General features: G+C 59.5%; 52 protein-coding genes and 1 tRNA gene (2 of these 53 running past the window's edge). 27 read left to right on the top strand and 26 right to left on the bottom strand.

The annotated features are described in order from the left end of the window. A protein-coding gene (locus tag JBE38_RS24160; RefSeq protein WP_205345299.1) for a DUF1615 domain-containing protein crosses the window boundary here: on the top strand, positions 1-1,015 show its 3' portion. 71 nt of this gene lie to the left of the window's left edge; the window shows 1,015 of its 1,086 coding nt (coding positions 72-1,086); its start codon lies off the left edge, out of view; the stop codon is at positions 1,013-1,015. Here the strand turns inward: JBE38_RS24160 and JBE38_RS24155 are convergent, their stop codons facing one another. The 4 genes from JBE38_RS24155 to JBE38_RS24140 all read right to left on the bottom strand — a co-directional run bounded on the left by JBE38_RS24155 (position 1,016) and on the right by JBE38_RS24140 (position 4,735). Next, entirely contained in the window at positions 1,016-1,801 is a 786-nt protein-coding gene (locus JBE38_RS24155; protein WP_205345298.1) for a DUF4349 domain-containing protein, read from the bottom strand. It lies immediately after the preceding gene. A gap of 347 nt (positions 1,802-2,148) precedes the next feature. Next, on the bottom strand, positions 2,149-3,330 hold the full coding sequence (locus tag JBE38_RS24150; protein WP_205345297.1) for an acetyl-CoA C-acetyltransferase: 1,182 nt from the start codon (positions 3,328-3,330) through the stop codon (positions 2,149-2,151). A gap of 11 nt (positions 3,331-3,341) precedes the next feature. Next, entirely contained in the window at positions 3,342-4,001 is a 660-nt protein-coding gene (locus JBE38_RS24145) for a CoA transferase subunit B (protein ID WP_065872325.1), read from the bottom strand. Positions 4,002-4,036: 35 nt separating this feature from the next. Beyond that, positions 4,037-4,735: a CoA transferase subunit A gene (locus tag JBE38_RS24140; RefSeq protein WP_090372081.1), complete on the bottom strand. Its 699-nt coding sequence runs from the start codon at positions 4,733-4,735 to the stop codon at positions 4,037-4,039. 133 nt (positions 4,736-4,868) lie between these two features. Between JBE38_RS24140 and JBE38_RS24135 the strand changes: the two genes are divergently transcribed. Further along, entirely contained in the window at positions 4,869-5,771 is a 903-nt protein-coding gene (locus JBE38_RS24135; RefSeq protein WP_060756452.1) for a LysR family transcriptional regulator, read from the top strand. A 67-nt stretch (positions 5,772-5,838) separates the two neighbouring features. Here the strand turns inward: JBE38_RS24135 and JBE38_RS24130 are convergent, their stop codons facing one another. The 6 genes from JBE38_RS24130 to JBE38_RS24105 form a co-directional block, all read right to left on the bottom strand. After that, positions 5,839-6,168, bottom strand: coding sequence for a hypothetical protein (locus JBE38_RS24130; protein ID WP_060756451.1), 330 nt, complete (start codon positions 6,166-6,168; stop codon positions 5,839-5,841). 669 nt (positions 6,169-6,837) lie between these two features. Next, positions 6,838-7,689, bottom strand: coding sequence for an NAD-dependent protein deacetylase (locus tag JBE38_RS24125; RefSeq protein ID WP_205345296.1), 852 nt, complete (start codon positions 7,687-7,689; stop codon positions 6,838-6,840). A gap of 8 nt (positions 7,690-7,697) precedes the next feature. Further along, a complete protein-coding gene (locus JBE38_RS24120) occupies positions 7,698-8,138 on the bottom strand; it encodes a CBS domain-containing protein (RefSeq protein ID WP_060756449.1) in 441 nt (146 codons plus the stop codon). Positions 8,139-8,269: 131 nt separating this feature from the next. Further along, the gene (locus tag JBE38_RS24115) at positions 8,270-10,219 is read right to left on the bottom strand and encodes a DNA topoisomerase III (RefSeq protein WP_205345304.1); all 1,950 of its coding nucleotides are present in this window, start codon (positions 10,217-10,219) and stop codon (positions 8,270-8,272) included. Positions 10,220-10,412: 193 nt separating this feature from the next. Continuing rightward, positions 10,413-12,035 carry an MFS transporter gene (locus JBE38_RS24110; RefSeq protein WP_060756448.1) on the bottom strand — a complete coding sequence of 541 codons (1,623 nt, stop codon included), beginning with the start codon at positions 12,033-12,035 and terminating at the stop codon, positions 10,413-10,415. Positions 12,036-12,119: 84 nt separating this feature from the next. After that, positions 12,120-13,781, bottom strand: a complete 1,662-nt coding sequence (locus JBE38_RS24105) for a GMC family oxidoreductase (RefSeq protein WP_198762781.1) — start codon at positions 13,779-13,781, stop codon at positions 12,120-12,122. Between the two features lie 129 nt (positions 13,782-13,910). On the opposite strand from JBE38_RS24105, the gene JBE38_RS24100 reads away from it, so the two are divergent. Continuing rightward, complete coding sequence (locus JBE38_RS24100) at positions 13,911-14,804, top strand: LysR family transcriptional regulator (protein WP_060756446.1); 894 nt, start codon at positions 13,911-13,913, stop codon at positions 14,802-14,804. Between the two features lie 133 nt (positions 14,805-14,937). Here the strand turns inward: JBE38_RS24100 and JBE38_RS24095 are convergent, their stop codons facing one another. The 4 genes from JBE38_RS24095 to JBE38_RS24080 form a co-directional block, all read right to left on the bottom strand. Beyond that, a complete protein-coding gene (locus JBE38_RS24095; protein WP_205345303.1) occupies positions 14,938-16,797 on the bottom strand; it encodes a DUF3857 domain-containing transglutaminase family protein in 1,860 nt (619 codons plus the stop codon). 155 nt (positions 16,798-16,952) lie between these two features. Beyond that, positions 16,953-18,053 carry a DNA alkylation repair protein gene (locus tag JBE38_RS24090; RefSeq protein ID WP_205345295.1) on the bottom strand — a complete coding sequence of 367 codons (1,101 nt, stop codon included), beginning with the start codon at positions 18,051-18,053 and terminating at the stop codon, positions 16,953-16,955. Between the two features lie 28 nt (positions 18,054-18,081). Then, positions 18,082-19,428, bottom strand: a complete 1,347-nt coding sequence (locus tag JBE38_RS24085) for a glutamine synthetase family protein (RefSeq protein ID WP_090372067.1) — start codon at positions 19,426-19,428, stop codon at positions 18,082-18,084. An 11-nt stretch (positions 19,429-19,439) separates the two neighbouring features. Beyond that, the gene (locus tag JBE38_RS24080) at positions 19,440-19,997 is read right to left on the bottom strand and encodes a helix-turn-helix domain-containing protein (protein WP_104993258.1); all 558 of its coding nucleotides are present in this window, start codon (positions 19,995-19,997) and stop codon (positions 19,440-19,442) included. A gap of 46 nt (positions 19,998-20,043) precedes the next feature. Here JBE38_RS24080 and JBE38_RS24075 point away from each other — a divergent pair, with 46 nt between their 5' ends. The 4 genes from JBE38_RS24075 (at position 20,044) to JBE38_RS24060 (ending at position 22,817) form a co-directional block, all read left to right on the top strand. Further along, positions 20,044-20,412 carry a nuclear transport factor 2 family protein gene (locus tag JBE38_RS24075; RefSeq protein WP_240202593.1) on the top strand — a complete coding sequence of 123 codons (369 nt, stop codon included), beginning with the start codon at positions 20,044-20,046 and terminating at the stop codon, positions 20,410-20,412. Positions 20,413-20,638: 226 nt separating this feature from the next. Next, positions 20,639-21,097: an REP-associated tyrosine transposase gene (locus JBE38_RS24070; protein WP_126870574.1), complete on the top strand. Its 459-nt coding sequence runs from the start codon at positions 20,639-20,641 to the stop codon at positions 21,095-21,097. A gap of 141 nt (positions 21,098-21,238) precedes the next feature. After that, on the top strand, positions 21,239-21,547 hold the full coding sequence (locus tag JBE38_RS24065; protein ID WP_090372059.1) for an RcnB family protein: 309 nt from the start codon (positions 21,239-21,241) through the stop codon (positions 21,545-21,547). A 76-nt stretch (positions 21,548-21,623) separates the two neighbouring features. Continuing rightward, on the top strand, positions 21,624-22,817 hold the full coding sequence (locus tag JBE38_RS24060; RefSeq protein ID WP_205345294.1) for an MFS transporter: 1,194 nt from the start codon (positions 21,624-21,626) through the stop codon (positions 22,815-22,817). Here JBE38_RS24060 and JBE38_RS24055 read toward each other — a convergent pair. Both JBE38_RS24055 and JBE38_RS24050 read right to left on the bottom strand, forming a co-directional pair. Next, positions 22,780-23,052: a DUF1652 domain-containing protein gene (locus tag JBE38_RS24055; protein ID WP_090372055.1), complete on the bottom strand. Its 273-nt coding sequence runs from the start codon at positions 23,050-23,052 to the stop codon at positions 22,780-22,782. The two genes, JBE38_RS24060 and JBE38_RS24055, sit on opposite strands and share 38 nt — an antisense overlap. A gap of 102 nt (positions 23,053-23,154) precedes the next feature. Further along, positions 23,155-24,651 (bottom strand): PAS domain S-box protein, encoded by a 1,497-nt coding sequence (locus tag JBE38_RS24050; protein WP_205345293.1) that lies wholly within the window; start codon positions 24,649-24,651, stop codon positions 23,155-23,157. A gap of 175 nt (positions 24,652-24,826) precedes the next feature. Between JBE38_RS24050 and JBE38_RS24045 the strand changes: the two genes are divergently transcribed. Continuing rightward, complete coding sequence (locus tag JBE38_RS24045; protein ID WP_205345292.1) at positions 24,827-25,795, top strand: hypothetical protein; 969 nt, start codon at positions 24,827-24,829, stop codon at positions 25,793-25,795. A gap of 78 nt (positions 25,796-25,873) precedes the next feature. Then, positions 25,874-26,494 (top strand): transglycosylase SLT domain-containing protein, encoded by a 621-nt coding sequence (locus JBE38_RS24040; protein ID WP_060756436.1) that lies wholly within the window; start codon positions 25,874-25,876, stop codon positions 26,492-26,494. A 61-nt stretch (positions 26,495-26,555) separates the two neighbouring features. Here JBE38_RS24040 and JBE38_RS24035 read toward each other — a convergent pair whose 3' ends face one another. The 3 genes from JBE38_RS24035 to JBE38_RS24025 form a co-directional block, all read right to left on the bottom strand. After that, complete coding sequence (locus JBE38_RS24035; RefSeq protein ID WP_205345291.1) at positions 26,556-27,722, bottom strand: hypothetical protein; 1,167 nt, start codon at positions 27,720-27,722, stop codon at positions 26,556-26,558. A 14-nt stretch (positions 27,723-27,736) separates the two neighbouring features. Further along, entirely contained in the window at positions 27,737-28,624 is an 888-nt protein-coding gene (locus JBE38_RS24030; protein ID WP_090372049.1) for a nitrilase family protein, read from the bottom strand. Between the two features lie 103 nt (positions 28,625-28,727). After that, positions 28,728-30,689, bottom strand: coding sequence for a flavin monoamine oxidase family protein (locus JBE38_RS24025; RefSeq protein WP_205345290.1), 1,962 nt, complete (start codon positions 30,687-30,689; stop codon positions 28,728-28,730). 259 nt (positions 30,690-30,948) lie between these two features. Here JBE38_RS24025 and JBE38_RS24020 point away from each other — a divergent pair, with 259 nt between their 5' ends. The 7 genes from JBE38_RS24020 (at position 30,949) to JBE38_RS23995 (ending at position 38,201) form a co-directional block, all read left to right on the top strand. Then, positions 30,949-31,293, top strand: a complete 345-nt coding sequence (locus tag JBE38_RS24020) for an FKBP-type peptidyl-prolyl cis-trans isomerase (RefSeq protein WP_060756432.1) — start codon at positions 30,949-30,951, stop codon at positions 31,291-31,293. 12 nt (positions 31,294-31,305) lie between these two features. Further along, positions 31,306-31,905: a GNAT family N-acetyltransferase gene (locus tag JBE38_RS24015; protein ID WP_104993267.1), complete on the top strand. Its 600-nt coding sequence runs from the start codon at positions 31,306-31,308 to the stop codon at positions 31,903-31,905. A gap of 324 nt (positions 31,906-32,229) precedes the next feature. Further along, on the top strand, positions 32,230-32,358 hold the full coding sequence (locus JBE38_RS27840; RefSeq protein ID WP_275113256.1) for a hypothetical protein: 129 nt from the start codon (positions 32,230-32,232) through the stop codon (positions 32,356-32,358). 32 nt (positions 32,359-32,390) lie between these two features. Then, entirely contained in the window at positions 32,391-33,107 is a 717-nt protein-coding gene (locus JBE38_RS24010) for an MgtC/SapB family protein (protein WP_205345289.1), read from the top strand. Between the two features lie 294 nt (positions 33,108-33,401). Next, positions 33,402-34,028, top strand: a complete 627-nt coding sequence (locus JBE38_RS24005; RefSeq protein WP_060756428.1) for a response regulator transcription factor — start codon at positions 33,402-33,404, stop codon at positions 34,026-34,028. A 1-nt stretch (position 34,029) separates the two neighbouring features. Continuing rightward, positions 34,030-37,644 (top strand): transporter substrate-binding domain-containing protein, encoded by a 3,615-nt coding sequence (locus JBE38_RS24000; protein ID WP_205345288.1) that lies wholly within the window; start codon positions 34,030-34,032, stop codon positions 37,642-37,644. 134 nt (positions 37,645-37,778) lie between these two features. Next, entirely contained in the window at positions 37,779-38,201 is a 423-nt protein-coding gene (locus JBE38_RS23995; RefSeq protein WP_060756426.1) for a hypothetical protein, read from the top strand. On the opposite strand, the gene dkgB is transcribed toward JBE38_RS23995, so the two are convergent. Together dkgB and JBE38_RS23985 are read right to left on the bottom strand one after the other, a co-directional pair. After that, positions 38,198-39,016 carry a 2,5-didehydrogluconate reductase DkgB gene (gene dkgB, locus JBE38_RS23990; RefSeq protein WP_060756425.1) on the bottom strand — a complete coding sequence of 273 codons (819 nt, stop codon included), beginning with the start codon at positions 39,014-39,016 and terminating at the stop codon, positions 38,198-38,200. The two genes, JBE38_RS23995 and dkgB, sit on opposite strands and share 4 nt — an antisense overlap. Before the next feature lie 168 nt (positions 39,017-39,184). Next, positions 39,185-40,264: a 3-deoxy-7-phosphoheptulonate synthase gene (locus tag JBE38_RS23985; RefSeq protein ID WP_205345287.1), complete on the bottom strand. Its 1,080-nt coding sequence runs from the start codon at positions 40,262-40,264 to the stop codon at positions 39,185-39,187. A gap of 605 nt (positions 40,265-40,869) precedes the next feature. Between JBE38_RS23985 and JBE38_RS23980 the strand changes: the two genes are divergently transcribed. From JBE38_RS23980 to JBE38_RS23955, 6 genes are all read left to right on the top strand, one after another. Beyond that, positions 40,870-41,619 carry a carbon-nitrogen hydrolase family protein gene (locus JBE38_RS23980; RefSeq protein ID WP_205345286.1) on the top strand — a complete coding sequence of 250 codons (750 nt, stop codon included), beginning with the start codon at positions 40,870-40,872 and terminating at the stop codon, positions 41,617-41,619. Between the two features lie 19 nt (positions 41,620-41,638). After that, a complete protein-coding gene (locus JBE38_RS23975) occupies positions 41,639-42,073 on the top strand; it encodes a GNAT family N-acetyltransferase (protein WP_205345285.1) in 435 nt (144 codons plus the stop codon). Positions 42,074-42,278: 205 nt separating this feature from the next. After that, positions 42,279-42,920 carry a response regulator transcription factor GacA gene (gene gacA / locus JBE38_RS23970; protein WP_003190387.1) on the top strand — a complete coding sequence of 214 codons (642 nt, stop codon included), beginning with the start codon at positions 42,279-42,281 and terminating at the stop codon, positions 42,918-42,920. Position 42,921: 1 nt separating this feature from the next. Then, the gene (gene uvrC / locus JBE38_RS23965) at positions 42,922-44,745 is read left to right on the top strand and encodes an excinuclease ABC subunit UvrC (protein WP_161550157.1); all 1,824 of its coding nucleotides are present in this window, start codon (positions 42,922-42,924) and stop codon (positions 44,743-44,745) included. Positions 44,746-44,777: 32 nt separating this feature from the next. Beyond that, positions 44,778-45,338 (top strand): CDP-diacylglycerol--glycerol-3-phosphate 3-phosphatidyltransferase, encoded by a 561-nt coding sequence (pgsA, locus tag JBE38_RS23960; protein WP_060756420.1) that lies wholly within the window; start codon positions 44,778-44,780, stop codon positions 45,336-45,338. A gap of 59 nt (positions 45,339-45,397) precedes the next feature. Further along, positions 45,398-45,473 (top strand) — tRNA-Gly (locus tag JBE38_RS23955). Positions 45,474-45,592: 119 nt separating this feature from the next. Here the strand turns inward: JBE38_RS23955 and JBE38_RS23950 are convergent. Then, the gene (locus JBE38_RS23950) at positions 45,593-46,102 is read right to left on the bottom strand and encodes an Lrp/AsnC family transcriptional regulator (protein WP_205345284.1); all 510 of its coding nucleotides are present in this window, start codon (positions 46,100-46,102) and stop codon (positions 45,593-45,595) included. A gap of 197 nt (positions 46,103-46,299) precedes the next feature. On the opposite strand from JBE38_RS23950, the gene JBE38_RS23945 reads away from it, so the two are divergent. The 3 genes from JBE38_RS23945 to JBE38_RS23935 all read left to right on the top strand — a co-directional run bounded on the left by JBE38_RS23945 (position 46,300) and on the right by JBE38_RS23935 (position 48,372). Further along, entirely contained in the window at positions 46,300-47,316 is a 1,017-nt protein-coding gene (locus JBE38_RS23945) for a 1-aminocyclopropane-1-carboxylate deaminase (protein ID WP_205345283.1), read from the top strand. Between the two features lie 55 nt (positions 47,317-47,371). Next, a complete protein-coding gene (locus JBE38_RS23940) occupies positions 47,372-47,833 on the top strand; it encodes a transketolase (protein ID WP_104993274.1) in 462 nt (153 codons plus the stop codon). A gap of 131 nt (positions 47,834-47,964) precedes the next feature. Continuing rightward, a complete protein-coding gene (locus tag JBE38_RS23935; protein ID WP_205345282.1) occupies positions 47,965-48,372 on the top strand; it encodes a DUF2000 domain-containing protein in 408 nt (135 codons plus the stop codon). A gap of 102 nt (positions 48,373-48,474) precedes the next feature. On the opposite strand, the gene JBE38_RS23930 is transcribed toward JBE38_RS23935, so the two are convergent. The 4 genes from JBE38_RS23930 to JBE38_RS23915 form a co-directional block, all read right to left on the bottom strand. After that, positions 48,475-49,938, bottom strand: coding sequence for a carbohydrate-binding protein (locus JBE38_RS23930; RefSeq protein WP_205345281.1), 1,464 nt, complete (start codon positions 49,936-49,938; stop codon positions 48,475-48,477). A gap of 93 nt (positions 49,939-50,031) precedes the next feature. Continuing rightward, the gene (locus tag JBE38_RS23925; RefSeq protein WP_205345280.1) at positions 50,032-50,238 is read right to left on the bottom strand and encodes a hypothetical protein; all 207 of its coding nucleotides are present in this window, start codon (positions 50,236-50,238) and stop codon (positions 50,032-50,034) included. Continuing rightward, complete coding sequence (locus JBE38_RS23920) at positions 50,235-51,674, bottom strand: efflux transporter outer membrane subunit (RefSeq protein ID WP_205345279.1); 1,440 nt, start codon at positions 51,672-51,674, stop codon at positions 50,235-50,237. The genes JBE38_RS23925 and JBE38_RS23920 overlap by 4 nt, the downstream gene beginning before the upstream one ends. A 62-nt stretch (positions 51,675-51,736) precedes the next feature. Beyond that, a complete protein-coding gene (locus JBE38_RS23915) occupies positions 51,737-52,552 on the bottom strand; it encodes a helix-turn-helix transcriptional regulator (protein ID WP_060756412.1) in 816 nt (271 codons plus the stop codon). Between the two features lie 319 nt (positions 52,553-52,871). Between JBE38_RS23915 and JBE38_RS23910 the strand changes: the two genes are divergently transcribed. After that, positions 52,872-54,569, top strand: coding sequence for a cyclic peptide export ABC transporter (locus tag JBE38_RS23910; protein WP_060756411.1), 1,698 nt, complete (start codon positions 52,872-52,874; stop codon positions 54,567-54,569). Positions 54,570-55,030: 461 nt separating this feature from the next. Then, a protein-coding gene (locus tag JBE38_RS23905) for a non-ribosomal peptide synthetase (RefSeq protein ID WP_205345278.1) crosses the window boundary here: on the top strand, positions 55,031-57,042 show its start. The gene runs 7,648 nt beyond the window's last position; only the first 2,012 of its 9,660 coding nucleotides appear in the window; it begins with the start codon at positions 55,031-55,033; the stop codon falls past the right edge of the window.

The raw sequence follows: 57,042 nt of genomic DNA, 5'->3' as shown, positions 1-57,042 counted from the left end.
CCCGCAACAGCCGCAGCGCAGCGAGGCCGATGTGAAGGCCCAGATTGTGCGGCTGCTGCCGGCGTCGGTGCCGGACCGCAGCGGTTGGGCTCAGGACATCTACACCGCCTTCGACACCCAGAAGATCTACCCCAGCACCGAAAATATCTGCGCGGTGCTGGCGGTCACCGAGCAGGAGTCCACTTACCAGGTCGACCCTGCGGTGCCGAACATGGGCAAGATTGCTCAGGATGAGATCCTGCGGCGGGCCGGCAAGGTCCATGTGCCGGCGTTTGTGATACGCACCACGCTGCAGTTGCGCTCGCCCACCGGCAAGTCCTACGCCGAACGCCTGAGCGCCGCACGCACGGAGAAGGACCTGAGCGGGATCTTCGACGATTTCATCAGCATGGTGCCGCTGGGAAATACGCTGTTCGGCGGCTTCAACCCGGTACACACCGCCGGCCCGATGCAGGTGAGCATCGACTTTGCGCAGCAACATGCGCGGGGTTATCCCTACACGGTGGATGGCACGATTCGCCGGGAAGTCTTCACCCGACGCGGCGGCATGTATTTCGGCATTACCCATTTGCTGGGTTACCCGGTGAACTACGACCAGCCGCTGTATCGTTTTGCCGACTTCAATGCCGGCTGGTATGCCAGCCGCAACGCCGCATTCCAGGCCGCCGTCAGCCGCGTCACCGGCACCGAGCTGGTGTTGGATGGCGACTTGATTCGTTACGGCTCATTACTGCCGGGCACCACCGAGCTGGCGGTGCGTTCGCTGGGTTCGAAACTGGATATGCGTAATCCGAGTATCCGCAGCCAGCTCGAGCAGGGCGAGCAGCTGGATTTTGAAGACACCACGCTCTATAAACGCGTGTTCGCCCTGGCCGACAAGGCCGCCGGCAAGCCGATGCCGCGCGCGATCCTGCCGGGCATCGTGCTGAAAAGCCCGAAGATCACGCGCAACCTGACCACGGCGTGGTTCGCCCAACGAGTGGACGAGCGATATCAGCGTTGTATGAAGCGTTGATCAAGTGCGTCGTTTGACAAACCGGCGCCACAACCCCACCCACAGCCATACCACCGGGAACGCCAGGATCACAAACGGCAATACATAGCTGGCGCGCTCCAAGGCGTCCGCCGTGCCGTTCACCAGGTTGTCGCCCAGGTTGCTGAACATTCGGCTGAAGCGTGATTGCTGGTTCGCACCGTCGCTGGAGCGGAAGTTGAGGGTGACGCGGTTGGTATCGAGGCGACGCTGTTGGCCGTCCGCGAGCTGGGCCAGTTCCTGGAGTTCGTTCTCGATGGACGCCTGTTCCTTGCTCAGTGCAATCAGGTCGCTGACGGTGATGTCCTTGCGTTTGGCCAGGTCATCCAGGCGCTGCTGCTGGGCTTGCAGACGCTGCTGGCGACGCTTTACGTCATTGACGGCGTCGGCCAGGTCCTCGGCGGTGGTGATGCGCTGGCCGAGTTTGCCGCCTTCGGCCGCCATCGCGACCATCGGTTCCACGCCGGTAGGCGCTATGCGCAAGATGATCTCGCCGCCGTCGCCATCTTCGGTGATGCCCAGGATGTTGCAGGCACCAAAGCGCGCGGTTTCACAGGCTTCGCGGGTGGCTTGCATGCGTGGTGCGAGCAGAGCGCCGGGCAGGGCCAGGGTCAGCTCGTGTTCGTAGGCCAACTGCGCACCGGCCCGGCCCTGTTCGCCGTTGATTACCGTGGCGCGGGGGTGGTCCTTGGGCGAACAGCCGGTCAAGACCAGCCCGGCCAGTAACAGCATGAAAAACGGGCGAGATTTGCCGTCCAGATGGCGCATTGCAGTTCCTTGGGGTGTACAGGGGAATTGGACGGCGATTAAACCGGGTCTGGCGGATTAACGCAAAGCGTCAGAGGGGATGGTGTGGTTGATAGTGATGCGACCCTCCCACAGTTTTAGATTTGGCCTGAGGCCAGGAATCGTGAAAATTTCAAAACCAGTGCAGTTCTATTGTGGGAGGGGGCTTGCTCCCGATAGCGGTGGTTCGGATCAGAGGTCTGTGACTGACACACCGCTATCGGGAGCAAGCCCCCTCCCACAGGTTGATGGTGTTTTTCTGACGCGGCTGCAAAAAAGAAAAGGCCCGGTTTGCGTGGAACCGGGCCTTTTCCGTAGTGCGCGTTGAATCAGTTGCGTTCGAGGGCGAGGGCTACGCCTTGGCCGCCACCGATGCACAGCGTCGCCAAGCCTTTCTTGGCATCACGCTTGATCATTTCATGCAGCAGGGTCACCAGTACGCGGCAGCCGGACGCACCGATCGGATGGCCGATGGCAATGGCACCGCCGTTGACGTTGACCTTGTCAGCGTCCCACTCCAACTCTTTACCCACCGCCAAAGACTGCGCGGCGAAAGCCTCGTTGGCTTCGATCAGGTCCAGGTCACCCAGTTTCCAACCGGCTTTGTCCAGGCAGCGGCGTGTCGCCGAGACCGGGCCGATGCCCATGATGGCCGGGTCGACGCCGGCATTGGCGTAGCTGGCAATGCGCGCCAATACGGGCAGGCCGAGGGCGCGGGCTTTATCGGCGCTCATCAGCAGCACGGCAGCGGCGCCGTCATTGAGGCTGGAAGCGTTGCCGGCGGTGACGCTGCCGTCTTTCTTGAACGCAGGTTTGAGCTTGGCCAAGGATTCGGCGGTGGTGCCGGCACGGGGTTGTTCATCCACGGCGAAGGCGATGGGGTCGCCTTTGCGCTGGGGGATCAGGACTGGGGTGATCTCATCGACAAAGCGCCCGGCCTCGATGGCGGCGACGGCCTTTTGTTGCGAGGCGGCGGCGAAGCTATCCTGGGCCTCACGGCTGATACCGTACTTGTCCACCAGGTTTTCGGCGGTGATACCCATGTGGTAGTCGTTGAACGCATCCCACAGGCCATCGGTGATCATGCTATCGATCATCTTGGCGTGGCCCATGCGCAAACCGGTACGCGCGCCAGGCAAGACGTACGGCGCCAGGCTCATGTTCTCCATGCCACCGGCAATGATCACCTCGGCATCACCGCAACGGATGGCTTGGGCGCCCAGGTGCAGGGCCTTGAGGCCCGAACCGCAGACCTTGTTCAACGTCAGGCTGGGCACCGCGTGGGGCAAGCCGGCCAGGATCGAGGCCTGGCGCGCCGGGTTCTGGCCGGAGCCTGCGGTCAGTACCTGGCCGAGGATCACTTCATCCACCTGGGCCGGGTCCAGGCCGGTCTGCTCCAGCAGGCGGCGGATTACGGCAGCGCCCAGTTCCGGTGCCGGAATGCTGGCCAGTGAACCCTGGAAGCTGCCCACGGCGGTGCGGGTGGCAGCAACAATCACGACGTCTTGCATGGAATCTGTCCTCACTGGAAGTGCATTTCTGGAACGTGGTCCGGGACAATCAGTTTACCGGCGGTCTTGCTCACAATCTCCTCGACGCTGACGCCAGGTGCGCGTTCCTTGAGGACAAAAGCGCCATTTTCGATTTCCAGGTAGGCCAGGTCCGTCAGTACACGCTTGATGCAGTTCGCGCCGGTCAGCGGCAGGCTGCATTGGCTGAGCAGCTTGGACTCACCGTCCTTGGACGCGTGGGTCATGATCACGATGATGTTTTCCGCTCCGGCTACCAGGTCCATAGCACCGCCCATGCCTTTGACCAGCTTGCCGGGGATCATCCACGAGGCGATGTTGCCTTGCACGTCCACTTCAAACGCACCGAGCACGGTCAGGTCGACATGGCCGCCGCGAATCATCGCGAAAGACTCGGCGGAGGAGAAGATCGAGGCGCCGATACGCGCGGTCACGGTCTGCTTGCCGGCATTGATCATGTCGGCATCGATGGTGTCTTCGGTCGGAAACGGGCCCATGCCCAGCAGACCGTTTTCCGACTGCAGCATCACTTCCATGCCTTCGGGAATGTAGTTGGCCACCAGGGTCGGAATGCCGATGCCGAGGTTGACGTAGAAACCGTCCTGCATTTCGCGGGCGACGCGTTGAGCCATTTGTTCGCGGGTAAGAGCCATGTTTTTTTCCTCTTATTGTCTGGGCTGGAGGCGGATTATTTGCGGACGGTGCGCTGTTCGATGCGCTTCTCGAAGGTGCCGCAGATGATCCGGTCGACGTAGATGCCAGGGGTGTGGATCTGCGCCGGGTCCAGCTCGCCCGGTTCGACGATTTCCTCGACTTCGACCACGGTGATCTTGCCCGCAGTAGCGGCCAGCGGGTTGAAGTTCTGAGCGGTGTGGCGATAGATGACGTTGCCGAAGTGGTCGGCTTTCCAGCCTTTGACGATGGCGAAGTCACCGGTGATGGACTCTTCCATCAGGTAGGGGCGACCATTGAATTCGCGGGTTTCCTTGCCTTCTGCAACCGGGGTGCCGACACCGGTTGCGGTGAAGAAGGCCGGAATGCCGGCGCCGCCGGCGCGCATTTTTTCCGCCAGGGTGCCTTGGGGGGTCAATATCACTTCGATTTCGCCGCTGAGCAGCTGCTTCTCGAACAGCGCGTTTTCACCGACGTACGAAGCGATCACCTTGCTGATCTGCTTTTCTTCCAACAGCACGCCCAGGCCAAAACCATCCACGCCGCAGTTGTTGGAAACCACGGTCAGGTTGCGGGTGCCTTTGCGCTTGATCTCGGCAATCAGGTTTTCCGGAATGCCACACAGGCCAAAACCACCGGACAACACGGTCATGCCGTCTTCCAGGCCTGCCAGGGCTTCTTCATAGGACGCCACGCGTTTATCGAAACCTGCCATACGCACCTCTTTTATTGTTTGTGGGCCAGCCAATGAGCCGAGTGTTGCGCCGAAGCATTGATTTGTTAAGTTGTTTTTTAAGGTTGATTGATTTAAAAAACAGCATAGTCGCCTGGCCGTTCGGAGTCGCCTTATGACCGTTAAACAGATGCGTGCCTTTCTCGCCGTGGCCCAGAGCCTGAGTTTTGCCGCGGCCTGCGAGCGTCTGCACCTTTCCCAATCGGCGCTGAGCCTGACCATCAAGGGCCTGGAAGAAGGGTTGGGCGGACGCTTGTTCAGCCGCAATACCCGTAACGTCGCGCTCACCCCTGAAGGTGAATCGCTGTTGCCGCTGGCGCGTCGGCTGATCGCCGACTGGGACAATGCCGAGGATGAACTACGCCAGCGCTTCACCTTGCAGCGCGGGCGCGTGACGGTGGCGGCGATGCCATCGTTCGCGGGCAACCTGTTACCGCCGATTCTCAAGATATTCCGCGAACGTTACCCCCAAGTGAACGTGACGGTGCACGACCTGATCAACGAGCAGGTACTGGAGATGGTGCGCGACCGGCAGGTGGAATTGGGAGTGGCGTTCGAGCCCACCGAGGCTTCTTCGCTGGCGTTTACGCCGCTGTACCTGGACCGGTTCATCGCGGTGGTGCCGGGCGATTCACCCTTGGCCGAGCGCGTCGAAATCGACTGGAAAACCCTGTTGGCGCAACCGTTCATTACCTTGCAACGGCCATCCACGGTGCGGGTCATGCTGGAGGAGCACCTCGGCGCCCTGCAGATGAAGCTGCCGGTGGCTCTGGAAAGCCATCAGTTAGCCACGGTGGGCAAGATGGTTGCCAGTGGATTGGGCGTCAGCGCTGTCCCCGCGTTGTGCGCGCGACAGATGGAAGAAGCAGGCGCTCATTGCATCACCTTGAGTGACCCGGTGATCGAACGGCCCATTGGCGTGCTGACCAAGCCGGGGCATGAGCTTTCGGCGGCGGCGCAGGTATTGTTTGATATCTTCAGGGATGAGGCGGGGAAGGGCAGGTTTCCAACTTTCTAAGTCTGCCCACTATAAATATGGGAGCTGGCTGGCCAGCTCCCATACAAAGGTGAGTACTACTTGTCAGTTAGTAGTAGCGGTCGATCACTTTAACTTGTGAGTTATCTTTGAAAGACGCCCACGCATTGTTAAGTGTGTCGAACACCTGCTCGATAAAGTTGCGATCAGCTGCAGCCTTCTTGCCGACATAACCCTGGCCGCGGCGGTACATCTTCAGGCGCGCCGCCAGCTCACGGTTATTGCGGTCGAACTCGGCTTCTTCGGTGTGGGGCGCCAGGCAGTCGATTTTCACTTCGCCCGATTTACCTACCCACAGGATATGGTCGTCGAGTGTGTCTTTCTGCGCTGCGAACATTTCAGCCAATTCATTGATAGTTGGTTGGTTGTTCAGATTCATGTGTAAGCCCCTTGACCAGTTGGCGATCTATCAGTTGATTCACGTTAGTTGTCTCCGGTTCCGAAAACCGGGCGTCAGCGACTGTCTGCCGAATACGGGCAGGGTCTTGAACCTGATGCATGTAGTCTTGCTGATGAACTGCTACGCAATGGTTTCATAACGAAGACAAGCAGCGTTTGAGCTCCTTGTACCGAACCTTGCGGGCCGGTCAGCTTCATCAATCTGCCTTGTGGGCAGTGCACATCCGGAAAAAACAGCTCGGCGGTCAGACGAGCTTGTTCAAAACACGGGTTACCGACGCTCCCGATCCGGGAGACGTCTAGATCATGCAAGGACAAAAACGTTACGTCAACGGTTGTGTAGTGATTATTTTAAAGCACTACATAAACTGCTGTAGGGACGGGGGCCTGCCGTAAAACGTGACTTGAGCGTCATTTATTGGAAGACAGGTCGAGGTCAAAAGTGGCTATGTAGTGAGCGGGCTTGCCCTAATGCCAGTCAGTTAAGCGATAAAGCGGGCGATGAATAAATTGTGGGAGGGGGCTTGCTCCCGATGGACTGCGTAGCAGGCCCATTTTTGAGGCCGCTGCGCGGCCTATCGGGAGCAAGCCCCCTCCCACAGTGACCGCGTTAATCCTTAACTGACTGGCATTAGGGCAAGCCCGCTCACTACAGGCATTTCAGTCGTTCGGCCAGCAGGGGTAGCAGCCGCTCGCAGGATGCTTCGATCTTCATCTGTAAAAGGTCGTCTGCGCGGGTCTTGCCCAGGTTGATGGCAATCACCGGCTTGCCTTGCTCGATCATCGCTTTGCACAGGCGAAACGCTGAATAGGCCATCAGTGAGGAACCCACCACCAGCAAGCCTTCGGCGTGCGCCACGGCAGCCATCGCCTTGGCTGCCGTGGCTTGGGCGACATTCTCGCCAAAAAACACCACGTCCGGTTTCAACCGTTGCCCCTTGCAATGGGGGCAGCGGGGGACCTGGAAGCGTTCTTCAAAGGCGGGGTCGAGCAATGTATCGCCGTCGGGCGCTTGTACGGCATCGACATCCGCCAGGTACGGGTTCTGGCTTTCCATCACCCGTTGGATCAGATCGCGCTCGCTGCGCTGCTGGCAGTCCAGGCACAGCACCCGGTGCAGGCTGCCGTGCAGTTCGATCACATCATGACTGCCGGCCTGATCATGCAGCGTGTCGACGTTTTGCGTGATCAAGCCGCTGATTTGTTCGCGGCGTTGCAACGCGGCCAGTGCCAGATGCGCCTTGTTTGGTTGCGCAATGCGTACCCGTGGCCAGCCCAACATGGCGCGAGCCCAGTAACGACGCCGCGCCTGCGGGGTGGCCAGGAACTCCTGATACATCATGGGCGCCTTGCCCCGGCGCACGCCCTCGCTGTCGCGATAATCGGGAATGCCCGACGACGTGCTGATCCCTGCACCGGTCAGTACCAGAAAGCGCCGTTCGGTCATGGCCTGGTGCAGGGTGTCGAGGTGGTCTTCCTGATGTTCCAGCGTATCCAGCATGGGTTCCCCTATTCGCCGCGGATGTACTGCTCCAATTGCTTGATAAGGTCAGCCTGGCTGGCGATGGCTTCCTTCACCAGGTCTCCGATGGACAGCAGGCCCAGCAGTTTGCCGTTTTCGACCACGGGCAGGTGACGAAGGTGGCCGTCGGTCATGATGTTCATGCACTCATCGACCTTTTTGTGAGTGTCGACGGTTATCACCGGAGAACTCATCACCTCACTGACCTTAGTCGTGACTGACGATAGCCCCTTGAGCATGATTTTGCGTGCGTAATCCCGTTCGCTGATGATCCCTACCACTACGCCTTCCTTGACCACCGGCAAGGCCCCGACGTTTTTCTCCGACATACGAACCAGGGCTTCAAATACGGTGTGGTCATGTTGGATGGTATGGACGTCCTGGTTTTTCTGGTCCTTGGCTTTAAGCACTTCTGCAACGGTTTTCATGGCGGCCACTCCGGTGTTGTTGTTAGGAAGTCAGGGTCCTCCTACAGAATCCTAGACGGGCCACTGGGCCGCAAGGTCCAAAGCGGCGTTAAACCTGTCGAAAAGCGTCATTCGCTGGATTTTTTTGACGGTTACCCGCTGTTTGCAGGCTTTTTCCCCCGCCTTGGGGTGGCAGCGGCCTTGCGGGGTGCGCTTTTTCGTTTCTTTTTCCAAGGGGGAGCACTTTTGCCGCCAGGGCTTGCCGGACCAGTGATGGTCATGCGCATGCCGTTGCAGCGAGCCACTTGCTTGCTCATCCAGGCCGCTTGTTTGGCGACGAATTCTTCCAGGCTCATTTCTCCGCTTTGCACCATGTCCAGCGCCTGTTCCCAAATGGCGGTAGTGCCGGGGTCGGCGATGGCGCGGGGCACTGCGTCGATCAGGCTGAATGCCGCCGGGGTGGCGCAGAGCGCCTTGCCGTTTTTCACCAGGTACCCACGGTCCAACAGCCCCTGGATGATCCCGGCGCGAGTGGCTTCGGTGCCGATACCGGTAGTGTCCTTGAGCTTTTGCTTGAGCAGCGGGTCTTCCACCAGCTTGGCGACGTTTTTCATCGCCTTGATCAGGTCGCCTTCGGTGAAGGGTTTGGGGGGCTGGGTCCACAGGTCTTTCAGGTTGACCTTGGCTACGCTGCAGTCCTGACCTTGCACCAATGTCGGCAAAGCCTGCGGGGCCGGCGCCTCGCGGCCTTTGGCGGGCGCCAGCGCTTCGGGCAAGGCGCGCTTCCATCCCGGCTCGATGATCACTTTACCGACGGCGCGCAACGCCTGGCCTGCACAGTCAAAGTCCGCCTGGGTGCGATCGTACTCGTGGTTGGGCAGGAACTGCGCCAGGTAGCGCGCGCGAACCAGGGTGTAAACGGCGCGGTGTTTGCCGGTCAGTTGGGTGACGTCCTTGCCGGCTCCCGTGGGAATGATGCCGTGGTGCGCGCTGACCTTGGCGTCGTTCCACGCCCGTGAGCGGCGCTGCGGGTCGACATAGGGCATCAGTTCATTCAGCGTCGCGTCCGCCCGCGCCAGTGCCGCAAGAATGTTCGACGCTTCGTGGTGCTGGCTCAGCGGCAGGTAGCCGCAATCACTGCGCGGGTAGGTGATGACCTTGTGGGTTTCGTACAGCGACTGGGCGATGTCCAGGGTTTCCTGGGCGCCGAGGCCGAGCTTCTTCGAGCAGATTTCCTGCAGGGTGCCCAGGTCGAAGGGCAGGGGGGCCACCTCGCGCATGCGCTCGGTACGCAACTTCATCAATCGCGCGGTGGCGGCATGGCTCATGGCGTCGGCCGCCTCCCGAGCCAGCTGTGGGTTGAGGCAACGACCCTGGTCATCGCAGGCATCTTCGGCTGCACGCCATTGGGCGGTGAAGGTCATGCGCTCGTGGCGCAGGTCGACATCGATGGCCCAGTAGGCCACCGGCACGAAGTCGGCGATGCTGCGGTCGCGGTCCACCACCAGGCGCAAGGTTGGCGTCTGTACCCGGCCTACCGGCAATACGCCCTGATAACCGGATTGGCGCCCGAGCAGGGTGAACAAGCGACTCATGTTCATTCCGATCAGCCAGTCGGCGCGTGAACGGCCGAGGGCCGAGTGATACAGGCTGAAGGTTTCAGCGCCAGGCTTAAGTGCGGCCAGGGCCTTGCGAATGGAGGCGTCATCCAGCGCCGACAGCCACAACCGCTGGATGGGCCCGCGATAGCGGCAATGCTCTACCAGTTCACGGGCGATCATTTCACCCTCGCGGTCGGCGTCGGTGGCAATCACCAACTCCTGGGCTTCCCCCAGCAGACGCTTGACCGCCTTGAACTGGCTGGCGGTCTTGGGCTTGACCAGCATCTTCCACTTCTGCGGGACGATCGGCAGGTCGGCCAGTACCCAGCGTTTGTATCTGGCGTCGTAGGCATCCGGCGGGGCGGTTTCCAGCAGGTGGCCGATGCACCAGGTGACTGTGACCCCATTGCCCAGCCAGCACCCGTCGCCGCGCCGGCTGGCGCCGAGCACGGCCGCGATATCTTTGGCCTGGGAGGGTTTTTCACAGAGGTACAGCCGCATGGTCATCACATCAGATCGGGTTGATGCCTTGCAGGATGCTCAGTTGGAGGGTTTTGATCAACTGTTATCTGTATGGATGTACAGCAAAATGTGAGGGGGCTTGTTTGCGATGGCGGTGCTTCAGTCACAATGCATTGACTGAGCGACCGCTATCGGGAGCAAGCCCCCTCCCACAGGGGATCAGCAGAGCGGATCAGTTGTTATCGATATCCACATGCCGGGTTTCCTTGAGGCAGAACAACCCCACGATCAAGCTCACCCCGGTGACCACCACCGGGTACCACAAGCCGTAGAAGATATCGCCGGTGTACACCACCAGTGCAAACGACACTGTCGGCAGGAACCCGCCGAACCAGCCGTTACCGATATGGTAGGGCAGCGACATCGAGGTATAGCGGATCCGCGTCGGGAACAGCTCGACCATCAACGCCGCCAGCGGCCCGTAGCACATGGCGGCAATCAGGATCAGCGCCACGATCAACACCACCACCATCACCTTGTTGACCTGGGCCACATCCGCCGATGTCGGGTAGCCGGCCAAGGTCACCGCGCCACGCAGGGCGGCTTCGTCGAAACCGTCGATGCGCACATCGCCCACGCTGACCTGCACCGGGCTGCCTGTCGGGGCGGCGGCGCTGTGGTACGGCAGGCCCTGTTTGACCAGGAAGGTCTTGACCTTGTCGCACGGGCTGTCAAAACGCGCCTTGCCCACTGGATCGAACTGGAAGGTGCAGGTGGCAGGGTCTGCCAAGACGGTGATCGGTGCCTGGCGGCTGGCCTGGTCCATCGCCGGGTTGGTGTAATGGGCCAATCCCTTGAAGATCGGGAAGTACAGCACGGTCGCCAGCAGCAGGCCGAGCATCAACACCGGTTTGCGGCCCAGCTTGTCCGACAGCCAGCCGAACAGGATAAAGAACGGCGCGCCAATCACCACACTGATGATCAGCAGCATATTGGCCAGGGCCGGGTCCATCTTCAAAAATTGGGTGAGGAAGAACAAGACATAGAATTGTGCCGCGTAAAAGGTCACCGCCTGGCCGCCGTTGATGCTGAACAGGGCTATCAGCACCACCTTGAGGTTTTCCCATTTGCCGAAGGATTCGCGGATCGGCGATCGGCTGGCCTTGCCTTCCTCTTTCATTTTCAGGAACGCGGGCGATTCATGCAGGCTCATGCGAATCCAGGTGGAAATGCCCAGCAGCACGATGGAGAACAGGAACGGGATGCGCCAGCCCCACACCTCGAACTGGTCGCCGGTGAAGTAACGGCAGGCCAGCACGACCAGCAGTGACAACAACAGGCCAATGGTGGCGGTGGACTGAATCCAGCTGGTGTGCAAACCGCGTTTGCCGGCGGGGGCATGTTCGGCCACGTAGGTGGCCGCGCCGCCGTACTCACCGCCCAGTGCCAGGCCCTGCAGCATGCGCAGTACGATCAGGATGATCGGCGCGGCGATGCCGATGCTGGCGTAGTTGGGCAATAAGCCGACGCAAAAGGTCGCCACGCCCATCAGGATGATGGTGACCAGGAACGTGTATTTGCGCCCGATCATATCCCCCAGGCGGCCGAATACCAGGGCGCCGAACGGCCGCACCACAAAGCCGGCAGCAAAGGCCATCAACGCGAAGATAAACGCGGTGGTGTCGTTGACCCCCGCAAAGAACTGTTTGCTGATGACCGCCGCCAGGGCGCCGTAGAGAAAAAAGTCATACCACTCGAACACCGTGCCCAGGGATGAGGCGAAGATGACTTTCTTTGAGTCGTTGCTGGTGCTCGCGTCGATTACCGAGCCCAGGGGTTGAGCATGTTCTGACATCGGGTAGCCCTCACAGTGATTATTTATTGTTGTTCCACTGTCGGCGCCGGGGGCGGCGCCGCTATTGCTTCATTCATTGCCTCATTAAGCCGGATGCGCTGCGTTTTCGTTGACGTTCTTCGCGAGCAAGCTCGCTTCTACAGTATTGGGCGACAAGATGAGCTGCGCCGCTTTCTCAGCGATCATCAAGGTCGGTGAGCAGGTGTTGCCGGAAGTGATGCGCGGCATGATCGACGCATCGGCGATGCGCAGGCCGGGTACGCCATGCACCCGCAGTTGCGCGTCGACCACCGCGTCCTTGTCATCGCCCATGCGGCAGGTGCCCACCGGATGGAAGATCGTGGTGCCGATACGCGCGGCGGCTTCGTGCAGTTGCTCTTCGGTTTGCAGTGCGTCACCGGGCAGGTATTCCACCGGCTTGAACTGGCTCAGCGCCGGCGCGGCAACAATCCGCCGAGTCAGGCGGATCGCGTCGGCGGCCACTCGCAGGTCTTCCGGATGGCTGAGGTAGTTGGGCCGGATCAATGGGGCATCTGCCGGGTTGGCCGAACGGATATCGATGCGGCCACGGCTGTGTGGGCGCAGGTCGCAGACCGACGCGGTAAAGGCCGGGAACCCGTGCAACGGCTCGCCAAAACGCTCCAGGGACAGCGGCTGCACATGGTATTCAAGGTTGGCCGAAGTCTGCTCGGGGCCGGAGCGGGCAAACGCGCCGAGCTGGCTGGGCGCCATCGACAACGGGCCACTGCGGTCATACAGGTAGCGCAGGCCCATGCCCATCTTGCCCCACACCGAGCCTGCGATCTGGTTCAGGGTGCGTGCGTTTTCCAGTTTGTAGATCAGGCGCAACTGCAGGTGGTCCTGCAGGTTGCCGCCCACCCCCGGCAGGTCATGCAGCACATTGATGCCCAATGGCTTGAGCACGTTGGAAGGACCTATCCCAGAGCGCTGCAGAATGCCCGGGGAGCCCACGGAACCGGCGCACAGCACGATCTCCTGGCGCGCCTTCCAGCCGACCTGCTGGCCATGCTGACGGCCGAGGACGCTGGTTGCCCGGCCGTTTTCCAGCAACACGCGGTCGACTTCCACCTCGGTCAACACGGTGAGGTTGGGCCGCTGGCGAATCGGCTTGAGAAACGCCTTCGCCGCGTTCCAGCGTACGCCGGCCTTCTGGTTGACCTGGAAGTAACCGCAGCCTTCGTTATCGCCCTGGTTGAAATCGTTGAGCGCTGCGATGCCGCTTTGCGCGGCCGCGTCGCGGAATGCGTCGAGGATCGGCCAGTGCAGACGCTGTTGTTCGACGCGCCACTCGCCGCCATCGCCGTGAAACGCCGAGCTGCCGGCAAAATGGTTTTCGCTCTGCTTGAACAGCGGCAGTACATCTTTCCAGGCCCAACCCGGATTGCCCGCCGCCGCCCAGCCGTCGTAGTCCTTGGCCTGGCCGCGCATGTAGATCATGCCGTTGATGGACGAGCAACCGCCCAGCACCTTGCCCCGTGGATAGCTCAGCGCACGGCCCTGCAGTCCCTCCTGGGCTTCGGTCTTGAAGCACCAGTCGGTGCGCGGGTTACCGATGCAGAACAGGTAGCCGACGGGGATGTGGATCCAGGGGTAATTGTCGCGGCCGCCAGCTTCGAGCAGCAGCACACGGTGGGCGGGGTTGGCCGACAGTCGATTGGCCAGCAGGCAGCCGGCCGGGCCGGCGCCCACTATCACGTAATCGTATTGAGCAGTTGCACTGGGCATCTCGGGTCTCGCTTGTTTTTCTTATTGGCTTCATCCTAGTTGTTAGTTTTCGTCTTAAAAATGTTAGTTTTTACCCAGCTGCTGTGCGTTTTTAAACAGCGTGCATGGGACTTGCGCAACGGAGGCGATATGTTCGACTGGAACGACCTGCGGTATTTTCTGGAGTTGCAGCGCAGTGGCCGCCTGCTCACCGCCGCGCAGCGCTTGAAAACCACCCACGCCACCGTCGCCCGGCATATCGAAGCCATCGAGAAAAGCCTCGGCACGGCGCTGTTCGTGCAGCACGCCCAGGGCTACGAACTGACGCCCGCGGGCGAAGCGTTGCTCAAGCATGCCGAGGCCATGGAAAACGTCGCATTGCTGGCCGAAGACGAACTCACTCATTCAGCCGCGCCCCTGGGCAAGATCCGCCTGGGGGTGGCCGAAGGGTTGGGGGTGATGTTCCTCGCCGGCCGCATGGGTGGGTTATTCGAGCGGTATCCAGGGCTGGAAGTGGAACTGGTGGCCGTGCCGCGCTTCGTCAGCATCCTCAACCGTGAAGCGGAAATCAGCATTCACCTCGAACGCCCCAGCGTCGACCAACTCGTCACGCGCAAACTCACCGATTACCGCCTTGCGCTCTACGCCAGCCGCGCCTACCTGGAGCGTCACCCGCCGATCGAAAAGCGTGAAGACCTCGCCACCCATTCATGGATCGATTACGTGGATGACCTGCTGTTCAGCCAGGAACTGAAATTCCTCAGCAGCTTCTGCCGAAACCCTAAAGTGGTCTTCCACAGCACCAGCGTGATTGCCCAGCACCAGGCTGCGCGTTCGGGGTTGGGCATCGCGGTATTGCCGTGCTTCATGGCGGCGGGGGATGCGGATCTGGTGGCGTTGTTGCCGGGGGAGAGTATTCAGCGCAGTTACTGGATCAGCTCAAGACGGGAGTTGCACAAGTCCGTGCGGTTGCGGGTGTTGTGGGATTACGTCGTGGAGTTGTGCGCACGGGAGCAAGCGTTGCTGCTCAACGAGCCTGACTGAATAAACCGGATTAAAAATGTGGGAGGGGGCTTGCTCCCGATAGCGGTGGCTCAGTCACAGATGTATTGACTGACCGGCTGCTATCGGGAGCAAGCCCCCTCCCACAATTGGACGGTGTTGCGTCAGGGTGACCTTAAAGCTTCACCACCTGATGCACCTGCTCGGCACACGCCCGCGCATTCTCAATCATCGTGCCAAACGCCTCGCTGGCAATCTCATCGTGGGTCAGCCAGCGCTTTTTCTGGCTCAAGCGGTAGTGGTAGCGCAGTTCGCCATCCTTGAGGGTTCCGTCGAGGTCCAGGTCGTACCAGGGCGAGCGCACTTGGCATCCGGGGATGGCTTTTTCCATCTGCCCGCCGCTGAGGGTGATGGTGTAGTCATTGGTTTCGGGGTTGCCCAGGTACAGTTCAGCCTGTTGTCCGTGGCGGCGATAGTTGATGAAGCTGTCCCAGCGCTCTTTCAAGGATGCATCGCTGTAGACGTAATCGTTCGCCAGTTTTTCCAGGGCATGCTGGTCGTTCAAGGTGGCTTTGACGGTATAGCCATCGTGCATGACGAAGGCGGTGGGCTCGCGGGTGATGTGGCAGTCGCTGATCTCGTTGCCGAAGTTGGCGCAGATGTTCTGGTCGGTGGCAGTGGCGCCTTGCTGGCGGTCGGCGACGCTCAGTTGCATCAGCGGCAGGCGGCTGAAGGTGATGGTGGCCTGGGTCGCGCCGTTGCCCTGTTTGTCGAAGTGGACTTTTTTATCCAGGAGCAGGGTGGTTTCGGGGCGTTCCAGCGGGATGTGTTCTTCGCGTACCTGGCCCTGGGCATCGTTGACCAGTACCCAGCGATCCTGGATGTCCGGCATCACCTGGCCGGGCGCAAATACCGGGTTGGTCGGGTCGAGCCACCACACCTGGTCATCCACTTCGGCACGCACGATGGCGTGGTTCGGGGCGAGGGTGCCGGGGATCAGCAAGGACTCGACCACATCGCCACGGCTGACCCAGGCCGTCTCGGCCTTGATGCCACTGGCCTTGAGCATGGCGGTCAGCAGAATCGCCAGGTCTTTGCAGTCGCCATAACCATGCTGCTCGATTTCCGCCAGGTTGAACGGCACGTAGCCGCGTTCGGTGGCGCGCCAGTCGCCCAGGTAGCGGTAGTGGTCGTTGATGTGTTGCATCAGTGCGGCGACTTGTTCGGCCGGTGCCAGGCCGCGTGCGGCGTCTACGGCGGCGGCACTTTGCGTGGGCAGGCTGGCGCCAAGAATCTGGTTGTAGCGTTGGGCGAAATCGCCGAAATACGCCTGGCGATCCAGGGCGCTGCCCACCTCCAGGCGCGGGATGCGCAACAGGGCGGCGTTGGCGGATTCGTTGATGTAGTTCAGGTAGGCGGGGGCTGTTTGCACTACGTCCAGGGTCTTGCCGTTGGCCGAGGGCGTCACCTTGAAACCCTCGAACAATTCACTGCGCCATTCGATCGGCCGTTCGGCGGTAAAGCGCGCCTTGAAGTGGTCGCGCCGCGTCGCGCTGGGACCGAACTTGAGCGCGTAGTGAAACTGGGTCATCAGCGGTTTCGCGGGGTTGTGTTCGCGCACCGTCAGGCGGATCTGTGTGCCGACGCGCAAGTTGGGGAAGGCCAGGGAGGTCTGCTTGTCGCGGCTGAAACCCTGGTCCGGGTTGGGCGCGGTGCGTGTGTCGATCTGTGCGGCACCCAGTGCTACCGGCTTCGCGCCGGGTTGGGTGGATTGCGCGCTGATCACTTCAAAGGTGTCGCCTTCGGAGTAATCGAAGTCGATGCGCGAAAGCATTTCGCGGCCGTTGGGCTTGAGGATGGTGTAGTGGTAGGTGGTGGTGCAGTCGGTGCTGGCGTCGCGGTTGAAGTGGCAGTGCAGTTCGGTGTCGCTGGCCAGCGGGGCTTCGGTCATGGGTTGTAACGCAGCGTAGGTGGACTGGGCAGCGAGACCCAGGCTGAGGGCAAGCAACGGGCGGTGAAACGGAAAACGGTACAAACAGGACATTGGCGCCTCGGGTGACACATTGAAACAACTACCCGACGGGTAGTGAGAAGGCGGCGAATGATAATGGATCGCAACAATAAAGACCAGGATTGTTCGACAATATATTGGCTGTAAGGCCCGAGATAGAGCCTTTTCTATGATTTATGTCAGGGTTTCAGCAGTTCGAATTCGGCGCTCGCAAGCTTTTCGCCATTGATCAAGACATGTACCGCGTGTTTGCCGGGGTAGTGCTTGCGCGTGGTCAGCTCGCGGATATGTTGTTCACGACAGATGTTGTGATGCTCGCCTGCGCCGAGGGTAAATGCCTTGAGCTTGAACACCTTGGCCGCGCTGTGACCGGCGCTTTTGACGTAATCGATGGCGTAGTCCACCACCAGCTTTTGCGCAGCGGCGGCGGTGGATTCCAGGCTGAAAGACAGGTTGATGCGTTCACCCAGGCGGATCACGGCCGGTGTGACGCAAAGGTGATGAATCTTCACCTCGGCTTTGGCGCCCGCGCCCATGATCGTCAGCGCGCGGCTGTTACCTTGCTTGATCAGGCTGCGCAGTGCGTGACGGGCGATCCAGGCGGTGTGCGGGTTATCCAGGGACCAGCCTTCGATCAGGGTGAGCACCCAGTCCGGGTGGTCCTTGGTGATGTCGTTGAGGTGGTTGGCCACCGATTTGCGCACGTACAGGCTGCTGTCGGCCTTGAGGTTGTCGAGGATCACCGCGCACAGCTCGGGGTTGGCTTGCACTTGACCCAGGCGAAAGGACCAGGGCAGGCGAGGGCGCGAACCTTCGCTGGCGAGGCGACGCACGTGTTCATTGGCATCCAGCGACCAGGTCCGCATCACCGCCAGGGTGCGTTCGAAGTCGTCCAGCAGGAACTGGCGGATAGCGAATTCGGCCGAACCAAAAGTGGTGAAGTATTTGAGCGCGGCCATGGAGCGCTCGAAGTCGTCACGCCCGTAACTGGCCACGTAGTGCGGCAGGAACAGGCTGACGAACCCGCTGTTCAGGCGCGGGGCCAGCGCATAAAGCAGCTTGAGGGTGTGCGGGTAATCCAGTGGGATGACCGCATGCAGGCTTTCACTGACCCGCGCCATGCGCTGCATCACCGACAACTCGGCAAGCCCCGCCTTGGCGCGCTTGAGGAAGCCCTTGGCGTCGAAATCCGGGTACACCGCCGTCATCTCGGTGGCGATGTGTTGCAGGCGTTCGAGGTTGAAGATTTCCTTGAGGGCCGGGGCGCTTTGTTCGGTCATCGGTGAGTCCATGCAGGGTAGGGGCGGTTCAGAGAAACCAGCGGTATTCCCGTGCCGCGATCTCTTGGTGGAAGGCCAAGTGATCCTGGCGCTTGTTTTCGCAATACACGTCGACGAATTCGCCGCCCAGCTTATCGCGCAATACCGGTTGGTGCTGCATGGCACGCACGGCGTCGAGCATTTCCAGGGGGAAGTCGGCGCCGCTGGTGCGGTCTTCGTTCAGCGGTGCGATGGGTTCGCGTTTGGCTTCAAGGCCATGCTCCAAACCGGCGAGGATGGCGGCCAGCACCAGATACGGGTTGGCATCGGCACTGGCCAGGCGGTGCTCGATGCGCAGGTTGCGTGGGTCGGACTCGGGGATACGCACACAGGCGTCACGGTCCTCGAACCCCCAACTGGCGCGGGTCGCCGCGTTGACCGTACCGCCCAGGCGGCGGAAGGCGTTGTGGTTGGGCGAGAAAATCGGCATGCAGTGCGGCAACAACTCCAGGCAACCGGCCACGGCATGGCGCAGCGGTTGTTGCTGGTGCGCCGCCAGCAGGTTGTTGCCCGCCGCGTCATACAGGCTCACATGGACGTGCATGCCACTGCCGGGATATTGCAGATAGGGCTTGGCCATGAAACTGGCGCGGTAACCGTGCTTGAGCGCCACGCCACGGGTGCTGCGGCAGAACAGGGCGGCCCAGTCGGCGGCGCGCAGGCCGTCGTCCAGATGGCCGAAGTTGATCTCGAACTGGCCGGGGCCGAGCTCGGCGGTGATCACTGTGATGTCGATGCCTTGGTCCTTGGCGGTCTGCGCCATGTCGTCCAGTACCTCGCTGAAGCGCGACAGGCGTTCGATATGCAGGTTGGGCTGGTCATCGGCGTCGTCGCTCAGCGGGTCGCGGGCAAATTGCGGCAGGCCGTTGTCGAGTTGCTTGTCGAACAGATAGAACTCCAGTTCGAACGCCACTACCGGGTGGATGCCCTTGTGTTGCAGGCGTTCCAGCACTTTGGCCAGTACTTCACGGGGTTCGAATTCGATGGGCGCCTCGGTGCCGTCGGAGGTGATCAGCATTTGGCCCAGTGGCTGCTTTTCCCAGGTCACGGGTTTGAGCGTACCCGGCACCAAGCGGCGGTTGGCATCCGGGTCGCCGTCGTTGAAGCAGTAGTCACCAATCTTGAACAACCCACCCTGAACGCCCAGCAGCACGGCGTTTTGCGGCAGCTTCAAGGGGCTGCCGGCGGCGACCTTTTCCAGCATCTCCACGGGGTAGCGTTTGCCGTAGAAGTGCCCGGGGATATCCAGGGCGATCAGGTCGACATAACGTACGTCGGGGTGGTTCTGGCGAAAGGTCCGGACTTCGGCCAGCAACGTCGAGCAATGGCTTTTCACGGGTGCAGCTCCTAGTTGTAAACCCACAGTACGCGGGCGGGCAGATCGGTCAGGTTGGCGTAGCGACAGTGGGCGAAACTGGCCAGGTGGAAGCTGTCGCCGGGGCCCAGGGTGACCGACTCGGCTTCGCCCTCCACCCATAGCGTCAATTGACCCTCCAGCACGAAGCCGGCCTGCTCGGCGCGGTCGCTCATGGTTTGTTCGCCGCTATTGGCACCGGGTGCCAGCAGGCTGTCGAGCATCGAGAAAGCGCCGTTCATGCTGGGCGAAACCAGAATGTCGGTGATGCCATTGGCGTAATACACCGTACGCCGCTCGTTGGGCCGGGTGACCCAATCCACCGCCTTGGGTTTGGGCAGGCTGTAGAAGTAAGTGGTGGGCACGTCGAGGGCGTGGCTGATGGCGGTCAGGTCAGCCACCGTCGGTCGCGACAGGCCACGTTCGACCTGGGACAGAAAACCCACCGAACGCTCGATTTTTTGCGCGAGTTGGGCCAGGGTAAGTTTCTTGTGCTTGCGCAGGTCGTGGATGAGGGTGGCCAGGACGGCAAGTTCTTCTTGTTGGTTCATGAAATTTATGTCGAATAATTTCATGAAAAATTACAGGATTTATTTCATGCGAGCAATGAGGACGACGTTGGAAGCGCTTTTGTTCCAGTTGGAGCGGGAGCTGCAAGGCGGTGCCACCCGTTTGAATGCGGCGCGGCTGTCGCAGTTGCTGGCGGATGATTTCGTTGAGTTTGGTGCCAGCGGCCATGTGTGGGGTAGCAAGGCTCAGGTGATTGCCGGGTTGCAGGATGAAGTGTTTTTCGAACGCCGGATGACTGAGTTTGCGCTCAACCTGCTGAGCAAGGGCGTTGCGCTGGTGACTTATCGCTGCCACCGGGAAGGCGCGGACGATTCGCTGCGCAGTTCGGTGTGGCGGGAGGAGGAAGGGCAGTGGCGGATGGTGTTTCATCAGGGCACACCCGCTGCGGCCCTATAGCACTCTGTGGCGAGGGCGCTTGCTTGCGCTGGGCAGCGAAGCTGCCCTCATCTATTTATTGTGTTCGTCCAGGCAGTTTGAGTTCGGGCTTTTTGGGGCTGCTGCGCAGCCCAGCGGGAGCAAGCTCCCTCGCCACAGGGGAAATATTGGGAAACTGTATTCAGCAAGGTGAGGCTGGGTGCCTGCTAGGTTGAATGAGGCACCCATTTAATCCAGGAGCGCAGGATTGCTTCAAAAACCCAATTCTCATCTGTTACGACGTGGTCGTTATTCAGAGTCTGGTCGTGCCTACTTGGTCACCTCTGTGGTTTATCAGCGCCGCCCGGTATTTACCAGCCTTCGCTTGGGGCGACTACTGGTTGCCGAACTCAAGCAAGCTCATGACCTCAATCTTGTTGATTCACTGGCATGGGTCATCATGCCGGACCATTTTCATTGGCTATTTGAACTGAGGAGGGCAGCGTTGCCCGAGGTGATGAGACGTGTGAAGTCGAGAAGCACATTGACCATTAATCGTGCTTGTCATACGCAAGGTGCTTTCTGGCAGAGTGGATACCATGATCGCGCGGTCCGCGCAGAAGAAGATCTTATCCGAATGGCTCGTTATGTCATTGCCAACCCTCTGCGAGCCGGCCTGGTCAAGCATATAGGCGACTACTCCCTTTGGGACGCCGCTTGGTTATGACGGCATGCCTTTGTGGCGAGGGAGCTTGCTCCCGCTGGGCAGCGAAGCTGCCCTGATCCATTTATCGCCGATTGCCGGTTGAATGTTCAGACCGGTAGGCGGTCGTAAGCTGGGTACGCATCATTCATTGAAGGAGTACCCATGAAGTCAAAAACCCTCGTTGCCTGCCTGCTGCTCACCGCCGGCCTGTCCACTGCCAGCTTCGTCGTGCAAGCCAGTGATGCTCCGCAGGAAACCGTGCAGCCTTCAAGCATCAACGCCCGTGACTTGAAGGAAGGCGACCGTGCCCCGGATATCCTGATGCGCAAGGAATCGGCGATCAGCAACTGGAAAAAACACGGTCTCAAGCAGCCTGAAGCCGACAGCCAGTGGGCGCGGGTCGGCGATAAATTCGTGTTGCTCAAGACCACCAACGGCACCATTCTCGAGATCACGCCCGTTAAAAAATGACCTCCCGTAACACCCTGCTCTTGCGTTAAGGTAACCGGCCCGACGGACCGCGTTACCTTCAAAGAAAGAGAGCAGGATGCTTGCCACAATAAGAAACTACCCCCGCACGGTTAACCTGTTGCTGTCCGCCACATTGATGCTGACGTTGGCCAAGGCAATCACCTTTCCCTACCTGGTCATTTACCTCACCAGCCGCTTTGGCCTCGATATCTCACAGGTTGGCCTGGTGATCGGCAGTTCGTTGATTGTCGGCTCGCTGCTCAGTGTCTACGGCGGCTTTCTGGTCGACCGCATCAACAGTTATCGCCTGCTGCTCGGCTTGAGCGCGCTGTTTGTACTGGGCTTTATCGGCACGGTGCTCGCGGGGAATATCTGGGCGTTCTACAGCTGCCTGATCCTGATCAACCTGGCCTACGCCGTGATCGATATTGCGGTCAAAGCCGGCTTCGCCAGCCTGTTGCCGGAAGACGCGCGCAGTGAAGTGTTTTCCATCAAGTACACCCTGACCAATATCGGTTATGCGATCGGGCCGGCGTTCGGGGCGGTGGTGGCCAAGCTGGATATCAGCCTGCCGTTTCTGCTGTCGGCGCTGTTGGGCGTCGGGTTTTTCCTGCTGTACTGGCGCTGGGGCGATCGCACGCTGACCAGCGTCGATGCCACGCAAAAACCCGTGCCGTTCATGGCCGTAGGCCGTGTGCTGCTGCGAGATCATCGCCTGGTGTGCTTTACCTTGGGCGGCGTACTCAGCGCCGTTGTGTTCGGCCAATTCACCGCCTGGCTGTCGCAGTACCTGGTCACCACCACGACAGCGCAATACACCTACACCGTGATCAGCGCCGTGCTCACCACCAATGCCGTGGGGGTTATCGCCTTGCAGTACGTGATCGGCCGGCGCATCTCGCACCGCTACCTGGGCCAGTGGCTGGTCGCCGGCTTGGGCATGTTCATGTTGGGCTTGATCGGCTTTGCGCTGGCCACCAGCGTGGTGTGGTGGGTAGTGGCGATGGCGGTATTTACCGTGGGGGAAATCATCGTGTTCCCGGCCGAGTACATGTTTATCGACCGGATCGCCCCGGACCACTTGCGTGGCATGTATTACGGGGCGCAGAACCTGTCCAACCTGGGCGCCGCGCTGGGGCCGGTGTTGTGCGGGCTGGTATTGGCCAACCTGCCGGCCCAAACCCTGTTCTACATGCTGGGGGCGTTCATTGTCGGCGGTGGAGTGTTCTATTTCATTGGGGCGTCGTTGAAGGCAAATCATCCAGCGTAAGCTTGCCCACGTTGTTGCTTTCCAGCTCGTAGCGCAGCTCTTCGACCATCTTGGCGACTTCTTGCGGGGTCTGTAGTCGGTTGGTGCTGATCCCGGTGACCACCAGGTCGACCCGGCCCGTTGCGGCGTCGAAGACCTTGAGGGTCAGGGATGCGTCCCGGCACAGGGTGAATTCGCAGGTCAGTGGCGACAGGCCTTCTTCGATGCAGTTTCGCAATTGAGAGACGGTAAACATGCGGGTTCCTTCATGGCATCAATACGATGCCTTGAAGGTTATGGCTTAGCCTGGGCCGCAATAAGGTGAGTTCGCACTAGTCGCACTAGTGCATTTGCACTTTCATGGCTTGTTTTTCAGGCGCAATTCACCGGCGAACAGCCCGCGTTCGCGGGCCCAGACGATGGCGCCACTGCGGCTGTGCACCCCCAGTTTGGAATACACCGTGGAGACATGGTTACGCACGGTATTGGGCGCCAGTTTCAGGCGTGAGGCGATCTCCTTGTCGGCCAGCCCCTCGCAAATCAAACCCAGCACATCGCGCTCTCGAGCGGTGAGGTCGGTAAAGGCCACGTTCGGCGAATTGGGGCTCTTGACGCTCTTGGCGTTCGCAAGTTTCTCGATCAGGGTCTGGCTGAACCAGGACGCGTCCTGCATCACTTCCTCGATCGCCGCGACGAGTTCAAGCTCGGTGCGCTTGCGTTCGGTGATGTTCATCAGCACCAGCAGGTAGCAGGGCACGTCCTGGATGATCACGGTGTCGGCGGAGGCCACGCAGTCGATCACTTCATTGCCTTTCTTGCGCACCTTGATGTCCTGGCCTTCCAGCCGACCGGCTTTTTCCAGGTTGGCAAACAGTTGCTCGCTCGCTTGAGGGTTGTCGATAAAGTCGATTTCCTCAATGGCTTTGCCGATCAATTCCTCACTGGTATAGCCGGTGATGTCCATGAAGGCTTCATTGATATCCACGATCTGGCGGTTGTCCGCGCTGCACATCAGGGTGGGTACGGGCGTCAGTCGGAACGACTTGGCGAAGCGCTCTTCACTCTGGCGCAAGGCAATTTCCGCCTTGCGTCGTGGCTCCAGGTCCATGAACGAAAAGAGCATGCAGTCTTCTTCGTTCATGTCCAGCGGCTGGCCGGCGACGATCACCAGTTTGCTACCCCCTTCAGGCAGCCGCAATTCGGCCTGCATCTGCGGGATGGTCGAGCCTTCACCCAGACGCTGGATGGCCAGGTCCTTGCGCTCGGCCTGCTCCAGTACGTCCAGTTCATAGACGGATTTGCCGATGACCTGATCGCGGTTGTAGCCGGTCATCTCCAAAAAGCCCTGGTTGACCTTGATGTAGCGCAGGTCGCTCAAGCGGCAGATCACCGCCGGTGCCGGGTTGGCATTGAAGGTTTTTTCGAAGCGCTGCTCGGCGCTGGCCCATTCGGTGGCGTCGCTGAGGATCAGCACCAGCAGTTCGGGTTCGTCGTGTGAGTCGGTGATGACCAGGCTGCGCAGGCGGTGTACCCAGGTTTTCTCCTCCTCTGCGCAGGGGGTGACTTCGACCATCACATCGCTGAACTCTTCGCCCGCCGCTGCACGAGCGAGGGGGTAGTTTTCCAGTTGCACCGGGTGGTTGTTGCGATAACGCAGGGCGAAGCGCTGCGCGTACTCCTGCGTGTTGGCGCCCAATGCTACGACTGACTCCACACCGTGCATGCGCAATGCGGCTTCGTTGGCCCAGAGAATGGTCTGGTCGACTTCGGCCAGAATCACACCGTCGGACAGCCCGGAAATGATCTGCTGCAGTTGGCGACGGTTGGTTTCTTTGGCAAGAACGTCCCGGGTCATAGAATCTCCTTGGGTTTTGGGCACATGGAAGTACGACATCCGGGCATCAGGATAGTGCAGAGCAATTCCCCATGCGGGGGTGCGAATGCACCAGGTGGCATGGTGCATTTGAACGAGGACGCCGGACAGCGCGCTCGCCAGACTGAAATGGTCAATCACTGTCAAAGGATCGAACATGACCACTGTCTATGAAACCCATCGTTCTGCATTTCGCGTGTCCTGGAGCTCTGTGCTGGCCGGTAGTGCAATTGCCCTGGTGACTTACCTGGTGCTCAGTGTGTTGGGCACTGCCATCGGCGCCAGTGCCATCGATCCGATGGAGGCGGGTAACCCGTTGCGGGGTTTTGGTACGGGCGCAGGTATCTGGTTGTTTGTCTCCACGCTGCTGGCAATTGCCGCTGGCGCGTTTGTGGCGGGGCGTACCGCACCGGATCGCGGTGGCTTGCACGGCGTACTCACCTGGACCTTGACCACCTTGTTCACCACTTGGCTGTTGGCGGCATTGGCCTCCGGCGTTGTGGGTACGGCGGGCAATGTGGTGGGCAAGGGCCTGTCCGCTGCCGGCAGTGGCATCGCCGCTGTGGCGCCGGGTATCAGTGATAGCGTCAAGCAGCAACTGGACGAGCAGGGCATCCACCTGGATTGGAACAGCCTGCAAAGTCAGCTCGACACTTTGCTCAAGCAAAGCGGTAAACCTGAACTGGACCCGGCCAACGTTGAGCAGAAAGCCGATCAGGCGACGGCCGACGGCAAGCAATCGGCGACGGCTGCCGCTACGGACCCGACCCAGGCCGGCGATGCGTTGAAGCAGTGGTTCGATCGAGTCAAAGCCTCCGGCGAGCCTGCCTTGAATGCCGCGGATAAAGACGCGCTGATCAACATCGTTGCGGCCCGTACCGGCAAGAGCAAGGCTGAGGCCACCCAGATCGTCGACAATTATGCTCAGGCGTATCAACAAGCCGTGCAGAAGGTCGATGAGCTCAAGCAACAGGCCGAGCAAAAGGCTCGTGAGGCCGGTGAAGTGGCGGCCAAGCAAGTGTCCCGCGCAGCGTGGAGCACCTTGGCGATGCTGTTGCTGGGTGCTGCCTTGAGTTTCCTGGTAGGGCGCCTGGCACTGACAACGCGTCGCGTACCTTTGGCGTAAAGCTGTTTGCGGCAAGGACGCCGCTTCGCTGAACGCGTAAAATGCCGGCTTTTTACGCGTATCACACAAAGGTGCCCCTTGAGCGCAGGCAAAGCCGTCGGACTGTTGTTACTCACCTCACTGCTGGCGGCCTGCGGCACCTCGCCGCCACGCACACCCAATGATATCTGCGGCATCTTCCGCGAAAAGGACGACTGGTACGACGCCGCCAAAGTCACGCAAAAGCGCTGGGGCGTGCCGATCCAGGTACCGTTCGCCATCATGTACCAGGAGTCCGGCTTCCGGCAGGACGCCTTGGCCCCGCGTAAATATCTGCTCTGGATCATTCCCTGGGGCCGCGTCTCCACGGCCGCCGGCTACGCGCAGGCCAAAGATGAGGTGTGGAACGATTACCGCAAAAGCACCGGCCGCAGCGGCGCCAGCCGCCAGGACTTCGACGACGCGATCGACTTTGTCGGCTGGTACATGGACAAGACCTACACCATCAATGGCGTGTACAAATACGACGCCTACGGTCAATACCTGAACTACCACGAAGGGTGGGGCGGCTACCGCCAACGCACCTACGCCGCCAAAGCCTGGCTGCCACCGGTGGCGAGCAAGGTGCAGGCACGCTCGCAGATGTATGCGGCGCAATATGCCGGGTGCAAGGATGATTTGGGGCGGGGGTTCTGGAGTCGGTTTTGGCGGTGGTTGTGAGGTCGAAATGTTTGTCTGCTCCCACGCTGTTCAATGTACAGCGTGGGAAAACCTCAGTGACTCAGGCTAACCAGCCCACCAGCGGCACCACCAGCAGCGTGCTTAGCGCCATCGCTATTACATTGCCGATATACGGATGAAAGTGCGGGGGCATTCGCCCAGCCATTGCGCAGGCCAGGGGCGGTGCAATCAGTGCGCCCAGTAAGGCACTTGAGCCGATCACCGTCCAACTGCCACCGTGTGCCAATACTGCCGCAGGCACCACCGATACCAGCGGAACGTAGGTTGGATACCAGCCCCGTTTGATCCATTGTTGCCGCCAGATCACCACACCCAGCGCGGATGTCAGGGCCTGCGCGCCGATCATGTGCAACACCAGGCCCGACCCATAAGCCGGACTGAGCGGGTTAAGGGCGTATGCCAGTAGCACCCCGGCCAGCAGCCCAAGGCTGGCCAGCTCATTTCCGAAAAAGGGGGCTTCAGAGAAGTCCGCCAACACCCGGCGCAGGCTCCACACTACGCCATAGGTGGGTGGCTTGGCCGGCATGGGTCTGATGGGCGCGATGTAGTCTGACCGCACCAGTGCAGGCAGACGATGGCAAAGCAGGAACGCGATGACACTCCCAGTCGCCATGCCCAGCACATTGCCGATCACCACCGGTAAGCCCAGTGGCGTGCATACAAAGTTCACGATCAAGAGACACATCGGCGTAACCAGCAGTGCCCCTGATAACGCACCATTGAGCGTAACCTTCCAGCCTCCACCGAACATCAGCACCATCGCCGCCGGCAATGAGACGAAGGCTGCAAACGTCGGTTGCCATGTCTCGGAACTGACGCTCCACCCCCATAACAAGTTGCTCAGCAGTAGCCCCAGCAGTGAGCTGGTGACTAGCCAAGGCCATAGCCCGGTACCATAGGCAATGGAAAAACCTTGCCAGGTTTTCCCGCGCTTGCTTGCCCACCAAGCCAGGTAGGCGCCACCCAGCAAACCGAGCGAAGCAAGCTCGTGCTTGTAGAAGGCAACTTCACTGATGTCCCCGAGTATCCAGCGCAGCCAGGCAGCGGGATGGGGCAGGCTTTCGGTCATTTCGGCATAGCCCGGCCAAGACCCTTGATGACTCAGGGTGACCCAGAACACCAGCAATACGCTTATCAAACCCAGGATGAAGACCGTGGTATCGGCTCTCGATCGGACGAGTGTTGCCTTGGTAAATAACGTTTCCATGGGTGCCCCTCCGATCAGCGTGGCAGGGCAGGGTGTTGGCAATACCCGAGCATTTGATCGTAGAGGTCAGTGCGTCGGTCGCGTTGCAGGTCATTGAGGCTGTTCCAGATTGGCGCACTTCGGGCACTGGTGATATCGATGTCTGCGAACAGGATTTCCTGGCGATTGGGCGAAGCGACAGCGCCGATAGGCCAGCCATTGGTTCCTGCAATCAGCGAGCAACCGAGATAACGGGCATCGCGCTCTTCACCAATGCGGCTGGCAGCCGCGATAAATACGTTGTTCACATGGGCCGCGGTCATCGTCAGGTACGAGGCCATGCATTTGCCTGCGTCGTCGAATAACGGCGGTGGTGTCCAAACCCAATTATTCAGACTGCAAATGATATCGGCGCCTTGCTGGCTGAGAATGCGCGGTACTTCTGGAAACCAGATGTCCCAGCAGATCAGCAAACCGATGCGGCCGATGGGCGTTTCAAACACCGGAAAACCTGTATCTCCGGGGGAAAACCAGAGCTTTTCCAGGTTCCACAAATGAGCTTTGCGATATTTTCCGATAAACCCGTCGGGCCCTAACAGGACGGCTGTATTGAACAACCGCGTGTCGTCAATTTCGCTCAAGCCCGCAACCAGATACACCTGGTGCCTGCAGGCAAAATCAATCCACGCCCGCACACTGGCGCCGTCCGGTACCGTTTCGGCATGATCAAAGGCATCCTGGCGACTGCTGAAGAAGTACCCACAGTTGGAAAGTTCGGGCAGTACGATCAGGTTGGCGCCGCCGTTCACGGCTTCGGTTGCCAATGCAAGACTTTGGTGCAGGTTGTTGGCGCGGTTGTCGATACCGACTTGAGGGTCAAGCTGGATGACCGCTACGCGGGCGGGGCTTATTGGTTCGCTCATGAAGATGACCTCTTATTGTTATACAACCAGGAAATGGTTGGGCGTTTATAAGAGGTGACAACTTGTTTGAATGAAAGTCGGATGGTTCCTACTGCGTAGTAGTCTATTTCTGTTGATTGAGTTGCGTTTTATACGCTGGATAGTTTTGAATGATAAAACCTCCATTAAAAAGCGCTTGGGTTTTGTTGCAGATGTGGATCACCGTATCAATCGCACCTCTGAAACAGGGTTCAGTCCAGCCGGCATCGACAGAAAAGGATTCACCGCAGAGATAAAGGTCCGATGTGTAAGAAAACTCTCTGTTGTATTTCATCAAGGTCACTGCCTCGTAGTAGGCGCCTGCACGATAGAGTTTTGCACAACCGAGTGAGTTTTTATTGTTCATCCAGCGTTGGACTACCGCTTGTTCGCGGCCGATATAAGGTGATATTTTTTGTTTTATATTGCTTGACTTTAAAAGGATCCTATCCAGTTCCTCTATACATTTATTCACAAGCTCCTTGTCGCTGAATATCGAGAGTTTTGTAGCGCCATCTTCCCATGTGTAGCTGAGCAGTATGCAGTCATAGGTGCTGTTTTTGTTGTAGCGGTAAGTATAGACGTCGTGTACCAAGCTATCGGTAACGATAGCTTGGGGAATGGTTTTGTTATGTGAGAGAAAAGACTTTTTAAGCGGAGCGTACACTTTGCAACTGGTTTCCCAGTGAGCGGCTTTGTAGGCCGCCACTATCTCGAATGGGAGCATTGTCTGATCGAAGTTTTCGAGAAGGATTTGTGTCTCTATCAGCCACGAAGGGAGCGTCATGACAACGGAGTCAGCGTCGATGAATTTCTTCTTCATCTCATCTGGATGTGCGGCGTTCCAGTCATAGTAAACGCGTATTTGACCATTTTTAAGTTTTTTCAGTTTTGTCACTGAGCTGCTGGTCAGCAAGCCGGAAGGACTCTTCATCAGGTGCTCATACAATGATTCCTGGGTCTCGTCTGATTTTATGAATAAGAGAGATTCTGCGAGAGCGCCTAATCCTACGTACTTGGGTTTGTTAAAGTGAAGTCCGCTGGAGTCCACAGTTTCTGTAGCGTCCAAATAAGGCGAGGCTACCGGGGTTCCGTCTGCGCTCACGCGTCCATGGATCAATTGCAGATGGCTGCTGAACCCAAATATCGCAGTGCGTAGGGGGTAAATTGAGCAAACGTCATAGAAGGCTCCCCAACTGCCATCACCGATTCCAATAGAGTAGAAAACAGCTGACTCCTGCGCGGTCATGCCCAGCCCGCCGAAATTGCCTGGATCGCTGGCCTGCCATCTATCAATAGCGGGCATTTTCACCAGGTCGCGAAATGAAATACCTTCGTATTTTTTGACGATGGAAGCCCACATATCATCCCAGTGTTCGCAGCCGTAATGCTCCGATACATGCAGGGTCATGCGTTCAGCGAAAATCTTCCATTTTGCGAAGACGGCACCTAGGGTTTCACCCGGTGGTGCTGTTTTTCCATCGGTGTTTTTCCATATAAGCAGGGTGGGCTCGATGTGGCCATCTATGCTCCCTTCTCGTAGGTATATTCCAGTTGACCGAACGGCAGGACTGCCTGGGTTAGGGAAGTCTGAATGAACCAATTCAAATACGCTCGCATAATAAGCCATGAGTGAGCGCCCGTCTTTTGGGGGCTCATCGGACGTATTGAAAAAAGGCATTCTCATGGCGCCCATTTCAAAAGGCGGGCGGCCGAGGGTATTGCTATTGTTGCTCCCAAAGACTGTGAGATGCCTGCCGCCGATGCGCTGGGACTTTTCAATGAGCGTAATGTTTGTGAAGCCGCACCGATGTAGTTCTCGTGCGGTTGTTAAACCTGTAATGCCTGCCCCAACAATGCAGATTTTATGATGGTTTTGCGTGGCCTGTGCGATACCGTTTTTTTGCTCTACCAATGCGCGATAGTCAAAGCACAAGTCTGGCGGGTTAGGGAATCTGGCTCTCCATTTATCATTAGGAGAGCGCTTTTTTCGATGATGCTTGTGGGCGATGTCGGCCGGATAGTTGAAGCTTGAGCCTATTGTCATTGTGAGGTTCGCTGATCAGATGATTGTCTGTTCATAGGTTGTCTTCAGTCACTGGGACAAGAGAATAAGCAGGGAGTGATTTTTGGCTGGGGAAAATCGTGTTCTTTAGTAGGGAAACCGCAAACCGCCAACGTGACCCTGCGCCTTTTTGAGGTTTCCTGGTCACGAGCCGCTCGTTGAACCGGCCGTTCCGCCCACTTGCCAAACCCCACCAATTCTGGGAAAACCCCCAACCTTTGCGCCGACAACGAGATTCCCCATGAGCACTGACGAACTGCAGATCACCGACATCCGCCCCGGCACCGGCAAGGCCGTCGTCAAGGGCGCGTTGATCACCACCCAATACACCGGCACCCTGGAGGATGGCACGGTGTTCGATTCGTCCTGGGAGCGCGGCAAACCGTTCCAGTGTGTGATCGGCACGGGGCGGGTGATCAAGGGCTGGGACCAGGGCCTGATGGGCATGCAGGTGGGCGGTGTGCGCACGTTGTTCGTGCCGGCGCACCTGGCGTATGGGGAGCGATCAATAGGTGCGCATATCAAGCCCAACAGCAACCTGCGCTTCGAAATTGAATTGCTGGAAGTGCTCACGCGGGATGATTGAACGAGGGTGGACATGGACGTTGATGCTCAAGCGATACCGGACTGCTCTATCGAGGGTGTTCGGGTAAGTGAGTTGGGCAGTTGCGATGAAGCTCAGTTGCAACGCTTGTTTGAGCGGGCGCCGGATTACTTCATTGCCGTGAATGGCGAACCGGCGACGCCGACCGAGGCGCACGAGGAGTTGCAGGACTGTCTGCCCGCAGGTTGGAGCTGCAGCCGGATGTACTGGCTGGGTTACCGGGGGAGTGATGACCAACTGGTCGCTGTGGTGAATATCGCCGCAGACTTGCTGGCAGCCGGTGTGTGGCATATCGGGTTGCTGTTGGTCGATAAGCGTATGCATGGCACCGGTTTCGCTCATCGCTTGCATGAAGACCTTGAAGCATGGGCGGTGAAGCGCGGGGCCCGATGGCTTCGGCTGACGGTAGTCATCGGCAATACCAAGGCCGAGCGTTTCTGGCCCAGGCTGGGTTATGTGCAGGTGCGTACCCGCGAGGGCATCGCGATGGGGCGCCGGGTGAACCGGGTGTCGATACAGATCAAGGCGTTGGCCAATGGGCAGGTTGATGATTACTTGGCGGTGGTGGCGAGGGATCGTCCGGGCGCGCCCTGAAAATCGCCTGCCTGAACTTACCCTGAAGAATTGTCTCATTCACCATGCGGATACTTTCCTACGGTTTACTCCCGCGCAAACGGGGCGTAAGCTTCGCGCGTTTTCATCAATAGCGGAGACCCTCAGTGGGTACTTGTTCGAGTGACAGTTGTCGGCCGGTTTCGGTAATCGGCACCTACTTGGCAAGATAACGCGCGTTCTTGCGATGCCGTTGTCTCGCCTTGGATTGCGAGAAGCGGCATCCCGGCAGCGGCCAGTCCTGGCACCTGCCCGAATCCCTCTCATGACGCTGATCAGCACCTGGCTCACGCCGGGATGCCACGCATGCGCCTGCCTTTTATGATGGGCGCTGCGTACTGCTCGATCCTTGACATCACCCCGTTGCCACACCTGTGGTATGGGGTTGATGCCGACACGCCGTGCCCCGGTAGTGAAGGGTTTCCACATCCGTAATTCTGGCGGGTAATGAGCAGGGAAGAATCCTTATGCAAGCAATCAACAACATCAACCTCAACTCCCTCGTGGATACTGTGGTCAGCCTCACCGCGGCGTTTATTCTGGGCGGCCTGATCGGTTTTGAGCGCCAGTACCGTCAGCGTACGGCAGGCCTGCGTACCAACGTGCTGGTCGCCGTGGGGGCGGCGATTTTCGTCGACATGGCCAACCGCCTCGGAGGTGCGGAAGGCGCGGTGCGCGTGGTTGCGTACGTGGTGTCGGGCATCGGTTTTCTGGGGGCGGGCGTGATCATGCGGGAAGAGGGCAATGTGCGTGGGCTCAACACCGCCGCTACCCTCTGGGCCTCGGCGGCGGTGGGGGCCTGTGCCGGCGCCGACCTGATTCTCGAAGCTCTGCTGGGCACCCTGTTTATACTGGCGGCCAACACGCTGCTGCGGCCGATCGTCAATAACATCAACCGCCAGCCGTTGGATGTGGTGTCGGCAGAGGTCACCAATATTCTCTATGTGATTGCGCGGCGCAGCCAGCAACAGGCGGTGATGGTGTTGCTGGAAGCCGAGTTGGCGCGCTGCAATTACCCAGCCAGTGATGTCGACGTGCGGCCGTTCGGCACTGAGGAAGTGGAAATCGAGGCAACCCTGGTCGCGACGTCGGTCGATGGGGATGAATTGGATGCGCTGGTGACGCGTATTTCCATGTCAACTCTGGTGGTGCAGGCCTTTTGGAGCCCGAGTACCACCGACTGAGCCTCCTATGAAAACCCGGCGGGTCCAAGGGTTGGCAGGTTGTGCGCGGAAAAGTCCTACACTCAATTAGGATTATCCTTTCAGATGGGGCGTTATTACGTTGTTAAGGTTGCGCACTTGCGGCTGACGGGCCCTTTGGTCCGGCTTCGCGTGCTCGTGGTGTTTTCAATTGAAGGGGCCGGCAGCGCCTGGTGATTGCCTGGAATGTGCGCAGTACCGTTGGTCGGGACTGTCATTTCTCACAGGTGCCGAGGCTCTACGTAATGTGAAAGGGTGTCTACTTAGGGGAGTTTTATGGCCACAGCGTTAATCGCGGAAGACCACCCGTTTATCCGTGCCACGGTCAGGCATCTATTGAAGCTGGAAGGTTTCGATGAGATCTACGAGGCGGGCAACGGTGCGGATGCCATGCAACTGGCGCGGGAGAAGTGTCCCAGCCTGATCATCATGGACCTGGCAATGCCCAAGATGGGGGGGCTGGAAGTGATCAGCCGGATCAAGTCGCTGGGCTTGCCGTGCAAGATCCTGGTGCTCACGTCGTACCTGGCGGTGTTTTTTTCCACCCGCTGCATGCGTGCCGGGGCCATGGGGTTTGTCGCCAAGACCGGTGAACTGGACGAACTGCAAAAGGCGATCAAGGCGATCATGTCCGGTTACAGTTGCTTCCCCAGTATCGCCACCAGCTCGGTGCGTCGCGATGATTTGCAAGTGACGGAGGCGGCCATGGTGGAGGCACTGTCAGACCGCGAATTGATGGTGCTGCAAAAACTCGCCCAGGGCCTGGGCAACAAGGATATCGCCGAAGACCTGTTGCTGAGCCACAAGACCGTCAGTACCTACAAGACTCGACTCAAAGAGAAGTTGCATATGTCATCGGTGGTGCATCTGTCCAAGTTTGCCCAACGCAATCATCTGATCTGAAATGACCCGCGCCACGTTTTTGAGGTTTACCGCGATCTGGCTGGTGAGCCTGTTGCCTCTGTGCGCGGCCGCTCTCGATGAGCCGCGCACGCTGCGGCTGTTGGGGCATTCGCGGGTGGAGCAAGCCAGTGTGGTGCTGGATGAAGCTCAACTGCGCTGGCTGCGCGAGCGGCGAACCTTGGTGATGGGCGTGTCCGCCCCGGATTACGCGCCTTTTGACTTGACCAATAACAACGACGAACTTGAAGGGGTCACTGCCGATTACGCCGCCTTGATCGGGCAGATCCTGAATATGCCCATTGAGGTGCGGCGCTACGATACCCGTGATGAGGTCATTGAGGCGCTCAAACAAGGCAGCGTGGATTTCCTCGGCTCAGCCAATGGTTATGAAGCGGCCGACCCGCAGTTGCGCCTGTCCCGTTCCTATGCCAATGATCAGCCCACGTTGGTGACCCGCACCGGTGACAGCCAGGCGCTGAGTGACGACCTGGCCGGCAAACGCGTGGCGATGCTCTATCACTATATGCAGCCCGCCGCGGTGCAGGCCTTCTATCCCCGTGCCCGGTTGGAGCTGTTTCCCTCGACCGTCGAAGCCCTCGGCGCGGTGGCGTTTGGTAACGCCGATGTGTACCTGGGCGATGCCATCAGCACCAGTTACCTGATCAACCACAACCATCTGAATAACGTGCGCATGGCCGACTTCTCTGCCCTGGAAGTCAACCCTTTTGCCTTTGCCGTCACCCGTGAAAATACCCGTTTGCTGCCCATACTGGACACCGCCCTGGCGGTCATTCCGGCGAGCGAGCAGATGGAAATCCTGCGTCGTTGGAGCGCCGGCAACCTCGGGATCGTCGGTACCGGCCGCTTGCACCTGAGTGCCAGCGAACAGCGCTGGTTGCAGAAACATCCGCGGGTCAAGGTCGCGACGCTCGACAAATTCGTACCATTGTCGTTTTTCGATGAGCACGGGCAATTCGAAGGGTTGAGCGCCGAAGTGTTGTCGCGCATCAGCCTGCGTACCGGCTTGAAGTTCGATGTGGTCTCGGGCACTTCAATGCCGCAGCAGATCGATCAAGTCAGTACGGGCGCGGCGGACATGCTGGCGGTGGTCACCCCCAGCGTCGAGCGTGCCGAGAAGATACGCTTCAGTCGGCCCTATCTCACCAATCCCTTTGTGCTGGTCACGCGCAGTGACGAACGCAGCCCGCTCACCCTGGAAGACATGGTGGGCAAACGCCTGGCGCTGATCCCCGGCAATGGCCTGCGTGATGCGATCACGCAGAATTTCCCGGGGGTTGAATTTGTCGACGTTGAGAACCCGGAGCAAGCCATGGCGCTGGTAGCCAATGGGGGAGTGGACGGCGCGGTCAATTCGCTGATCAGTGCGCGCTACCTCATAGCACGGTACTACCGCGACCGATTGCGGGTATCCAGCACGGTTGGCTCCGAGCCGGCTCGCGTCACGTTTGGCGTCAATCGCAGTCAGCTGGAGCTGTACTCGATCCTCGATAAGGCGTTGCTGAGTATCACGCCTCAGGAGATGGATGAATTGATAGGTCGTTGGCGCAACGACATCATCATCGAGGACAGTTACTGGTTGCGTCACCGCAACGCGATCATTCAAGGCTTCGGGTTGGCGGCACTGTTGCTGCTGGTCACATTGGGCTGGGCCATTTATCTGCGCAGCTTGATCCGCAAGCGGGTGCAGGCCGAGCGGGCGTTGAGTGATCAGATGATCTTCATGCGCGCCTTGATCGACGGTACGCCGCACCCGATTTATGTGCGTGACCGACAGGGGCGCTTGATGGCTTGCAACAGCGCCTATCTGGATGTGTTTGGCTTCAAGCTCGAAGACGTGATCGGCAAGACCGTGGTGGAAACCGACACGGGCAATCCCCCGCAGGCCCGGTCATTCCATGAGGATTACTTGCGGTTGATGGCTGACGGCGAGCCGCAGATTCAGGACCGCATACTCAAGGTGCCCACGGGAGAGGTGCTGACGATCTACCAGTGGATGCTGCCGTACCGTGATCGTGATGAGAAGGTGGTGGGCATGATCGCCGGCTGGCTGGATGTGAGCGAGCGTCAGCGGCTGCTGGGCCAATTGCAGGAGGCCAAGGATGATGCCGACGCCGCCAACCGGGCCAAGACCACATTTCTGGCGACGATGAGCCACGAAATCCGCACGCCGATGAACGCGGTGATCGGCATGATCGAGCTGGCCCTGAAAAATGCCGAGCAGGGCCGGGCCGATCGTGATGCGCTGGAAGTGGCCTCGGTGGCTTCGCGCGGCATGTTGGAGCTGATCGGCGATATCCTCGATATCGCGCGGATCGAGTCGGGGCATTTGTCACTGGCATTGCAGCCGGCCAATCTGCATGAGTTGCTGGCCTCGGTGGTGCGGGTGTTCGAGGGGCTGGCACGGGTCAAGGAGTTGGTGCTGCAGGTTGAGTTGGACCCGCTGAAGGGGCACATCGTGATGCTCGACCCGCTGCGCTTCAAACAGGTGATCTCCAATTTGCTGAGCAACGCGATCAAGTTCACCCCGCAGGGCCAGGTCAAGATGGGTGCCCAGGTGCTTGATGAAGGCGAGTATTTGAGCGTGCAGTTGTGGGTGCAGGACACGGGCGTCGGTATCAGTGCCCAGGATCAACAACGGCTGTTCAACCCTTTTGTCCAGGGCGGCAACAGTGAGCAGTCGGCCCGCAGCGGGTCTGGCCTCGGGCTGGTCATCAGCCGCAGCCTCTGTGAAATGATGGGGGGGCAGTTGCACCTGAGCAGTGTGCTGGGGCAGGGCACTCGAGTCGATGTGACGTTGAGGCTGGCGCGGGCCGCTGCATTGCCGGCCCAGGCGCTGCCGGCGGGCGTACAGACCCCGTCGGCCCGGGCGCTGCGCATTCTGGTGGTGGACGACTACCCGGCCAATCGCCTGCTGCTGGCCCGGCAGTTGAATTTCCTGGGGCATCAAATCACCACGGCCGAAGACGGAATTCAAGGGCTGGCGCAGTGGCAGGCCGGGCACTTCGACGGGGTTATCACGGACTGCAATATGCCGCTCAAGAACGGCTACCAGTTGGCGCAGGACATTCGTGCACAGGAGCGCGCACAGGGCCTGACGCCGTGCCTGCTGCTGGGTTTCACCGCCAATGCGCAACCCGAAGAAACCGAGCGCTGTCGGCAGGCCGGCATGGACGGGTGCCTATTCAAGCCCACGGGGCTCGAGGATCTGCGGAGCGCGTTGGCTCCCCTCACCGCCAGCCTTTGCGAACCAGAAGTGGCCGCGTTCGATTTGAGCACCTTGGCCGCATTGACGGGTGGAGATCCCCATGTCCTTGAAGAATTACTGATGCCACTGCTCGACAGTCTGGCGGCGGATCGCACGCTGTTGTCGACGCTGCAACGCAAAGCCGATTTCGCCGGGCTGCACGACCTGGCCCATCGTGCCAAGGGTGGGGCGCGGATGGTCAAGGCACGCACGCTGATCCAGGGGTGTGAAGCGTTGGCGACCGTCTGTGAGCGCCGCGACCGCGAAGCGTTGGGGCCAGTGGTTAAAGCGCTGGATGATGCGATCGATGATTTGCAGCGTGGCCTGAGCGCGCATTGCAAGCGGCCTTGACCGCAGTTGATGGCCATTCGGTGGATTTGGGAGAACTCCTACGCGAAGGGGGAACATGCCTGATTTTGTCGTCGAGGTATGTCTGGAAAATGGTCGGCACTCACTGACGAGTACTGCCAGCCCAGGGGCTTGCCATGCCGAACAAAGCACTGACTATCCTGATTGCCGATGAACAGCACCTGCAAAGGCTGTACATCGAAAAAATGCTCAACCAGTTGGGGTATCACCGGATTGTGCCGGTGCAAACCTTCGAAGAGGTCCAGATCCTGACGGCCATCCCGGCCGAACCCTTCGATGTGCTAATCATCAATGCGGGGCTGGCGGCCTGTGCTGACGGGCCAAACCCGCAGGTGCGCCATGTGCTGGTCTACGACCAGCTCGACATGGGAGCGCTCGCCGGCGCAACGCCGACGGTGCTGGTACGCCTGCCAGGTGTGCCGGACAACGTCAATCTTGAACACTTCATGGACATCATCGATCCACCCGCGTCCCCCCAGGGGCTGCGGGTGTTGCCATGGCTGCGGGAGTTATCCCGCCGCCCCGTGGCCGGGGTCTAGTCCCACTTCGGTGCGATGCCCTTAGGGCTGGTCAAGCGGTGGCCGCGTTCGAGGCCGGCAATCTGCGCCATATCGGCTGGGCTCAAGGTCAGTTGCAGGGCCTTGAGGTTGCTTGCCAGGTTGGCACGCTTGGTCGACGACGGGATCACTGCGTAGCCCAGCTGCATGGCCCAGGCCAGGGTGACTTGCGCCGGGGTGGCCTGATGGCGTTCGGCAATCTGTTGGATTACCGGGTCGTTCAACACTTCGCCGTAGGCCAGGGTCATGTACGAGGTGATCTGGATGCCATGGGCGGTGGCGAAATCCACCACCTTGCGGTTTTGCAGGTAAGGGTGGAGTTCGATCTGGTTGGTCGCGATGTTCTCTGCGCCCACTGCGGCAATGGCCTGCTTCATCAGGTCGATGGTGAAGTTGGAAATGCCGATCTGGCGTGTCAGGCCCAGGCGCTTGGCTTCCAGCAACTGCTCCATGAATTGGGCGACGGGCACCTGGTCTTCCGGCGATGGCCAATGAATCAGGGTCAGGTCCAGATAGTCGGTCTGCAGTTTGCGCAGGCTTTCCTTGAGGCTTGGAATCAACTGGCCTTCGGCGAAGTTGGCGATCCAGATCTTGCTGGTGATGAACAGCTCATCACGCGGCACACCACTGTCGGCGATGGCTTGGCCGACTTGTGCTTCGTTCTCGTAGATCTGCGCGGTATCGATGACGCGATAACCCAGTTCCAGGCCGGTGCTGACGGAGTCGATGACCACTTGGCCTTGCAGGCGGAAAGTGCCGAGGCCGAAGGCCGGAACAGGTTGTTGGGGAATAGACATCGGTAACTCCTGAAGGGCGATAAACAACGAAGCCGAGTATCCGCCCGTCGTTCCTTCGGAAAAACCGCTTGATCCGAAAAGGACTCTTGACTGCAAATCACGAATCGCAGCCTCAGCCCGAGTCCAGGGGGGAGTAAGGGGGCTGAGACTTGCTCGCTCCTGCAGGCGTCAGTTGGCGTTGCGATGCAGGCGCAGACGTTCGGCGGCGCTACGCAACAACTGCTCGGTGCCGTCCCAACCCAGGCAACCATCCGTCACCGACACACCGTATTTCATGGCCGCGCTCAGCGGTTGGCAGCCTTCGAACAAATGGCTCTCGAGCATCATGCCGATCAGCGAGGTATCGCCCTGCAAGCGCTGCTCCAGCACGTCGTTGAATACGGCGGGTTGACGCAGCGGGTCTTTGCCACTGTTGGCATGACTGCAGTCAACCATGATCCGCGCCGCCACCTTGGATTTGGCCAGGTCGTGCTTCACCTGCGCCACGCTTTGCGCATCGTAGTTCGGCCCACGATGACCGCCGCGCAGCACCAGGTGCGTGTCGGGGTTGCCGGGGGTCTGGATGATCGCCGGATGGCCCTGGCTGTCGACGCCGAAATGGCGGTGTGGGTGAGACGCCGAGCGCATCGCATCACAGGCAATCGCGACGCCGCCGTCGGTGCCGTTCTTGAAGCCCACGGGCATACCCAGGCCGCTGGCCATTTCGCGATGGATCTGCGATTCAGTGGTACGCGCACCGATGGCGACCCAACTGAGCAGGTCATCGAAGTAGCCGGCAGCCATGGGTTGCAGCAGTTCGGTAGCGACCGGCAGGCCCAGGCGCAGCATTTCGCGCATCAGTTCGCGGGACAGGCTGAGGCCGGTAGCCATGTCATCGCTGCCGTCCAGGTGTGGGTCGTAGGCCAGGCCTTTCCAGCCGATGGTGGTGCGCGGTTTTTCGACGTAGGCGCGGATCACCAGCAGCATCTGGTCGCTGACGTCCCGGGCGAGCTTTTTCAGATTGCGTGCGTATTCCATGGCCGATTCCGGGTCGTGGATCGAACACGGGCCGACAATCACCAGCAAGCGTGAATCTTCGCCATTGAGAATGGCGCGCACGGCTTGGCGATGGGCGTGGATCTGTTCAACGAGGAACGGGCTGAGAGGCAGTTGGTGCTTTAAATCCAGGGAGCTGGGCAGACGCTGAGTCAGGGCTTCATTGGCGCTGTTCAGGTTCGAAACGGGCAGAGCGGCGACGGAGGAGTTCATATTCAAGGCTTCCTGGGCAAGCGGCGGGTTGTTCCCGCGCGCTCTGCCCTACTGGGGTGTTCGACAATTGGCCGTATTGGCTGCGTGTGTTGGCTTGCCACCAAGAGGTGACCGATCGGAGGCGGCAGGCTGTCCCGAACGGAGCTTGCTAAATCGCCAGGCAGTGCAGGTGTCGTAGCGGTAATAGGTGGCGTAGTTCATGTCGTGTTTTCCTTGAGTGTTCCGAAAATAAGTGGGGCCTGAAAAAACAAAACCCCCGGTCGGGGAGCCGACCGGGGGTTTAGATTTCTCTGGTAGGCGACCTCTTGAGTAGTGGGCGCCGATTTCAGGTATCAGGCGCGCCAGTGGCTAAACCAATACCCAAAATAAAAGCTTGCAGCTGCGCTCGAACCGCTCACACGGGTAGCCGATACCGAGCGCTGGGCGCTGGCAGCAGGGCAAACCTGAGTGTGGGTGAGTTGCAACATGGTGTGTCTCCGAAAGATGGAAGGAGCTTACTAGAGGCGCACGGGTGGATTCAATCAGTAATTTCTATTGCCTGAGAGGACTGACGACTATGGGCCGAGATATGCTCAAAGAACCTTGATGAGTGCCTGGACGTAACCATGACTGCCTTGACCCTTGCTGCGGCTCAATCGATTTCCATCGCGGGTGATGTCGCGGCCAATATCGAACGGCACCGGGTCTTCATGCAGGCGGCAGCCGAGCGTGGTGTGCAATGCCTGGTATTTCCGGAGTTGTCGTTGACGGGGTATGAGCCGTCCTTGGCTGCGGCATTGGCGATTGATCCACACGATCGGGTGCTGGCACCGCTGCGCGACAGCGCACGTGAACTGCGCTTGACGGTGGTGGTCGGGATGCCGATCCGGCTGGCGCCAGAGGCGGGCGTATCGATTGGTGCACTGGTGTTGGCGGCAGACGGTTCATTGGCGGTCTACACCAAGCAACATCTGCACCCAGGCGAAGAGGTGGCATTTGTCGCGGGGCAGGGTGGCCGGGCGCTTGAGTTCGGGAGCGAGCGGATTGCGTTGGCGGTTTGCGCTGACTTCTCCCACGCCAGCCATCCACGCCAGGCCGCACAAGCCGGCGCCAGTGTGTACGCCGCCGGCGTGCTGATCAGCGAAGGCGGCTATGCGACGGACAGTGCCTTGCTCCAGGGCTATGCTGTTGAACATGGCCTGCTGGTGTTAATGGCCAACCACGGTGGCCCGTCTGGCGGCTGGGCTTGCGCCGGTCGCAGTGCCATCTGGGACGCCGAGGGGCGCCTGGTGGCTGCCGCGCCGGGTGTTGGCGATGCACTCCTGGTTGCCCAACGCACCGACGGCGGCTGGAGTGGCTACGCAGTCGACCTTTGAGTTGAAGGAGCGCAACCTCATGGGGTTTCACCTGCGCGAAGCGACCTCTCAGGACCGCTTGTTTGCCCGGACCCTGACCTACGAGGCGATGAACCATTATTACCTGCAGTATGGTTTGTCATGGTCGGATAATGGCTTTGATACCGCTTGGGCCTGTCGGGAAAACTGGCTGGTTTGCCGCGATGAGCGTGTCATGGGCTTTATCAGCGTGAGTTGTGACAGCGCGGCGCTGTACATCCGCGAGTTGCATATGCTCGACGGTGCGCGCGGGCAAGGTGCTGGCAGTTGGGTGTTGGCGCAGATGGCGCTGAAGGCTCGCGAGCAGGGCCTGCTGCGCCTGACCGTGTTCAAGACAAACCCGGCCAGGCGGCTTTATCAGCGCATGGGCTTGAGTATCGTCGGTGACGAAGGCTGCTTCTGGCGGATGGAAAGGGTCTGTCGCTCACCTTCCTGACCGCTCAGTTGGGTTGAACAGGAAAAAAACAGGTCGCACCCCCGTAAATCCTGACCGTTCTCACAGCAAACTGCGCTAATCGCGTCGCGCTGTGTGGCCGCTATGTATCCAAACTCTATATATATGACGCTTGCAGCTAGGTCTGCGCCTTGGTTTTTTGCTAAGGTGTTCAGCAACCTATAAGACCATATCGCGAGGTGTCTGCTTGATTAGGGTGCTAGTAGTCGATGACCATGATCTCGTTCGTACAGGCATTACACGAATGCTGGCTGACATCGATGGCCTGCAAGTAGTCGGCCAGGCCGAATCGGGGGAGGAATCCCTGATCAAGGCCCGGGAGTTGAAACCCGATGTGGTTTTGATGGACGTCAAGATGCCCGGGATCGGCGGTCTTGGTGCCACTACCAAATTGTTGCGCAGCCATCCGGACATCAAAGTCGTGGTGGTGACCGTGTGCGAGGAAGACCCGTTTCCAACACGCCTGCTTCAAGCAGGCGCGGCGGGCTACCTGACCAAGGGCGCGGGCCTGGCGGAGATGGTGCAAGCCATTCGCCTGGTGTTTGCCGGCCAGCGGTATATCAGCCCGCAGATCGCCCAGCAGTTGGCGATCAAATCGTTTCAGCCCACCAGTGACTCGCCGTTTGATGCACTTTCGGAACGGGAAATCCAGATCGCCTTGATGATCGTGGGTTGCCAGAAGGTGCAGACCATCTCCGATAAGCTGTGCCTGTCGCCAAAAACCGTCAACACCTACCGCTATCGTATCTTCGAGAAGCTTGCCATCAGCAGTGATGTTGAATTGACCTTGCTCGCGGTGCGCCACGGCATGGTGGACGCCAGCGCCTGACATGACCACACCGTTTGATCCGAGCGCCTTTCTCTCCACCTGCAGTGGCCGCCCCGGCGTGTACCGCATGTTCGACAGCGAGGCGCGGCTGCTGTATGTCGGTAAAGCCAAGAACCTGAAGAACCGCCTGGCGAGCTACTTTCGCAAGACCGGTCTCGCGACGAAAACCGCTGCGCTGGTGGCGCGTATCGCCCAGGTCGAAACCACCATTACCGCCAACGAGACTGAAGCGCTGCTGCTTGAGCAGACGCTGATCAAGGAATGGCGTCCGCCCTATAACATCCTGCTGCGTGACGACAAATCCTACCCCTACGTGTTTTTATCTGACGGCGCCTTCCCACGTCTGAGTATTCACCGGGGCGCGAAGAAGCAGAAGGGCAAGTATTTCGGCCCGTACCCGAGTGCCGGTGCGATTCGTGAAAGCCTGAGCTTGCTGCAAAAGACCTTTTTTGTGCGTCAGTGCGAAGACAGTTTCTACAAGAACCGCACGCGGCCGTGCCTGCAATACCAGATCAAGCGCTGCAAGGCGCCCTGCGTGGGCCTGGTGGAGCCGGCGGAGTATGCCGAGGATGTTCGCCATTCCGTCATGTTCCTTGAGGGGCGCAGTAATGCACTCACCGATGAGCTCTCGGTTTCCATGGAGCAAGCCGCCAATACCCTGGATTTCGAACGCGCCGCTGAGCTGCGTGACCAGATCTCTCTGCTGCGTCGCGTCCAGGACCAGCAAAGCATGGAAGGCGGCAGCGGTGACGTCGATGTGATCGCCGCTTTCGTCAACCCGGGCGGTGCTTGTGTGCACCTGATCAGCGTGCGGGGCGGGCGGGTGCTGGGCAGCAAGAATTTCTTCCCGCAGACCGGCATCGACGAAGACGTCGCCGAAGTCATGGCCGCGTTCCTGGGCCAGTACTATGTCAGCAGTCCGGAGCGCGACTTGCCGTCGGAGCTGATCGTCAACGTGGTGCATGAAGACTTTCCCACGCTGATCGAGGCCATCCACGAGCTGCGTGGTCGTGAGCTGGATATCAGCCATCGGGTACGCGGCACCCGGGCGCGCTGGCAGCAATTGGCCGTGACCAATGCCGAACAGGCCCTGGGCGCACGCCTTGCGAATCGACAGCATGTTGCCGCACGCTTTGACGCCCTGGCAGAGGTCCTGCACCTGGACGAGCCACCGCAGCGCCTGGAGTGCTACGACATCAGCCACTCCAGCGGCGAGGCGACGGTGGCCTCCTGTGTGGTGTTCGGGCCGGAAGGGCCGATCAAATCCGATTACCGGCGCTACAACATCGAAGGCGTTACCGCCGGCGATGACTACGCCGCCATGCATCAGGCCCTCACACGACGCTTCAGCAAATTGAAGGACGGCGAGGGCAAGCTGCCCGACATCCTGCTGGTGGATGGCGGCAAGGGCCAGTTGTCCATGGCGCGTGACGTGCTCAACGAACTGGCGGTGCCCGACCTGATCCTGCTCGGTGTGGCCAAGGGCACCACGCGAAAGGCCGGTTTCGAAACGTTGTACTTGAATGATGCCGCCCATGAGTTCACTTTGAAGGGCGACTCACCTGCATTGCACCTGATTCAACAGATTCGCGACGAAGCCCACCGTTTTGCCATTACCGGTCACCGCGCCCGGCGTGGCAAAACCCGGCGCACCTCAACCCTGGAAGGGGTGGCGGGGGTTGGCCCGACACGGCGTCGCGACCTGCTTAAACATTTTGGTGGCTTGCAGGAGCTGTCCCGTGCCAGCATTGACGAAATAGCCAAAGCACCCGGTATCAGTAAAAAGCTCGCTGAGTTGATTTATGCGAATCTGCACAGCGAATAGAATGCCTTCTCACCTCGTAGCCAGTTGTGCCGATGAATATCCCTAATCTGATCACCGTTCTACGCGTCCTGCTTATTCCGATTTTTATTTTGCTGTTCTATTTACCTTACGAATGGAGCTATGCGGCCTCCAGTTCGGTATTTGCCTTTGCCGCCGCCACCGACTGGCTCGATGGCTACCTGGCCCGCCGCCTGGAACAGAGCACGCCGTTCGGCGCGTTCCTCGACCCGGTGGCAGACAAGCTCATGGTCGCGGTGGCCCTGGTCCTGCTGGTGCAGGAGCACGGTAACCTGTGGCTGACCTTGCCGGCCGCGGTGATCATCGGTCGCGAGATCGTCGTTTCGGCCCTGCGCGAATGGATGGCCGAAATCGGCGCCCGCGCCCATGTTGCCGTATCGAACCTGGGTAAATGGAAAACCGCCGCGCAAATGCTCGCCCTGGTGATCCTGCTGGCCAACCCTTCGGACTTTTCGTTCTGGGTATTCATTGGCTACGCCTTGCTGCTGATTGCGGCCGGCCTGACCCTGTGGTCCATGCTCCAATACCTGCGCGCTGCCTGGCCTCATCTGCGCACTACCGTTGAAAAGAAATAAACTTTTTTGAATCAAGAGGTTGACGGGTTCTGATAAATCTATAGAATGCGCAACACCAAGCGGGAATAGCTCAGTTGGTAGAGCACGACCTTGCCAAGGTCGGGGTCGCGAGTTCGAGTCTCGTTTCCCGCTCCAGACACAAAGAAAAAGCCACTCAATCGAGTGGCTTTTTTTTTGCTCAGATTCCAGGCAGGTTCTGGCGGGAACTCGCCGATCAACGAAAAACGCGCAGCCTTTCGAATCTGGTTCAAGCCTCAAAACGGAATCTGGGTCGTCGACAGGACCTGGCGCAGCCCCATGAATGACCGAATCTGGCGAACGCCGGGCAGGTAAAGCAATTGCTCCGCGTGGAGCCGGTTGAAACTGTTGCTGTCCTTGGTCCGTATCAACATGAAGTAGTCGAACTCTCCCGTCACCACATGGCATTCCATGCAGCCGGAGACTTTTTGTGCGGCCGCCTCGAAGGCGGCGAAAGATTCCGGTGTGGAGCGGTCCAGCACGACACCGATCAAGACCACCATCCCCGCGTCCAGCGCGTCATTGTCCAGCAGTGCGACGATGCCTTTGATCAGGCCGACCTGCTTGAGCCGCTCGACACGCCTGAGGCAGGCCGGGGCACTCAATTTCACCTTCTCCGCAAGCGCCACATTGGAGATGGAGGCATCTCGTTGCAGGGCCTTGAGAATCGCGCGGTCGGTTCGATCCAGTGGCTGCGGCTCTGGGGCTGTAGCGCCGGACTTGTGGCGATTATTTGTTGCTTTCATATCGTTTTTTACACATTAAAAGTGTGTGTGATGTGAATTTCTGGAAATTATGTTTTTCCAAATGGCAAAAACTTGCAACACATATTTTCTGAATTCTTCTTAGTATTTAACTCATCGAAGCCCTCCTGAAAGAGCCCGGAATGTGGCCTCTTTCTCTCGGCCTGGCGCTTGGATATCCACTATCAAGGAGCACAGTCATGAACCTGAATCGTTTTAAACGTTATCCGTTGACCTTCGGTCCTTCTCCCATCACGTCCTTGAAGCGCCTGAGTGAACATCTGGGGGGCAAGGTCGAGCTGTATGCCAAACGTGAAGACTGCAATAGCGGCCTGGCCTTTGGCGGGAACAAGACACGCAAGCTCGAATACCTCATTCCCGAGGCGATCGAACAAGGCTGCGATACGCTGGTGTCCATCGGTGGCATTCAGTCGAACCAGACCCGCCAGGTCGCTGCAGTCGCCGCTCACTTGGGCATGAAGTGCGTGCTGGTGCAGGAAAACTGGGTGAACTATTCCGACGCAGTGTATGACCGCGTAGGCAACATCGAGATGTCGCGCATCATGGGCGCTGACGTGCGGCTTGACGCAGCAGGTTTCGACATTGGCATTCGGCCAAGTTGGGAAAAGGCTATGAGTGATGTGGTCGAGCAGGGTGGCAAACCCTTTCCGATTCCGGCGGGCTGTTCCGAGCACCCCTACGGCGGCATGGGTTTCGTCGGTTTTGCCGAAGAAGTGCGGCAGCAGGAAAAAGAACTGGGCTTCACGTTTGACTACATCGTGGTCTGCTCGGTGACCGGCAGTACGCAGGCGGGCATGGTTGTCGGTTTCGCTGCCGACGGTCGTTCCAGGAAGGTGATTGGTATTGATGCTTCGGCCAAGCCGGAACAGACCAAGGCACAGATCCTGCGTATCGCTCGACACACCGCTGAGCTGGTGGAGCTGGGTCAAGAGATTACCGAGGCGGATGTGGTGCTCGATACGCGTTTTGCCTACCCCGAATATGGCTTGCCCAACGAAGGCACATTGGAGGCCATCCGCCTGTGCGGCCGCCTTGAAGGGGTGCTGACAGATCCGGTGTACGAAGGTAAATCGATGCACGGCATGATTGAAATGGTGCGTCGCGGTGAATTCCCCGAAGGCTCGAAAGTGCTTTACGCACACCTGGGCGGGGCACCGGCGCTGAACGCCTACAGCTTCCTGTTCCGTAACGGTTAAACGTGACGCTGCCTGGAGTCACGCTCGCGTCCAGAATCCTGCCGGGAGTACCACCATGCATGCGATATCACAGTCTGCAATCTGGGTGAAAGAACCCCTGGCGGATACCGGGGTGGTCATCGTGACCAGCGCCGCTTTGCCCAAATACCTGATTGACGCGTTGCACATGGCGATTGATGACTGGGATCAGGTCGCCTACCTGGCGGTCCGGCAATCGAGGGCATTTATGCTCGACTGGCTGCAGTCGGGCTCCAACCCGACAGCCTCGGCGCCGGCAACCCCCTGTCAGGCCAGCCAACTGCTGCGCGGTGTATCCAAGGGCTGCTTTTTACTGGATGTCGAAGTCAGCCCGATACCCCGTCTCACCTGGCTGGGATCAGTCTGCGGTCACCCGCTGCGCGTCCTCAAACTGGAAGACGCAGCATCCCCAGCAGCGCTTGATAGGCAGGTAGAAGAGGTTTTGTCGGTGACGCGCACGCTGGTGAAAAGCGTGTTGCAAGAACGTTGTTTCAGCTAACAACCGTCAGGTTTCTCCTATGAGGTGCGCGCCGCGCAGCGGGCATGCACAAACGTTCTAGCCGCTGACGTCATTGCTGCGAATAATACCGGCTAATCCCGCCCCCAATGAAAACGGTATTGGAGCCGCTAATGTTCGACACCAAAGTCGCGATCATCGTGCGCAACGACTTGAAGATCTGGCAGCGTTTGAACGTCGTCGCATTTCTTGCAACCGGTATCGCGTCGGCGGCTCCCGAAGCCATGGGCGACGCCTATGCCGATGCGAATGGCCACCTTTATGCAAAGATGCTGGGCCAGCCGATGCTGATATTCGAAGCCGATCTGGCGGGCCTCCAGACTGCCCATCGCGTAGCTCTGGCACGCGATATCACGATAGTGCCCTACGTCTTTGCGATGTTTTCAACCGGCCATGATCAGGCGAACCGTGAGGCATTTCTGGCAGAAGACCCCCAGCATCTGAACCTGGTTGGGATCGGTATTCGAGGGCCCAAGAAGGCCGTGGAAAAAGCCACGAAGGGTTTATTGCTTCACACGTGATAATCAGCCCAGGCACATAAACAAAAATGCCCGTATCGAAAGGTACGGGCATTTTATTTATGCGGCCGGCAGTGCGTTCTCTTGGTTACTGTCTGCGGCGGATCACGCCCGCCGTTGAATCGCCACCCTGGACCAAAGGGTAAAGGCAACATTCGGGGCCCAACCGCTATTGGAGGTGTGCTCCTGAATACACACGTAGCGATTGCCTTCATACGTCACCCCATCGTCCTTGCGATAGTGATGATTCAGTTGCCACTCCGGGTATTGCGGGTCAGTCATACCGCCTGCGGTCTTGATGTTCAGGCTGACACTCGGCAACGACTGGTTGCCTTGGCTATCGGTGGCGGTGACGAAATAGCTGTACTGGGTATCCGCTGTCAGGCCATTGTCCGTAAAGGTCAACGCAGCGGTCTGGCCTACCGGGCTGCCATTGCGATACAAGGTATAAAACTCGATCGGGCGCACACCGCTGGCAGCGCTCCAGTTCAGGGTCACGCTGACTTCCGTCTGTGCTGGGGAAGACAAGCTCCCCGGCGCCGAAGGCCGCTCATTGCTACTGTCGCCGTGGATCAGTGATGCGTAACGGTTGCGGAACTCCCAGTTGTAGTGGGTTCCCTGCTTGTTGAGGCCGTCATCCCAGTTCACCGACCAGGTCATCAGCCCCTTGACCGACAACCCTGCCGCATCCAGGCGCTTGAAGGCATTGCTCACCGCCGCCGGGTCAATCACGTACCCGGTCGCCGCCGCATCGACATTACTAGGCAAGCCGATCACGAACTTGTCGGCGGCAATCTTGATGTATTCACGAGTGCCTGTGAGCAGGCTTTCAGTCAGATAAAACAGGAAGTCTTCTTTCAGCGCATCATTGTTCTGGGCAATCCACTCACCCTTTCCGCCGTTGACTTCCTGGACCCACACACCGTCGCCCCCTTGGTTGTAGTACTGCGGCGCGATGAAATCGTAATAACCCTCCAGTGCCTGGATGTAGGCGACGTACGCCCCGGTCGTGACGAGATAGGGGAACTCCGGTGCCATGCTGATAATGAAGTGTTTGCCTTCGCCCGCGTAGTGATCCTTCACCAGTTTCAGTGCAGCCGGCAAAACGGTCTTGTTGTTGGCGGTGTGAATGGCTTTCTGCTCAAGGTCGATGTCCAGTCCATCAAAACCATAAGTTTCCACCAGGCGGATGATTTCCCTGGCCAGCGGTCGCTCGTCACCGTCATGCAACTCGATATGCGCATCGGCACCGCCGAGGGAGATCAATACGGCGCGGCCCTGACTGTTGAGCACCCCGACCTGGCGACGAAACTCTTCGTCCGACAGGTTGTACGGCTTGAACGTGGGAATGCCGTTGCCTTTCATGAAGGCCACAGCCACCACGTTGTATTCCTTGGGAATGTCCACCAGGTTGAGGTTGGCGAACTGCCCCTGCTGGTAACCGTCACTGGAACCCGCCGGCCAGTTGTGCCAGAACCCCATGAGGATTTTCTTGCCGGCGATTGACGGCATCAACGACGCTGCATCGTTCGCCAGTTTCTTTACTAAGGAAAAATCAATCTTGCTCATATTCCAATCCTTTAGAATTTGAATGAATCAACAACTGTCCGGTTGTGATTTGAAGTCAGCTCAAGCTTGGGCTGATGCAGAGCGCCGACGTGCTCACTCGCGTGACGCCTTCGGCGGCGCGTCCGCCAACTTGAGGTTGGCGGCGATGTAAAACCCTACGACCGTGCGTTTTTTCTCTTGATATTCACAGGGCACCAGCGTGGTGTTGGGCAGGTGCGTGCTGTCGTGCGCTGGTTTGACCAGCATTCTCTTGCCCCCCGAGCGCAGGCGTACATATTGCCCGGGCTCGAAGGTGCTCATGGGTGAGTCTCGGCAACGGCCAGGCGGGTCGGTTCTCCCCAGGCGCCGCCCAGGGCGGTGTACAGGTTGACCTCGGCGACCAGTTGCGCCAACCGGTCGGTGATCAGCGTCTGTTGCGAGGAAAACAGCGAGCGCTGTGCATCGAGAAAGACCAGGTTGCTGTCCACGCCGATTTTATAGCGACGTTGCGCGAGGTCGTAATAGGTCTGGTTCGCCCGCACCAGGTCGCGTTGCGCGCTCAGTTGATCGTCATAGGTCTGGCGAGCCGCCAAGCCATCGGAGACTTCCTGGAAGGCCGTCTGAATGGCTTTTTCATACCGCGCGATACCGATGTCTTTCTGCAGCTTGGAGTAGTCGAGGCTTGCGCGCAGGCTGCCGGCATTGAAGATCGGCAGGTTGATCTGGGGCTGGAACGTCCAACTGCCCGAGCCACCCTTGAACAGGCTGGACAGTTGGGAGCTGGAGGCGCCCGCATTCGCCGTCAGGCTGACGCTGGGGAAGAAAGCGGCACGGGCCGCGCCGATATTGGCGTTGGCGGACTTGAGTTGGTATTCGGCCTGCAGGATATCGGGCCGGCGCTGCAGCAGGTCCGACGGCAGGCCGGAAGGCACCTGGGCGATCAAGTCACTGGCCAGCGGCCGAGCCGGCAAGGATGGCGGCAGTGCGCCGCCGATCAACAGCGTCAGGCTGTTGCGGTCCTGCGCCACTTGACGCTCGTAGCGGGCCAGGTTGGCGCGGGCGTTCTCGACACTGGTTTGCGCCTGTGCGGCGTCCAGTGACGACGCGGTCCCCACCGCCAGGCTGCGCGTGGTCAGGCGCAGGCTTTCCTCGTAGGAGGCCAGGGTCTGGCGGGTCAGCACCAGTAACTCCTGGTCGGCGCGCCAAGTCAGGTAGGCGTTGGCGACGCTGGCGACCAGGCTCAGTTCCGCACTGCGGCGTGCTTGCTCGGTGGCCAGGTAAGCCTGCATCGCCTGCTCGCTGAGGCTGCGGACGCGGCCGAAGAAATCCAGTTCGTACGCACTCATCCCCAGCGTCGCCGAATAGGTGGAGGTGATTGCCGCTTTGCCGGTGCGGGTAATGCTCGCCGGGACACGCTGGCGGGTACCGCCGACGCCGGCGGAAATCGCCGGGAACAGGTTGGCGCGCTGTATCTGGTACTGCGCGCGGTAGGCTTCGACATTCAGGGCGGCCACACGCAGGTCGCGGTTCTGGGTCAGGGCGGTCTGAATCAGTTGCTGCAGGGCCGGGTCGCGAAACAGTGTGCGCCATCCCTGGCTGGCCGCTTCTTCGCTGACCGTCCCAGCGGCAGCGGCATATGCCGGACCTTGAGGATACTGTGGCGCCACGGGTGCGGCCGGTTGCTGGTAATCGGGGATGAGCGAGCAGCCGCTCAGTGCCACTGCAACCGTTACCAGAGAGAAAGCAAACTTGTTCATGAGCCAGCCTCATTTGAAAAGGGGCACGGGTGGCTGCGTAGCCACCCGTTGCTTGAGTTGCGCTAGGCGCCGACCATCCATCGGGTCAATCCATGTCGGCCGCTGACCCCAAGCTTTGCGGTGGCACGCTTGAGGTAGGTTTCGATAGAGCTATTTTTCAGCTGCAGCGTTTCTGCTATTTCCGGCACCGTCTTGCCGTTGAGCAAACCCAGGCAAACTTCCTGTTCGCGGGTCGATAAGGTGATGTCGCACAACGCCAGGCGCTTTTGAAATTCTCGATGAATGTGCGTGGGTTCCTGATGGGTGACCAGGGTCGCCATCCAACTGCCCATTTTTCGCAGTGAGCTCTGGCGGCTGAACTGGGCATAATTTTCAATCAGCGGCAGCAGGGCTTCGGAGAGGTTCTTGAGCAGCGACAATTCGCTCAAGGAAAAATCCTTGTGCGTGGGCGACCGATACAAGGTCACCACGCAGCGCCGGTTGCCGTCGCGTGACGCCAGCGTGCACTGGTGCGCCGCACGGCGCGTGCCCTTGCCGGCTGCACCTTTGGGTCGCGTGTTCATACGGATCAACAGCGAGCCTTCCATCTCCAGCACCTCCTTGAGCAATTGAGGGTTATGGGCAGGAAGGCTTGCGTCGGGTGCAGGGAAGTCGGCGGGGTCGCCGGCATTGCCCAAGGGCTTGATGTCGGTCAGTTGAGCGTTTGACTTATCGAGTGTCCATTCGCTGAGCGTCAACGCCGTGACCGGCAAGAGTTTGTCGATCAGCTTGAGCATGTTGAGTGCGAAGTGATCCTGGTCAGTACTGGAGATCAACTCGCCGAGTATGAAATAGAAGTGTGGGCTGTCCGCATTTCGAATACTGCTGGTCAGATCCATAGTCCAATCATCCTTGATGGCGCCGTTTTTATAAGTTGTTGGTGAGCGAGCAGTGCAGCCATCGTTCACTCCTGAAGGGTTCAACTCGGCTCCGTATTAGGCCCACTCATTGCGCGACGGTCTGTAATAGAAAGCGGGGACATTCAAGCCTCAGCCGCTTGCCCCTCATGGATTTGCCTCACTCAACGCTTTGTACAGGCTTTCGGGGACAGCCGAATTCCGGGCAATCCGTACACTTGCGGCTCCGGCACCCTGGCCAGTCGCAGCGGTTTGCCTGACGGGCCTTGCCCGGTCTTGAGTGTATTTGAGGAGTTAATCCATGAATAAAGAGCATGAGAAGCCGCCCAAGCCGGGCTCGGTCTTGCGCCTGCTTTGGCAAAATCATCCCTGGCTGGCCTTCTTTTCAGTGGTCACCGGCATCGTCAGCGGCGTGGCGGCGATCGCGGTGGTGAACGTGATCAACCAGGCGATCTACGAGCAGGGATCGCGGTTGCACTTGCTGTACTGGTTTGTCGGTTTGAGTGTGGTGGCGCTGGCGTTTCGCAACGGCGCGACCTTGTTTCCCGCGTACGCCAACATGAAATTGATGACGCGCCTGCGCATAGCGTTGTGCCAGAAAATCCTTTCTTCGCCCCTCGAAGAAGTGGATCGGCGCGGCCCGCCCAATGTGCTGACGCTGCTGACCACCGATATTCCGCAGCTCAATGCGACGCTGCTGGTGATGCCCGTGGTCCTGGTGGAATGCACGGTGTTCATGTGCGGCCTGGCTTACCTGGCTTACCTGTCGTGGACGGTGTTTGCGTTAACCCTGGCGTTGTTGGCAGTGGGTGCGATTCTGTACGTCTTCCTGTTTCTCGGCGGCGTAAAGTTCACCGGCCGCGTGCGTGATGAGTTCACCGCTTTCAACGAACACACGCACGGGTTGGTCTTCGGCCTCAAGGAGTTGAAGCTCAACGGCATTCGCCGCCGCTGGTTTGGCCGCTCTGCCATCAAGGAGTCGTCCACGCGGGTGGCGCGCTTCAATTTCATCGAGCATATGTGGTACCTCGGTGCGGAAAACATGGGGCTGGTCACCCAGTCACTGCTGATCGGCAGCCTGGTGTTCGCGTTGCCGTTGCTGATGGTGGCTGACAGTCAAGTGATGACCGGCAGCGTGTTGACGGTGATGTATATCCTGGGGCCGCTGGGGTTGCTGATCGGTGCAATGCCGGTCGTGGCGCAAGGGCGGATTGCGGTCAGCCGTCTCGCCGAATTTGGTTTCCTGATCAACGAACACCACGCCGAACAGGACGAGCCGGATAACACCAATGTCCTGCGTCTGGAGCACAAGAAGCATTGGCGCCAGATCACGCTCAAGGGTGTGGTGATGAACTATCGTGGTGCCGACGCGGAGAACGGTTTCGCGCTGGGGCCGGTCGACCTGACCATCAACAGCGGTGAGTTGATCTACATCATCGGCGGCAACGGTTGCGGCAAAAGTACCCTGGTCAAGGCGCTGTGCGGGTTGTACGTGCCCCAGGCCGGGCAGATATTGCTCGACGGCGTCGCCGTCAACGATGAAACCCGCAGTGACTACCGTGACCTGTTTTCCGCGGTATTCAGCGACTTCCATCTGTTCAACCGCCTGATCGGTCCTGAAGGCGAGGAGGTCAATCCGGCCCAGGCGCAGAAGTACCTGGCCGCACTGGGCCTGGCCGAAAAAATCAAGATCGAAGGGCTGGGGTATTCCACCACCAAAGAGCTGTCCTACGGCCAGCAAAAACGCCTGGCCCTGGTGTGTGCCTACCTGGAAGATCGCCCGGTGTATGTCCTCGATGAGTGGGCGGCGGACCAGGATCCTCCGTTCAAGCGCTTCTTCTATGAAGAGTTGCTGCCGGAGCTCAAGCGTCGCGGAAAGACCGTGCTGATCATTACGCATGATGATCAATACTTCCAATTGGCTGACCGCATCGTCAAGTTGGTCGACGGCCATATCGTCTCCGATGTGAGCCTTGTCGCCGAGGACCGTCGCGCCTGATCCAGGCGATGCCGACGCCTTTCCCCCAAGCACGACACCTATAGTTTTCAAAACTGCCGGTGTCGTGCTTTTTTGTTCTTAAAAATTCTTAAATATCAAAAAGATAATCGAGAAATTGCGAAATATTTCCGTGTCCCGTGATTGTCCGGGATTCGGGTGACATACAGCCCAAAACGCCGATGATTAAATTTGCCAATGCGCTTATCAGGTCACGCTGTGGGCGGCTTTTTTTTCCGGCGTACGAGGCCGTATAGGCAGATTGAGTTGCCCATTGGTCTGACGTTTTTAACGATTTTTGCCTCAATTTCCCTCGCTGCTGCGCTGTGACCCAGGTGGCACTGACAAAACTCTGAGAAGGCTTTTATGAAACGTTTTTCTGCAGTGGCCATGGGCGACCTTGTCGCGAAAAAAGTCCTATCAAGCAACCTTGCCGTGGCAGGGTTTACCGCGCAGGTGATCGCATGAATTCGCCCGTGCAGTTGCCGCAGACATTCCCGCTGACCGCCGCGCAGAAAGCCATCTGGCTGGACCAGATCACGCAGGCTGAATCGCCGCTGTACAACATCGGCTCTTACCTGGAACTCAACGGCCCGATCAACGCCGAACGGATGCAACACGCCGCAGAGTTGCTGGTGGCCAAGCACGACGCGCTGCGCCTCACGCTGCTGGAAGCCACCGATGCCGATGGCGTGCCGCTGCAGTGTATCGCGCCAACTGTGCCGGTGGAGGTTCCGCTGCTCGACCTCTCCGAACACGCCGATCCTGCCAGCGCCGCGTTGGTATGGATGGGCGAGCATATGGCCCGCGCGTTTTCGCTGACCCAGGCGCCGCTGTTTCGCTTTTTCCTGATCAAGTTGGGGGAGGCGCACTACTACTTCGCCAGCCAGGCCCACCACATCATTCTCGACGGCTGGGCTTTCGGAGAAATGCTGCAGTCGCTGGGCGGCATCTACAGCGACCTGGCCGAGGCGCGACAGCCTGACATGCAGGCCAGCTCCTATCTCGACTTCATTGACGACGACCTGCGTTACCGCGAGTCGGCACGTTATGCAAAGGATCGCGAATACTGGCAGCACAAGTATCAGACCTTGCCCGAAGCGCTGTTTACCCCGCGTTATCAGAACCAGCATGCCAAGGGCAAAGCCCCTGGCCGGCACTATGTGCGGCCGTTCCCGGTGGTGTTGCACGATCGTATGGGGGAGCTGGCGCAAGCCTGCCAGGCCTCGACCTACCACGTGTTGCTGGCGGCCATGTATGTCTACTTCACGCGTGTGAGCCAGCGCGATGAATGGGTGGTGGGCTTGCCGTTGCTCAACCGCTCGGCCAAGTTCAAAACCACCCTGGGTCTGTTTACCCAGGTCAGTGCCGTGCGCTTCAGCCTCGGTCGCGAGCTGACCTTCAGCGCCCTGGTCGGCGCGGTACGCGATGCACTCAAGCAGGATTATCGCCACCAACGCTTCCCGCTGAGCGGTATGAACCTGCGGACCGAAGGGGGCCAACTGTTCGACCTGACCTTGTCTTACGAACAGGACGACCACCTGTACCAGTTCGCCGAGCAGGGCGGGCACCTGCTCAAAGTCACCAACAATCACGAGCAGATGCCCCTGGCGTTTCACCTGCGGGCGAGCAATCACAAGGACAAGGCGTGGGCGCACTACGTTTATAACGAGGCGTATTTCAACGCCGATGATATCGAGGCCCTGGCCGAGCGCTTTACCCACGTGCTCGAGCAGGCCCTGGAGAATGCCGATCTGGCCGTGGCTGAGTTTTCGTTGACCACCGAAGCCGACCGCGCGCTGATGCAGCATTGGAATGCCGACGTCGGCACGTACCCCAGCCATGCCACTCTCCATGGGCAGTTTGAGGCGCAGGCGGCAGCGCGGCCCCATGCGACAGCGCTGATTTTCGATGGCCAACACTTGAGCTATGGCGACTTGAACCGCCGCGCCAACCAGGTGGCGCATCGTTTGCTGAGCCTGGGCGTGCGCCCGGATGACCGGGTAGCGATCTGCGTCGAGCGCGGGCTGGACATGATCGTCGGCCTGCTCGGCATCCTCAAGGCCGGGGCCGGTTACGTGCCGATTGACCCTGCGTACCCGCAGGAACGCATCAGCTACACCCTGCAAGACAGCACGCCGGTAGCGGTGCTGGTGCAGCAGGCGACCCGTGCCCGGGTGGCCGAGGTGTCGGTGCCGGTGCTCGAACTGGACGGCGGCGATTGCCAGGGTGAGTCCACTCAGAATCCCCACGTCCCGGGCCTGACTTCGGCCCACCTGGCGTACGTGATCTACACCTCCGGTTCCACCGGCTTGCCCAAGGGCGTGATGATCGAGCACCGCAACGTGGCGCGCCTGTTCAGCGCCACCGAGTGCTGGTTCAACTTCAACGATCAGGATGTCTGGGCACTGTTCCACTCGTTTGCGTTTGACTTCTCGGTCTGGGAAATCTGGGGCGCGCTGATGCATGGCGGGCA

Origin of the sequence: Pseudomonas sp. ICBG1301 (genome assembly GCF_016918385.1) — a bacterium.
Lineage (GTDB): Bacteria > Pseudomonadota > Gammaproteobacteria > Pseudomonadales > Pseudomonadaceae > Aquipseudomonas > Aquipseudomonas palleroniana.
The sequence above is the reverse complement of the archived record's forward strand: the minus strand, read 5'-3'. Positions and strand labels throughout refer to the sequence as shown.

Bases quoted from the DNA above. Each gene is read 5' to 3' on its own strand.
- JBE38_RS24090 (WP_205345295.1), bottom strand. From the start codon at position 18,053: ATGACCGAACAAAGCGCCCCGGCCCTCAAGGAAATCTTCAACCTCGAA.
- JBE38_RS23930 (WP_205345281.1), bottom strand. From the start codon at position 49,938: ATGAGCAAGATTGATTTTTCCTTAGTAAAGAAACTGGCGAACGATGCA.
- JBE38_RS23995 (WP_060756426.1), top strand. From the start codon at position 37,779: ATGCCGAACAAAGCACTGACTATCCTGATTGCCGATGAACAGCACCTG.
- JBE38_RS24010 (WP_205345289.1), top strand. From the start codon at position 32,391: ATGCAAGCAATCAACAACATCAACCTCAACTCCCTCGTGGATACTGTG.
- JBE38_RS24000 (WP_205345288.1), top strand. From the start codon at position 34,030: ATGACCCGCGCCACGTTTTTGAGGTTTACCGCGATCTGGCTGGTGAGC.
- JBE38_RS24080 (WP_104993258.1), bottom strand. From the start codon at position 19,997: ATGAACCAACAAGAAGAACTTGCCGTCCTGGCCACCCTCATCCACGAC.
- JBE38_RS24045 (WP_205345292.1), top strand. From the start codon at position 24,827: ATGACCACTGTCTATGAAACCCATCGTTCTGCATTTCGCGTGTCCTGG.
- JBE38_RS24105 (WP_198762781.1), bottom strand. From the start codon at position 13,781: ATGCCCAGTGCAACTGCTCAATACGATTACGTGATAGTGGGCGCCGGC.
- dkgB (WP_060756425.1), bottom strand. From the start codon at position 39,016: ATGTCTATTCCCCAACAACCTGTTCCGGCCTTCGGCCTCGGCACTTTC.
- pgsA (WP_060756420.1), top strand. From the start codon at position 44,778: ATGAATATCCCTAATCTGATCACCGTTCTACGCGTCCTGCTTATTCCG.
- JBE38_RS24075 (WP_240202593.1), top strand. From the start codon at position 20,044: ATGCGAGCAATGAGGACGACGTTGGAAGCGCTTTTGTTCCAGTTGGAG.
- JBE38_RS24115 (WP_205345304.1), bottom strand. From the start codon at position 10,219: ATGCGGCTGTACCTCTGTGAAAAACCCTCCCAGGCCAAAGATATCGCG.
- JBE38_RS24005 (WP_060756428.1), top strand. From the start codon at position 33,402: ATGGCCACAGCGTTAATCGCGGAAGACCACCCGTTTATCCGTGCCACG.
- JBE38_RS24055 (WP_090372055.1), bottom strand. From the start codon at position 23,052: ATGTTTACCGTCTCTCAATTGCGAAACTGCATCGAAGAAGGCCTGTCG.
- JBE38_RS23980 (WP_205345286.1), top strand. From the start codon at position 40,870: ATGACTGCCTTGACCCTTGCTGCGGCTCAATCGATTTCCATCGCGGGT.
- JBE38_RS24065 (WP_090372059.1), top strand. From the start codon at position 21,239: ATGAAGTCAAAAACCCTCGTTGCCTGCCTGCTGCTCACCGCCGGCCTG.
- JBE38_RS24060 (WP_205345294.1), top strand. From the start codon at position 21,624: ATGCTTGCCACAATAAGAAACTACCCCCGCACGGTTAACCTGTTGCTG.
- JBE38_RS23950 (WP_205345284.1), bottom strand. From the start codon at position 46,102: ATGAAAGCAACAAATAATCGCCACAAGTCCGGCGCTACAGCCCCAGAG.
- JBE38_RS23920 (WP_205345279.1), bottom strand. From the start codon at position 51,674: ATGAACAAGTTTGCTTTCTCTCTGGTAACGGTTGCAGTGGCACTGAGC.
- JBE38_RS24140 (WP_090372081.1), bottom strand. From the start codon at position 4,735: ATGGCAGGTTTCGATAAACGCGTGGCGTCCTATGAAGAAGCCCTGGCA.
- JBE38_RS24110 (WP_060756448.1), bottom strand. From the start codon at position 12,035: ATGTCAGAACATGCTCAACCCCTGGGCTCGGTAATCGACGCGAGCACC.
- JBE38_RS23910 (WP_060756411.1), top strand. From the start codon at position 52,872: ATGAATAAAGAGCATGAGAAGCCGCCCAAGCCGGGCTCGGTCTTGCGC.
- JBE38_RS23945 (WP_205345283.1), top strand. From the start codon at position 46,300: ATGAACCTGAATCGTTTTAAACGTTATCCGTTGACCTTCGGTCCTTCT.
- JBE38_RS24150 (WP_205345297.1), bottom strand. From the start codon at position 3,330: ATGCAAGACGTCGTGATTGTTGCTGCCACCCGCACCGCCGTGGGCAGC.
- JBE38_RS24035 (WP_205345291.1), bottom strand. From the start codon at position 27,722: ATGGAAACGTTATTTACCAAGGCAACACTCGTCCGATCGAGAGCCGAT.
- uvrC (WP_161550157.1), top strand. From the start codon at position 42,922: ATGACCACACCGTTTGATCCGAGCGCCTTTCTCTCCACCTGCAGTGGC.
- JBE38_RS24050 (WP_205345293.1), bottom strand. From the start codon at position 24,651: ATGACCCGGGACGTTCTTGCCAAAGAAACCAACCGTCGCCAACTGCAG.
- JBE38_RS24100 (WP_060756446.1), top strand. From the start codon at position 13,911: ATGTTCGACTGGAACGACCTGCGGTATTTTCTGGAGTTGCAGCGCAGT.
- JBE38_RS23915 (WP_060756412.1), bottom strand. From the start codon at position 52,552: ATGGATCTGACCAGCAGTATTCGAAATGCGGACAGCCCACACTTCTAT.
- JBE38_RS24135 (WP_060756452.1), top strand. From the start codon at position 4,869: ATGACCGTTAAACAGATGCGTGCCTTTCTCGCCGTGGCCCAGAGCCTG.
- JBE38_RS24120 (WP_060756449.1), bottom strand. From the start codon at position 8,138: ATGAAAACCGTTGCAGAAGTGCTTAAAGCCAAGGACCAGAAAAACCAG.
- JBE38_RS23985 (WP_205345287.1), bottom strand. From the start codon at position 40,264: ATGAACTCCTCCGTCGCCGCTCTGCCCGTTTCGAACCTGAACAGCGCC.
- JBE38_RS23975 (WP_205345285.1), top strand. From the start codon at position 41,639: ATGGGGTTTCACCTGCGCGAAGCGACCTCTCAGGACCGCTTGTTTGCC.
- JBE38_RS24030 (WP_090372049.1), bottom strand. From the start codon at position 28,624: ATGAGCGAACCAATAAGCCCCGCCCGCGTAGCGGTCATCCAGCTTGAC.
- JBE38_RS24145 (WP_065872325.1), bottom strand. From the start codon at position 4,001: ATGGCTCTTACCCGCGAACAAATGGCTCAACGCGTCGCCCGCGAAATG.
- JBE38_RS24125 (WP_205345296.1), bottom strand. From the start codon at position 7,689: ATGCTGGATACGCTGGAACATCAGGAAGACCACCTCGACACCCTGCAC.
- JBE38_RS27840 (WP_275113256.1), top strand. From the start codon at position 32,230: ATGCGCCTGCCTTTTATGATGGGCGCTGCGTACTGCTCGATCCTTGAC.
- JBE38_RS23935 (WP_205345282.1), top strand. From the start codon at position 47,965: ATGTTCGACACCAAAGTCGCGATCATCGTGCGCAACGACTTGAAGATC.
- JBE38_RS23940 (WP_104993274.1), top strand. From the start codon at position 47,372: ATGCATGCGATATCACAGTCTGCAATCTGGGTGAAAGAACCCCTGGCG.
- JBE38_RS24015 (WP_104993267.1), top strand. From the start codon at position 31,306: ATGGACGTTGATGCTCAAGCGATACCGGACTGCTCTATCGAGGGTGTT.
- JBE38_RS24155 (WP_205345298.1), bottom strand. From the start codon at position 1,801: ATGCGCCATCTGGACGGCAAATCTCGCCCGTTTTTCATGCTGTTACTG.
- JBE38_RS23925 (WP_205345280.1), bottom strand. From the start codon at position 50,238: ATGAGCACCTTCGAGCCCGGGCAATATGTACGCCTGCGCTCGGGGGGC.
- JBE38_RS24130 (WP_060756451.1), bottom strand. From the start codon at position 6,168: ATGAATCTGAACAACCAACCAACTATCAATGAATTGGCTGAAATGTTC.
- JBE38_RS24025 (WP_205345290.1), bottom strand. From the start codon at position 30,689: ATGACAATAGGCTCAAGCTTCAACTATCCGGCCGACATCGCCCACAAG.
- JBE38_RS24020 (WP_060756432.1), top strand. From the start codon at position 30,949: ATGAGCACTGACGAACTGCAGATCACCGACATCCGCCCCGGCACCGGC.